This window comes from Kitasatospora sp. NPDC004289 (genome assembly GCF_053602875.1).
Map to the genome: position 1 here is coordinate 171,728 of NZ_JBSGEL010000002.1, position 56,160 is coordinate 227,887.

The following is a 56,160-nucleotide window of genomic DNA, read 5'->3' on the forward strand; positions in this document are numbered from 1 at the left end:
CCTCGGCGTGCCCAAGGACGCCACCACCGCGGAGATCAAGAAGACGTACCGCAAGCTCGCCCGCGAGTTCCACCCGGACGCCAACAAGGGTGACGCCAAGGCCGAGGAGAAGTTCAAGGACATCTCCGAGGCGTACGACGTCCTCTCCGACGACAAGCGCCGCAAGGAGTACGACGAGGCGCGCAGCCTCTTCGGCAGCGGCGGCTTCCGGGCCGGCGGCCCGCAGGGCGGCGGCTTCGACTTCGGCGACCTGTTCGGCGGGGCGCAGGGCGGCGGCGGGGGCGGGGTCGGCGACCTCTTCGGCGGCCTGTTCAACCGCGGCCCCCGGCAGCCCCAGCCGCGCCGCGGCGCGGACGTCGAGACCGAGGTGACGCTGGCCTTCGAGGAGGCCGTGGACGGCGCCACCGTGCCGCTGCGGATGACCAGCCAGGCCGCCTGCCGGGCCTGCTCCGGCACCGGCGCCAAGGCCGGCACCACCCCCCGGGTCTGCCCGACCTGCGTCGGCGCGGGCACCGTCAGCCGCGGCCAGGGCGCCTTCGCGCTCTCCGAGCCCTGCCGGGACTGCAAGGGCCGCGGCATGCTGGTCGACGACCCCTGCACGGTCTGCCACGGCAGCGGGCGGGCCTCCTCGGCCCGCACCATGCAGGTGCGCATCCCGGCCGGGGTCCAGGACTCGCAGCGGATCAGGCTCAAGGGCAAGGGAGCCCAGGGCGAGCGGGGCGGCCAGCCCGGCGACCTCTACGTCACCGTGCACGTGGACGCCCACCCGGTGTTCGGCCGCAAGGCGGACAACCTGACCGTCACCGTGCCGGTCACCTTCCCCGAAGCCGCGCTGGGCGGCACCATCGAGGTGCCCACCCTGAACGGCCCCTCGGTGAAGCTCAAACTCCCGGCCGGGAGCGCCAACGGCCTCACCCTGCGGGCCCGCGGCAAGGGCGCCACCCGCAAGGACGGCACCCGCGGCGACCTGCTGGTCACCGTGGAGGTCGTGGTCCCCAAGCACCTGGACGACGAGGCCCTCGCCGCCCTGGAGCAGTACCGCGAGGCCACCGCCTCGGACGACCCGCGAGCCGCCCTGTTCAAGGCGGCAGAGGGAGCGTGATGACCAGATGAGCCCGACCCCTCCCATCGGCCCCGGCCTCGGCGAAGGCCTGCCCGGCGGCGCCCGCCCCCGGGCTCATTACGTCCTGACCGAGGAGACCCCGGTCTACGTGATCTCGGTCGCGGCCGAGCTCTCCGGTCTGCACCCGCAGACCCTGCGCCAGTACGACCGCCTCGGCCTGGTCTGCCCCGACCGCACCGCCGGCCGCGGCCGCCGCTACTCGGCGCGGGACATCCAGCAGCTGCGCGAGGTCCAGCGCCTCTCCCAGGACGAGGGCATCAACCTGGCCGGCATCAAGCGGATCATCGAGCTGGAGAACCAGGTCGCCGCCCTGCAGGCCAAGGTCGGCGAGATGGTCGACGCCCTGGAGGGCGCGGCCGCCGCGCTCCAGCAGCGGGAGGCCGCCGTGCACGCCTCCTACCGCCGCGACCTGGTCCCCTACCAGCAGGTCCAGCAGTCCAGCGCCCTGGTGGTGTGGCGCCCGAAGCGGTAGCCCCTGTTCCGTCGGAGCCGTTGGTACCCCTCCCTTCCGAGGGGTACCAACGGCTCGCCGGGTAGTGAGAGAGTGCTGATCGGCAAGTCGGCCCAAGGGACGGGACTATCGGCGATCGGCCTCGAAGGCGCTGGACTTGCCGCCTAAAATCCTGACCAGACGGAAGCTGGACACGATCGGGTCGATGGCGAGGAGTCACAGATGAGTGGTCGGGCGCAGCTCGGTGCCACTTCAGGTGGTGCAGCCACACTTTCCCAGGAGGCGCGCGCCCTCTATCTGAAGATCGTGGCGGAAAACGGCCAGCTGCCCGAGAGCTCGGGCGAATCGGATGCCGCACCGCTTCGCGAGCTGGTGGACATCGGCCTTCTGGTGGCGGATGTCGACGTGCCGGGCACCTTCATCGCGGTCGACCCGACCCAGCTTTCCCTGGGATTGAGCAGCACATGGCAACGCCAGGCACTCGATCTGCTCTCCCGCGCCGTTTCCCTGCCCAATGAGCTGCAGGAATTGGCCCAGGCCTTCCACTCCCCGACCCAGGCCGGGGGCTCGGTCGAATACGTCCGAGGGAAAGTGCTCATCAATCAGAAGCTGAATCAGTACAGCGCCGCCGGAATGGAGGAGGCCCTCGCGCTGCAGCCCGGCGGGCCCCGGCCCCCCGAGCTCCTGGACGCGATGATCAAGCGTGATCTGGAGAGCCTGGGCCGCGGCACGCAGATGCGCACGATCTACCACGCCAGCACCCGGTACCACCAACCGACCAGGGACTACGTGTCGGCGCTCGCCAAGGTGGGCGGCCAGTACCGGACGCTCGACGAGCCGTACACCCGGCTGATCGTGATAGACCGGCGGCTCGCCGTCATACCCGTGGCGGACGACATGAGCCTGGCCGCGTTCATCCACGAGCCGGCCATCGCCAACTACCTCGCCGAAGAGGTCTTCGAGCCGAGCTGGAGCCGCGCGCTCGATTTCGACGGGGACCGGGCCGTGCCGCAGCAGGTCGTGTCCAGGCTCCGCCAGACGATCATCGACCTGCTCCTCGCCGGCACCAACCACCGCGTCATCGCGAAGCGGTTGGGCATCAGCGAGCGCACCCTCGCCCGCCACATCGCCGAGATGCGGGAGGACTACAACGTCGACTCCCTGTTCCAGCTCGGGTACGTGCTCGCCCGAGCCTCCGAGCACTCGGAGGAGTAGCCCCACGGGGCCTCGTCCTCCGGCCATGGCGTCCCCGGCCGCTCCGGACGGCTACCGCTCGCCCGAAGACCGAGTCCCCCGCCCGGGCGCCACGTCCACCCACACCTGCCCGGAGGGCAGAGGGGTCAGGACCAACCGATGTCCTCCAGGGACGTCACGTTGGTGACACGCGCCGCAGAGTCGACCGGAGCTGCGGCCTGACCACTCGACACCGCGAGGTACGCGCCGACCAGTGCGGCCGTGCTCACGACCAGCGACAGGACGGCCTTACGGACGAACCGGTGCATGCGAGACATATGCCCACCCCTTCCTCAGCTTCTTCGAGCATTCACTATGGAATGACTAATCGGGCATATATTGCCGCACGGCGTACGTCTGTGCCAACCATCCAGCCGACGGGCGAGTGCGTCATCTCTCTGCCAGGCGTCCAGATGCCACCTGGCGACCCTAGACGCCACAGTCACGGCTGTTGGACGATCAGTTCGCTCTCGATGGTCCCGACAAGGTCACCACAACTTGCCGATGAACCTTCAATTGCACGTTTAACAACACCCAGAGCCTTCGGGCTCGCCGGCTGAGCAGCCACCGTCCGCAACCGCCTTCCGGCACCAGCCTCCCCGGTCGGCCATTCCCCCGGAGTCGACAGATGAGTGAGCCCTACCTGCGCAACCGCGCCACCCAGACCCCCGAGGGTCGGCGCGCCCGGGTGTTCCTCGCCGCGCCGCTCATGCGGCTGACCGGCCCGGCGGACAGCGTGGTGACGCTGGCCAGCCGCACCCGGCTGACCACCCTGCGCTCGACCCTGCTGAAGAGCGGCGCCGCCGTCTACAGCGCCCACCACAGCGACGCCTGGACGGTGAACGGCCGCGCCCCCGAGCCCCGCGTCCCGTCCGACTTCCGCGCGCTGCAGACCGCCGACCTGGTCTTCGCCTACGTCGGCGCCCCGCTCTCGGCCGGCGTCGCGCTGGAGCTGGGCTGGGCCTCCTCGCTGCGCAAGCCGATCGTGCTGCTGGTGGACGAGGCGATCACCCACAACCCGCTGATAGCCACCATCGAGCAGGTCGCCCCGGTGCTGCCGCTGGTCTTCGACGACACCTGGTCGCAGGAGGCCCTGCACCACACCGTGGAGACCGCCCTGGACTGGGCCGGCATGGCGCTCTCGCTCCGCGAGGGCTTCTGGACCGCCCCGACCGAGGCCTTCCCGACGCCCCGTCAGGAGACCTCCGGCTACGGCTACTGGAGCGACTGGGGCGGCGTCGCCACCGGCTGACCCCGTCCGCCCACGGACGCGCGGGGACGGTCACTCACCTGACATCCCCTCCGCCCCGCGCATCTGCCAGCCCAGTTGGAACAGCGTGTCCGCGTCGTACAGCTCGCGCAGCCTCGCGATGTGCCCGGCCACCGTCCGCTCGCTCAGGCCCAGCCGGGAGGCGACGGCCCGCTGACTGAGGCCCTGTGCGAGCAGTCGGCCGACCTGCTCGTGTACCGCCAACTTTCCTGCCGCACCCGCGAGTTCACTCCACCGAACGCGCTCGGCCCGCTCCCAGTCGCGCTCCCAGATCCCCAGCAGGACATTGATCACCGCCGGGTCCTCGACGAAGGCCGCCGAGGTGTTGTCCGCCCTGGCCGGGAGCACCGCGAGCTGACGGTCGAACACCAGCATCCGGGTGAACGGCTCGTCCAGGACGCGGATCTGTTCGCCCCACGCGCTGAGCCGCGCGGCGTACTCGACGGTGGGCGCGTCCGACCGGGCACCCGGCTGGTACAACGTCAACTTGCGCCCTCCGGCCTCCAGGTACTCACGGTCCCGCCCCAGGGACTGGGCCAGGAACTCGGCCGGGCGGGCACCGCCGGGCTGGGCCGCCAGGACCTCCTCCCGCCGCTCCGCCTCGATCTGCACGATGCGGGAGCGGATCTCCTCCATGTCGCTGACGATCCGCACCACTCCCGTGCGGCCCGAGCGCCGCGGCGCGGCGTCGTAGGCATGGGCCAGCTCCTCCAGCGGCGTCGGCACGTGCTCGGCCCGGCCCAGCAACTCCATCCCGGCCGCTCGCAGCTCGGCCGCCTTCCGGTCTCCTACCGAGCGCGGGTTGACCGCCGTCAGGGTGCCGTCCTCGGTGTGGTGGACCAGCAGGCCGTACTCCAGCAGGCGCAGCACCGCCGGGGCCTCCTCCGCGGTGACGTCCCGGAACCAGACGCGGCCACCCTCGGCCAGGACGGCCGTGTAGACGGCCCGTTCGGCCGGGCCGAGCGGGCGGCGCTCACTCATGGCCGCACCGGCGCCGCATCCGCCAGCCGAGCTGGAAGAGGGTGCGGGCCCCGTGCCGCTCGCGCAGCCGGGAGATGTGGCCGGCCACCGTGCGCTCGCTCAGGGCCAGCCGGGAGGCGACGGCCTTCTGGGTGAGGCCGTCCGCCAGCAGGCGGCTGATCCTGTCCCGGGTGAGGTCGGTGGCGGACTCGGCGGTCAGGCCGGCCCAGTCGACCGCGTCCGCCCGGGCCCAGTCGCGTTCGTGGACGGCGACCAGGAAGGAAACCGTCACCGGATCCGAGACGAAGACGGCCCGGGTGAGGTCGTCGGCGGCCGGGAGCACCGCGACCTTCCGGTCGATGATCATCATGCGGCGGAACGGCTCGTCCAGCAGCCGGAGTTCGGCCCCCTCGGCGGAGAGGGTGGTGGCGTACGCGACGGTGGCCGGCTCGCCGAGCACCAGGGGCTGGTAGAGGGCGCGCACCCGGACGCCCCGGCGCCGCAGCGCGGTGTCCTGGCGGACGGCCATCCGCAGGCCCTCGGGCGGGCGCGGGCCGGGCTGGGCGGTGAGCAGTTCGCCCTCGCACTCGGAGAGCAACTCGGCCAGCCGCTGCCGGATGCCCACCAGGCCGTCCACGTAGGCGGCCTGCTCACCGTCGCCGCCCTGCCGGGGCACCGAGTCGTAGGCCCGGGTCAGGCCGTCCAGCGCGAGCGGCAGCTCCTCGACCCGCTGCAGCAGCTGGGCGGCGGCGGCGCAGAGCTCGGCGCTGATCCGCTCGCCCACCGCGCGCGGGCTCTGCACCACGTACCGGGTGCCGGGCCCGTCCGTCCGCACCAGGCCGGTCTCCAGCAGCCGTGCCAGCGCCGGACCCTGGGGCACGGCGGCGACCGGCAGCCGGCCGCCCTCGGCGAGCACCGCCAGGTAGAGCTCCCGGGCCTGTTCGTCGAGCAGCCCGACGTCCCCGGTCGGCGTCACCGTGGCCATGACCGTGTACCTCCTCGCCCCGTTCCGTTCCGCTCCGGCCATGATCCCAGCGCGGTACGGCCCGACGCGCCTCCCGGGGGACCCAGCCCCCGGGAGACCCGCCGACATCGCACCAGGCCGGACGGCTTCCGGCGGGACGGAGCAGCAGCGTCCCGCAGCGCTTCTCGGGGGCCGTTCACCACAAGCGGCACCCCGGCCGCGGCCCGCCCGTTCGAGACCGGCGCGTGGGGCACCGGCTACACCCCCGGGGGCGGGCCAAGTCGTCCCCACCGGGCGTTGCGGGCCCGGTCGGCCTTGGCATGTACCACCCTCACAGGCACCCGTACACCGGGCAAGACCTGCGCGCATGCAGGTTCGCGCAAGTGCAGGAACCGGCAGCGGGGGCACCCGGTCAGCGCGGCCCGGAGCCTCCCCGCATCCGCCAGCCGAGCTGGAACAGGGTCTCGGCGCCGTGCAGTTCGCGCAGCCGGGCGAGGTGGCCGGCCACCGTCCGTTCGCTCAGGCCCAGCCGCAGCGCGATGGTGCGCTGGGTGAGCCCGGCCGCCAGCAGCCGGCCGACCTGCTCCTCCACCGGACGCTCCGGCTCGGCCGCCTGGTCACCCGCCCAGGTGACCTGCTCGGCTCGCTGCCAGTCCCGCTCGAAGCCGCCGACCAGGAAGGCCACCACCGCCGGGTCCTCGACGAAGGCCGCGCTGCTCTGGTCGGCGGCCGCCGGGACCACCGCCACGGCCCGGTCGAACACCGTGATCCGCTTGAACGGCTCACCCAACACCCGCACCGTGATGCCGAGTTCGGTGAGCGAGCGGGCGTACGCGACGGTGGCGGGATCGGCCCGCGCGGCCGGCTCGTAGAGCACCCGGGCGGTGCCGCCGCGGGCCACGAACGCCCGGGCCCTCGCGGTGGAGTCGGCCAGCTGCTGCGGCGCCAGCGGAGCGCCGGACTGGGCGCTCAGGATCTCCGTCGCGGTGGCCTCCAACTCCCGTGCCTGATCGAGCACCTGCCGGATGTCGTGGACGTGCCGCACCACCCCGGAGCGCACCGAGCGGCGCGGTGCCGAATCGAAGGCCGCGGTGAACTCCCGCAGCTCCTCGCCGAGTTGCTCGGCCTCCAGCAGCTTCCTGGTGCCCGCCGTCCGGAGCCCGGCGCTGATCCGGGCGCTCACCGTCCGCGGATCCACCGCCGTCCAGCCGAGGCCGTCGTCGCTCCCCACCAGCAGCCCGCCGGCCAGCAGCCGCCGCAGCGCCTCCTGGTCCCCCTGCCCGAAGGCCCCTCGCGGCACCTGCCCGCCCCGGGCCAGCACCTCCAGGTAGAGCTCGCGCTCCGCCTTGTCCGGCAGCTCCGGTCCGACCGGTGGTCCGGACTCCCCCGCCGACGCCGGGAGTTCAGGCATCACGGTCTCCTCGCATCCGCCAGCCGAGCTGGAACAGCGTCTGGGCCCCGTACTGCTCCCGCAGCCGGGCGATGTGGCCCGCCACCGTCCGCTCGCTCAGCCCGAGGCGGCTCGCCACCGCCTTCTGGGTCAGTCCCGTGGCCAGCAGCCGGCCGACCCTCCGAGCGGCCGGCCCGCTGCGCGGGGACTCGCCGAGTCCGCCCCAGTCGGGGGCGGAGGCCCGTTCCCAGTCCCGTTCGAAGACCGCCACCAGGAAGGCCACCGTCGCCTGCTCCGCGATGAACGCGGCCTGGCCCGGGCCCGTGCCGGTCGGCACCACGGCCACCTTGCGGTCGATGACCACCATCCGCTGGTACGGCTCGTCCAGCACCCTGGTCCGCGCCCCGGCCGCGGTCATCAGCGCGGCGTGCCCGACCGTTCCCGGCGAGTCGAGCACCACCGGCTGGTAGATGGTCCGCAGCCGGACGCCCCGCGCGAGCAGCGCCCCGTCCTGGTGGCGCGACACCGCCAGGGTCTCCGGGTTCCTGGGCCCCGGCTGGGCGGCCATCACCTCCTCGCGGCAGTCCCCGACCAGCTCGGAGATCCGCTGCTGGATGGCGACCTGACCGTCGAGGACGGTGCCCCGCTCCGGCGTCACCGCCACCCGCGGGACGGCGTCGTAGGCACCGGCCAACGCGCCGAACAGCTCCGGCAAGCGCTCCGCCCGCAGCAGCATCCCGATCGCGTCGGCCCGCAGCGCGGCGGCCGCGCGCTCCTGCCCTGCCTCCATCCCGGTCCCCTTCCCGTTACTCGGAGCGGTCCCGCATCCGCCAGCCGAGCTGGAAGAGGGTCTGTGCGCCGTACTGCTCGCGCAGGCGGGAGATGTGCCCGGCGACGGTGCGTTCGCTCAGGCCGAGGCGGGTGGCGACGGCCTTCTGGGTGAGGCCGGTGGCGAGCAGGCGGCCGACCCGGCGGGTGGCGGCCAGGGCGGGCGGGGCGGCGCCGAGGCCGCCCCAGTCGAAGCTCTCCGCGCGGGCCCAGTCGCGTTCGTAGACCGCGACCAGGAAGGCGACCGCCGCCGGCTCGGTGATGAAGACCGCCCGGCTGTAGTCGTCCTCGGCGGGGACCACGGCGACCTTGTGGTCGATGATCAGCATCCGCTGGTACGGCTCGTCGAGCAGCCGGACCTGGCCGCCCTCGGCGGCCACAGCGGTGGCGTACTCGACCGCGGCCGGCTCGTTGACCGTCATCGGCTGGTAGAGCGTGCGCAGCCGGGCGCCCCGGCGCAGCAGGGCGAGGTCCTGGACGCGGGCGACCGCGAGGCCCTCGGGGTTGCGCGGGCCGGGCTGCGCGGTGAGCACCTCCTGGCTGCTCTCGGAGACCAGCTCGGCGATCCGGTGGCGGATCCGGTCCTGGCCGACCACGACGGCCGGCTGGGCCGGTTCGGCGGCGTCCCGCGGGACGGCGTCGTAGGCGCGGGTGAGGCCGCCGAGGCTGTCGGGGAGCCGTTCGGCCTGGAGCAGCAGCCTGGTCGCGCTGGCCCGCAGTTCGCTGCTCATCCGTTCGCTCACCGAGCGGGGGCTGACCGCGACGTAGGCCTTGTCGATGATGTTGGGGATCACCAGTCCGGTGCGCAGCAGCTGGTCCAGCGCGGGCCGCTCGGCCTCGGGCACGTCGGTGAAGGGGACGCGGCCGCCGGCCGTCAGGATGGTCAGGTAGAGCCCTCGGGCCGCCTCGTCGGGGAACGGGGCCCCGGCCGTCTCCGCAGCCATCCCGGTACCTCCTCGCCGATCGCCGCAGGCCGTCATGGCCATGATCTCAGCGGCGTCGGCCGACGTGTCCCCCGGGATGCCACGTCCCGGGGAACCCGTCGATCTCGCGCCAGGATCCGGGGACCCCGGCGAGGCGGAGCAGCAACGCCTCGCCGGCACCGGATCCGGGGCCATCACCACACATGGCGTCCCGGCCGGGGCCCCACCTCGTCTCACCGGCGCGCGGACGCACCGGTGTCCCCCGTGGTGGGACAAGTCACCTGTCCCGGGCTGCGGTTGCCCGGACGACCTTGGCGTGTTCCCAACCTTCACAGCAGGGGGGGCTGCGAACAAGGGGCGCCCGGCTGCAGGTTCCCGCAAGTGCAGGAACCTGCAGCCGGGCGCGGGCCCGGGACCTCCCGACGGTCCGTCAGGTGGACTGGACCGGTCCCAGCAGGCGGCCGTCCCGCAGCCCCGCCAGGGTGCGCACCGAGGCCACCGCCCAGGCCGTGACGAGCAGCAGGTAGAGCGCCACCGCGAGGCCGGTGAAGCCGTCGAACCCGGTGTGCCGGGCCAGGCCAGCGGCTCCGGTGACCAGGGTGCCGACCGGGAAGGTGAAGGCCCACCAGGTCATCGCGAAGGGCATCTCGGCCCGCAGCGCCCGCAGGTTGGCGGCCAGCGCCACGGCCAGCCAGAGCATCGCGAAGCCGATCGTGGAGACCCCGTAGAGGACCGCGAAGCCCACCGCGAAGGAGGCCAGTTCGGGGGCCGTGCCCTTGGCCGCGTCGGCCAGCTGGTTCACCGCGGTGGTGGACTGGCCGAGCGGGCCGAGCACCAGGAAGAGCGAGGGGGTCAGCACCAGCGCGGGCAGCTTGCTGTGCACCAGCCCGGCGAAGACCACCGGCAGCAGCACCAGGGTGGCCAGCAGACTGGCCCCGAAGAGCGCGTAGCAGCCGTACAGCATGGCCGGCCGCAGCCCCTCGGGCAGGTGCGGCACCAGCACCGGGCCGAGCGCGGCGGAGACCATCGGCGCCACCACGGGCAGCAGCCAGGTGGGGTTGGCCTCCAGCGGGGACAGCCGGTGCCGGGTGATCATCAGGTACGGGATGCCGAAGGCCACCACCACCGCGTACAGGGTGCCCACGGTCCACAGCACCAGGTCGGCGGCGAGCGCGGCCTGACCGCCGATCAGCCGGGAGCCGAGCACCTCGGTGCCGTAGCCGACCGCCAGCAGGGCCATCGGCGGGCAGCCGTAGAAGACGGCGGTGGCCGGGTTGTCCAGCAGCTGCTCGCGGGCCGCCTCGCGGTGCTTGGTGAAGTGCACCAGCCGCCCGGCCACCAGCACCAGCAGGGCCACCGCAGAGAGCGCCCAGACCGCCTCGCCGAAGCCGATCAGGCCCGGCAGGGCGAGCGGCAGCGCGGCGGCCCCGTTGGCCACGATGGCCGTGCCCATCACGGCGGCGTACCAGTTGGGGCCGAGCCGGGAGAGGTCGAGGCCGTAGCCGGCGAGGGTGCGGGGTGCGGTGATCGTGGCCATGCCTCCACGGTGCGCCCCGCGCACCGCCGCCGGTAGCGCGGCCGGATGGATGGCGGCATAGCCTGGCCCTATGGCCCTCTCCCCGCACGTCCCCGAACTCGGCGCCCTGGAACTGCTGCTCGCGGTGGCGAGACTCGGCAGCGTCGGACGGGCCGCGGCCGAACTGGGGGTCAGTCAGCCCGCCGCCAGCGCCCGGATCAAGGGCATGGAGCAGCAGATCGGCGTCCCGCTGCTGGACCGCTCCCCGCGCGGCTCCCGGCCCACCGAGGCCGGCCGGCTGGTGGTCGAGTGGGCCCGCAACGTGGTCGAGGCCGCCGAGGCCCTGGACGCCGGGATCGACGCCCTGCGCGGCCGCCGCGACTCCCGGCTCACCGTGGTCGCCAGCCTCACCGTCGCCGAGTACCTGATGCCCGGCTGGCTGCTCGCCCTGCACCAGGTCAGCCCCGACACCGCCGTCACCCTGCGCACCGCCAACTCCGCCGACGTCGCCGCCCACGTCCTCGGCGGCGACGCCGACCTCGGCTTCGTCGAGGGCCCGACCACCCCGCCCGGCCTGCACGGCGCGGTGGTCGCCGCCGACCGGCTGGTGGTCGTGGTCGCCCCCGGCCACCCCTGGGCCCGCCGCCGCAGCCCGCTCACCGGCACCGAACTGGCCGCCACCCCGCTGGTCCTGCGCGAGCCCGGCTCGGGCACCCGGGAGGTCTTGGAGCAGGCGCTCGCCCCGTACGGCGGCACCGCCGCGCCGCGGCTGGAGCTGGCCTCCTCGACCGCGCTCAAGGCCGCCGCGATGACCGGCGCCGGGCCGGTCTGCCTGAGCGAACTCGCCGTCACCGAGGAGCTCGCCACCGGCCGCCTGGTCGCCGTCCCGGTCGAGGGCGTGGACCTCCACCGGCCCCTCCGCGCCGTCTGGCCCGCCGGCCACCGCCCCGCCGGGCCCGCCCGGGAGCTGCTGGGACTGACACGCAAACGCTGACGCCCGGAAGGCAGCGACCCGGGGGCGCGGGGAACTGCGCGCAGGGGAACGGCACCACGTGCAACTGGCTCGCATGCCCCGATCCAACGCCGGTCCGCCTTCCGAACTCGCGCCCGCGCGGCGGAGCCGCACATCAGCAGAGCCCCGCGCCCCGGGGTGACCACCTACCAAAGCAAGGTTGAGCGCGCTAGACTCAACTTGTCGTACACCACTCGAGTCAAAGAGGAGCACGCCAGTAGTGGACGCCAGCAAGTTCACCAGCAAGACCCAGGACGCCCTGTCCGCCGCGATCCGACAGGCCAGCGCCGCAGGTAACCCGGACGTCAAGCCGGTGCACATCCTGCTGGCGCTGCTGGAGCAGCCGGAGGGCGTCGCCCGCCCCCTGCTCGAAGCGGTCGGCGCGGACGTCACCGCCGTCACCGCCGCCGCCAAGCGGCAGGCCACAGCCCTCCCCAGCGCCCAGGGCTCCACCGTCTCCGCCCCGCAGCTGGCCCGCGACACCCTCGCGGTGCTGACCGAGGCCGGCAAGCGGGCCGAGGACCTGGACGACCAGTACCTCTCCACCGAGCACCTGTTGGTCGGCCTGGCCGCCGAGGGCGGCCAGGTGGCCGAGCTGCTCAAGGACCACGGCGCCACTCCGAAGGCGCTGCTGGCCGCGTTCAAGGACGTCCGCGGCTCGGCCCGCGTCACCTCCGCCGACCCGGAGGGCACGTACAAGGCGCTGGAGAAGTACGGCACCGACCTGACCCAGGCGGCCCGCGACGGCAAGCTGGACCCGGTGATCGGCCGGGACCAGGAGATCCGCCGGGTGATCCAGGTGCTCTCCCGCCGGACCAAGAACAACCCGGTGCTGATCGGCGACCCGGGCGTCGGCAAGACCGCCGTGGTCGAGGGCCTGGCCCAGCGGATCGTCGCGGGCGACGTGCCCGAGTCGCTGCGCGGCAAGCGGCTGGTCTCGCTCGACCTGGGCGCGATGGTGGCCGGGGCCAAGTACCGCGGCGAGTTCGAGGAGCGGCTGAAGGCCGTCCTGAACGACATCAAGGCCAGCGACGGACAGGTCGTCACCTTCATCGACGAGCTGCACACCATGGTCGGCGCGGGCGCCGGCGGCGACTCCGCGATGGACGCGGGGAACATGCTCAAGCCGATGCTGGCCCGCGGCGAGCTGCGGATGGTCGGCGCGACCACGCTGGACGAGTACCGCGAGCGGATCGAGAAGGACCCGGCGCTGGAGCGCCGCTTCCAGCAGGTGCTGGTCGGCGAGCCGGGCGTCGAGGACACCATCGCCATCCTGCGCGGCCTGAAGGGCCGTTACGAGGCGCACCACAAGGTGCAGATCGCGGACGCCGCCCTGGTGGCCGCGGCCACCCTCTCCAACCGGTACATCACCGCCCGCTTCCTGCCGGACAAGGCCATCGACCTGGTGGACGAGGCCGCCTCCCGGCTCCGGATGGAGATCGACTCCTCCCCGGTCGAGATCGACCAGCTCCAGCGCTCGGTCGACCGGCTGCGGATGGAGGAGCTGGCGCTGGAGAAGGAGTCCGACCCGGCCTCGGTGGACCGGCTGGAGCGGCTGCGCCGCGACCTGGCCGACAAGCAGGAGCAGTTGAGCGCGCTCAACGCCCGGTGGGAGCAGGAGAAGAAGTCCCTCAACCGGGTCGGCGAGCTCAAGGAGCGCCTGGACGACCTGCACGGAGCGCTCGAACGCGCCCAGCGGGACGGCGACTTCGAGCGCGCCTCCAAGCTGATGTACGCCGAGGTGCCGGCCGCCGAGCGCGAGCTGGCCGAGGCCCAGCAGCACGCCAAGGACGAGGACGCCTCCGACTCGATGGTCAAGGAGGAGGTCGGCCCGGACGACGTGGCCGACGTGGTGGCCTCCTGGACGGGTATCCCGGCCGGCCGGCTGCTGGAGGGCGAGAGCGCCAAACTCCTGCGCATGGAGGAGGAGTTGGGCCGCCGCCTGATCGGCCAGAGCGAGGCCGTGGGCGCCGTCGCGGACGCCGTGCGGCGCACCCGCTCCGGCATCGCCGACCCGGACCGGCCGACCGGCTCCTTCCTCTTTCTCGGCCCCACCGGCGTCGGCAAGACCGAACTCGCCAAGGCCCTGGCCGACTTCCTCTTCGACGACGAGCGGGCCATGGTCCGGATCGACATGAGCGAGTACGGCGAGAAGCACTCGGTCTCCCGGCTGGTCGGCGCCCCGCCCGGGTACGTCGGCTACGAGGAGGGCGGCCAGCTCACCGAGGCGGTCCGCCGCCGCCCGTACAGCGTGGTGCTGCTGGACGAGGTCGAGAAGGCCCACCCCGAGGTCTTCGACGTGCTGCTCCAGGTGCTCGACGACGGCCGGCTGACGGACGGTCAGGGCCGGACGGTGGACTTCCGCAACGCCATCCTGATCCTCACCTCCAACCTGGGCAGCCAGTACCTGGTCGACCCGGCCACCCCGGAGGACCGGAAGAAGCAGCTGGTGCTGGACACCGTCCGCTCCGCCTTCAAGCCCGAGTTCCTCAACCGGCTCGACGACATCGTGGTCTTCGACCCGCTGGGCACCGCGGAGCTCAGCCGGATCGTCGACCTCCAGGTCGCCGCGCTCGGCGCCCGGCTGCGCGACCGCCGGCTCACCCTGGAGGTCACCCCGGCCGCCCGCGACTGGCTGGCGCTCACCGGCTACGACCCGGCCTACGGGGCCCGGCCGCTGCGCCGCCTGGTGCAGTCCGCGATCGGCGACCAGCTGGCCCGCGCCATCCTCTCCGGCCAGGTGCACGACGGGGACACCGTGGTGGTCGAGCAGGACGAGGCCGGCGACCGCCTGACGGTCCGCGCGCAGGCCCCCGGCACGGGCCTGCGGAAGTGATCCGGGGCGCCGCCGGAGCACGTTCGCCCAGGGAGTAGTGGAGTTCGCGGCCCGGGCCCGGTAGGCCCTGTGTCCCGGGCCGCGAATGAGGCAGGATGGGTCCCGGAAGGGCGGCCCCTCACAGTTCGCCACCTCCTCGTGCACTGAGAAAAGGACCCCCGATGAGCATCGACCCGTCGTCCATTCCCTCCTTCGGCGCCCCGCAGGGCGGCGGCCAGCCGGCCCCCCAGGGCCCGCCGCCGGTCGTCGTGCCGGACCAGGCCCTGGTCGGCCAGCTGCTGGACCAGATGCAGCTCAAGCACGTGGTCGACGAGGAGGGTGACCTCACCGCTCCCTGGGAGGGCTTCCGGGTCTACTACATGTTCCGCGGCGAGCAGAAGGAGCTCTTCGCGGTCCGTGCCTTCTACGACCGCGCCTACCCGCTCGAGGACAAGGGCGAGATCCTCGACCTCATCGACGAGTGGAACCGCGAGACCCTCTGGCCCAAGGTCTACACCCACACCCACGAGGACGGCGTGGTCCGCCTGATCGGCGAGTCCCAGATGATCGTCGGCACCGGCGTCAACCTGGAGTACTTCGTCACCACCACCGCCAACTGGACCCAGGCCGCAGTCGGCTTCGAGCAGTGGATCGTCGAGCGCCTCGGCCTCCAGAAGGAGATCGAGGAGGGCGAGGGCGGCGACGCCGCCGCCCCCACCGACGAGAGCTGATCCAGCGCTCCGGAAGGCCCGTCTCCCCCGGGAGGCGGGCCTTTCCCGTACCCGCAGGGCGTCCCCTTGCCCCGCCCCTCCCCCGCCGCGAGGATGGCCCCGATTTCCACGAACCGTGAGGAGCACCTGATGGGTACGAGGCCGCTGCTGAACCGCAGTCTGGCGGGCATGGGGACGACGATCTTCGCGGAGATGTCCGCCCTCGCCGTCACCACCGGTTCGATCAACCTCGGGCAGGGCTTCCCGGACACCGACGGCCCGGCCGAGATCGCCCGGGCCGCGGCCGATGCCGTGCTGACCGGGAAGGGCAACCAGTACCCGCCCGGCCCCGGGATCCCCGAGCTCCGCCACGCGATCGCCGAGCACCAGCAGCGGCTCTACGGCCTGTCCTACGACCCCGACCGCGAGGTGCTGGTCACGGCCGGCGCGACCGAGGCGATCGCCGCCTCGCTGCTCGCCCTGCTGGAGCCGGGCGACGAGGTGATCGCGATGGAGCCGTTCTACGACTCCTACGCCGCCTGCATCGCGATGGCCGGCGCCACCCGGGTGCCGCTCACCCTCCGCGCCCCGGACTTCCGCCCCGACCTGGACGGGCTCCGCGCCAAGGTCACCCCGCGCACCCGGCTGCTGCTGATCAACACCCCGCACAACCCGACCGGCACCGTCCTGACCGCCGACGAGCTCCGCGCGATCGCCGAACTGGCCGTCGAGCACGACCTGTTGGTGGTCACCGACGAGGTCTACGAGCACCTGGTGTACGGCCCCGCCGCCCACCACCCGATCGCCGCCCTGCCCGGCATGCGCGAGCGCACCGTCTCGATCTCCTCGGCCGGCAAGACCTTCTCCTTCACCGGCTGGAAGGTCGGCTGGGTGACCGGCTCCCCCGAGCTGGTGGCCGCCGTCCGCACCGCCAAGCAGTACCTCACCTTCGTCAGCGCGGGCCCGTTCCAGTACGCCGTGGCCGACGCGCTCCGCCTGCCCGACGCCTACTTCGACGGCTTCCGGAGCGACCTGCTGCGCAAGCGCGACCTGCTCGCCGACGGCCTGGCGGCGGCCGGCTTCGAGGTCTACCGCCCGCAGGGCACCTACTTCATCACCACCGACATCACCCCGCTCGGCGAGACCGACGGCCTGGAGTTCTGCCGCAAGCTGCCCGAGCGCTGCGGCCTGGTGGCGATCCCGAACGCGGTGTTCTACGACGACCCCGAGGCCGGCCGCAGCCAGGTCCGCTGGGCCTTCTGCAAGAAGGACGAGGTCCTGGAGGAGGCCGTCACCCGTCTGCGCAGGCTCTGACGGCCCCTCACCGTGCGCCCCAGCGCACGAGGGTGGTGAACGGCGCACGCTCCGGTGAAGGGGGCGCGCGCCGTTCAGAGTCGTGCACCGGGTTGATCACACCAGGGTAGAGGGTGTAGCCAGAACGGTGAATGCCGGGCAAAGCTGGGTAAATCCCTGACGGACCCGGAGAATTCGTGCTTCTCTGCTGCTGAATCTCCAGCCGGAATCCTTCCTTCCACGGTCGGCCGCGCCACGGACCGCACAGCTTCGAACAGCCCCGACGCCAACGCCGGGCCGGAGGCTGACGGCGGGCGCGCACGGAGCTGAAACGCGGAGCCCAGCATGCTCACCACACTGCAGACCTCCTACACGGACACCCGAGCCGGTGACCTGGCCTGGTGCCTGGGCGGCAGTCCGCTGCCCGCGCTCGCCGTGCGGGACCTGAGACTCGACCGCATCGGCAGCACGCCGCCCGGTCGGCTCGCCGGCGGGACGCTGCAACTCAGGCTGCTCGGGGCCTCCCACCAGGTGATCCTGGCGGCCGGCCCCGGTGAGTGCCTGGAGACGGTGGCCTGCCTGCCGGGCCGTCAGACCCCGCTGCCCGCCCGGGTGGCCAAACAGGTCGGCGGCTGGGAGTACGAGTTCGCGGCCCGGATCGAGGAGCTCTCCCCGCACGTCTTCGCGGCCCGGGCGCAGGAGCTGCTCGCCCTGGTCGAGGGCCACCCGTACGCGCTGGCCGGGGTCTTCCCCGGGGACCCGAGCGCCTTCACCGCGCTGGTCGCGCACGGCGACGAGCAGCGGGTCCTCTGGCGGACCTGGCACGCCTACCCGCAGGAGGGCCGGCTGGTCTGCACCCGGTCCTCGTTGACGGTCTTCGCAAACGCGTCCGAGCCGGACCGTCCGACAGGTAGCCCATGGTGATGAAACGTCAATTCTCTGCACCGTCAAGTCCGTCGAATGGGTGCAGCGGTCGGCCGCTCGCCTCGCCTAGCGTTTGTTCGTGATCAACCATCCACCGGGCCCACCCCTCAGTCCGCTCCCCGCACCCGACGACCCGGCCGGTCTGGCCGTGATCGGGGCGAGCGCGGTCCGGGCCCGGGACGCCGCCCGCCCGGTGCCGCTGCGCGGCCGGGCCCGGGCGGCCCGGCTGCTGGTGCTGCTCGCGGCCTTCGTCTGCGCCGCCTGCGGCCTGGTGTACGAACTGGAGCTGGTCGCCCTCGGCGGCCAGCTCCTCGGCGACACCACCACCCAGACCTCGGTGGTGCTCTCCGTGATGGTCTTCGCGATGGGCGTCGGCTCGCTGCTCGCCAAACGGCTCACCCGCCGACCCGCCGCCTCCTTCGCCCTGGTCGAGTGCGCACTGGCCCTCACCGGCGGCACCTCCGTGCTCCTCCTCTACTGGGCCTGGGCCCGCCTGGACCACCACGGGGCGACGCTCGCCGGGGTGGTCGTCGCCACCTTCCTGATCGGTGTGCTGATCGGCGCCGAGATCCCGCTGCTGATGACCCTGATCCAGCGCATCCGCCGGGAGGACGCCGGCCGCGCCGCCGCCGACCTGTTCGCCGCCGACTACGTCGGCGCGCTGGTCGGCGGGCTGGCCTTCCCCTTCGTCCTGCTCCCCCAGCTCGGCCAGAGCACCGGCGCCCTGCTCACCGGTGCGGTCAACGCCGTCGCCGGGGCCGCCGTGGTGCTCCGGCTGTTCCGTGACGAGGTGTCACCCCGCACCCGGGTCCTGCTCTGGGCCGGCTGCGGCCTGGTGCTGCTCGCCCTCGCCGTCGCCGCCGCCTGCACCGACGCCATCGAACGCGCCGCCCGCCAGGCCATCTACGGCGCCCAGGTCCGCCTCGCCCTGCACGGCCGGCTCCAGGAGATCGTCCTCACCGGCGACGCCGACCCCACCGCCGTCTCCGCCGTCGGCTCCGCCACCCGGGTCCCGCCCCAGCGCGGGCCGTTGGAGCTCTACCTCGACGGACGGCTCGCCGTCTGCGGCCCCGACGAGTACCGGGAGCACGAGGCCCTCGCCCACCCCGCCCTCGGCGGCGGCCCCGCCGGGCGGGTCCTGCTGCTCGGCGGCGGCGACGGCCTCGCCCTGCGCGAGGTGCTGCGGCACCCGACGGTCCGCTCCGTGGTGCTGGTCGAACCCGACCCCGTCCTGGCCGACCTGGCCCGGCACGACCCGGCCCTCGCCGCCCTCGGCGAGCACTCGCTGGCCGACCCCCGGGTCCGGCTGGTGACGGGCGAGCCGCTGCGGTGGCTGCGCGGGGCCGACGGGTCGTACGACGTGGTGCTCAGCGAGCTGCGCGGGCGGCCGTACGACACCCAGGAGTTCTACGGGCTGGCCGCGCGGCTGCTGGCCCCCGGCGGGCGGATCGCCGTCCGGGCCGAGGAGCTCTGGCCGGCCGAGGCCACCCTCCGGGCGGCCGGGCTGCGGACCGCCCCCTACCCCGCGGCCGACGGCCCCCGCCACTGCCCGCGCGGCCCCGGCACCCCCGCCACCTTCGTCCTCGCCGCCCGCACCCCGCCCGCCCTCACCCTCACCGCCCCCACCCGCTCCCTCACCCCCGACCGCCTCCGCACCTCCGCCGCCGCCCTCGCCACCGCCCGCCCCGACCCCCTCCCCGCCCCGCGCACCCTCCTCGGCTGATCCGCGGAGCGGCCCGCAGGGGCGCGAGGAACTGCGCGAGTACGGAAGGCGGACCAGTGCTGGGTCGGGTCAGCCGAGCCAGTTGCACGTGCTGCCGTTCCCCCGCGCGCAGTTCCCCGCGCCCCCGGCATCACCACGTACATCCGCCGCGGCCCCCGATCGGACCTGGTGCGCGCAGCCTCTGCTCGACCGCCACCCCGGGTGGGTAGGCTCGACGGCATGGAGCATGAGGTTGTCGTCCAGCTGCCCGCCGCCACCGTCCAGGAGGCCCTGCGGGACCAGGAGCTGGTGTCCCGCTGCGTCCCCGGGCTGACCACCGACGAGGAGCCGGGCGGCGCCGCCCGGCTGCGTCTGCGGATCGGCGGCTCGACCATCACCTACCGCGGCGAGCTCTCGCTGATCGAGGGCCGCGAGGGCGTGCTGACCGTCCTGGCGGAGGGTCAGGAGGCGCGCGGCACCGGCGAGGTGACCGCCACCGTCCGCCTCTCGGTGCAGCCCACCGCCGAGGACGACGAGAAGTCCTGCACCCTCCGCTTCACCGGTGACCTGTCCGCCACCGGCCGCCTCACCGAGTTCGACGCCGCCACCCTGGGCACCACCGGCCGCCGTCTGCTGGACCGCTTCGCGGCCGAGCTCGCGGCCGAGCTGAGCGGGGCCGAGCCTCCGGAGGCCACCGTGGTCTACCTGGAGGACCACGCGGCCGGCTTCGGCGCCGACCTGGACGACGACCTCTCCGACCTGATCGCCTTCACCGAGGACGACCTCCCCGCGGACGCCGTCCTCCCCGAACCCACCGCCGCCGAGCCGGAGCGGCAGGCCGAGCCGGAGCCCGCGTTCGACTACCTGGCCGACCCGGCCGCCGCCTCCGGCCCGGTCCGCCGCAGCATCGTCGGCCGTTCGGCCGAGGAGGTGGACCACGCCCCGCCGCGCGGCCGCTACGCCCCGGCCCTGCCGGCCCGCAGCGCGCGGGCCCGGGCGGCCAGCCGCTGGGGCGGCCCGGAGGTGGTCGCCGCGAGCGACCGGAACCCGCTGCCCTGGGTGATCGGCGGCGGCGCGGTGCTGCTCGGCGGCGCGGTGGTCCTGGTCCGCGCCCTGCGCAGGCGCTGACCGGAGTCCGCGTACCGCGCCCGTAGACTGACTGTCCATGAGCAACGACCGCGACGCCCTGCTGGCGCAGATCAAGGACAAGGCCGTCGTGCACGGCAAGGTCACCCTCTCCTCCGGCAAGGAGGCCGACTACTACGTCGACCTCCGCCGGATCACCCTGGACGCCGAGGCCGCCCCGCTGGTCGGCTCGGTCATGCTGGACGCCTCCGCGCACCTGGAGTACGACGCGGTCGGCGGCCTGACCCTGGGCGCCGACCCGGTGGCCGCCGCGATGCTGCACGCCGCCGCCGCCCGCGGCCGGAAGCTGGACGCCTTCGTGGTCCGCAAGGCGGGCAAGGCGCACGGCCTGCAGCGCCGGATCGAGGGCCCGGACGTGAAGGGCCGCCGGGTGCTGGCGGTCGAGGACACCTCCACCACCGGCGGCTCGGTGCTGACCGCCGTCGAGGCGCTCCGCGAGGCGGGCGCCGAGGTGGTCGGCGTCGCGGTGATCGTCGAGCGCGGCGCGGCCCCGGCCATCGCCGAGGCGGGCCTGGAGTACGTCACCGCCTACGACCTGGACGACCTGGGTCTCTGACGGACGACCACATGACGGTGGCCCGCCGCTCCACGTGTTTCACGTGAAACGGCGGGCCACTCGCGCGTGACGGGGGATCAGCCCTTGCGGTGCCGGCCGTTGCCGGTCGCCTCGGCCGGGGCCTGCTCGGCGGTGGCAGCGCCCGCCTTCTTCTTCTTGCGCTCGCGCCAGACCTCGATGAAGACCGGGGAGAGCGAGACCAGGATGATCAGCAGCATCGCCGGGATCAGGTACTTGTCGATCACGGGCGCCAGCTGGTCACCGGTGAAGTAGCCGATCAGCAGCATGGACTCGGTCCACAGCAGGCCGCCGATCACGTTCCAGACGAAGAAGGTCTTGGCCGGCATCTCCAGCACGCCCGCGACCGGGTTCAGGAAGGTCCGCACGATCGGGATGAAGCGGGCCAGCACCACGGCCTTGGCCGGGCCGAACTTGTCGAAGTACTCCTCGGCCTTCACCACGAACTCGCGGCGGAAGATCTTCGAATCCGGCTTGTCGAACATCTTGGGCCCGACCTTGACCCCGAACAGGTGCCCCAGCTGGGCCCCGGCGATGGCGCAGAGCGGGGCACCGATCAGCAGGGCCGCGATCGACATCTGCGCCCCCTCCCCGAGCACCTTCTCGGCGGCGCTGGAGGCGGCCACGCCGGCCAGGATGAGCAGCGAGTCGCCCGGGAAGAAGAACCCGACCAGCAGGCCGGTCTCGGCGAAGATGATCGCCAGGATGCCGATCACACCGACCGATGCGACGAGCGATTTGGCGTCGAGCAGATTGACGGCGAGCTGGTTGTAGTCCACGGGCGCAGGATAGCGCCCCGCCCTTACGGGGGGCTGAAGGTCCCTCCCGCCCCGGGGACCTCCGACCCCTCTCCCGACACCGTCCGTCCCAACCAGCGGGCCCATGGGTGTCTCCGGGGGTCGAGTCTGGGAAGATGGCACAGGTGTCCGGCCCGCGGTCGCACCCACCCTCAGTGCACACCGCGACGGACTCCGTCGAACCGGGGTACCGGAGCCGCACCGCAGAGCCGCGACGGCAGCCGGCACCGCGCGTCGTACCGAAGGCGTACCGAGCGTCGGACAGGTCGTCCGTACGCCGAGCACCGACAGGAGCGAATTCGCATGCCCATCGCAACTCCCGAGGTCTACAACGAGATGCTCGACCGGGCCAAGGCGGGCAAGTTCGCCTACCCGGCCATCAACGTCACCTCGTCGCAGACGCTGCACGCCGCCCTGCGCGGCTTCGCCGAGGCCGAGAGCGACGGCATCATCCAGATCTCGACCGGTGGCGCGGAGTTCCTCGGCGGCCAGCACAGCAAGGACATGGTCACCGGCGCGGTCGCGCTGGCCGAGTTCGCCCACATCGTGGCGGCCAAGTACGACATCACCGTCGCGCTGCACACCGACCACTGCCCCAAGGACAAGCTGGACGCCTACGTCCGCCCGCTGATCGCGGTCTCCGCCGAGCGCGTGGCCCAGGGCCGCAACCCGCTCTTCCAGTCGCACATGTGGGACGGTTCGGCCGAGACCCTGGCCGACAACCTGGCCATCGGCCAGGAGCTGCTGGCCCAGGCCGCCGCCGCGAAGATCATCCTCGAGGTCGAGATCACCCCGACCGGCGGCGAGGAGGACGGCGTCACCCACGAGATCAACGACGAGCTCTACACCACGGTGAACGACGCCGTCCGCACCGCCGAGGCGCTCGGCCTGGGCGAGAAGGGCCGCTACCTGCTGGCCGCCTCGTTCGGCAACGTGCACGGCGTCTACAAGCCGGGCAACGTCGTGCTGAAGCCGGAGCTCCTGCGCGACCTGCAGGACGAGATCGGCAAGCAGTACGGCAAGCAGGACCCGTTCGACTTCGTCTTCCACGGCGGCTCCGGCTCCACCGCCGAGGAGATCGCCACCGCGCTGGAGAACGGCGTCGTGAAGATGAACCTCGACACCGACACCCAGTACGCCTTCACCCGCCCGGTGGTGGCGCACATGTTCAGCAACTACGACGGTGTGCTGAAGGTCGACGGCGAGGTCGGCAAGAAGAACACCTACGACCCGCGCACCTGGGGCAAGCTGGCCGAGGCCGGCATGGCCGCCCGCGTGCTCGAGGCCGCGCAGCAGCTGCGCTCGGCCGGCAAGCGCATCAAGTAAGGCGCACCGGAACGACGGAGCCCCGGCCCTCCAAGGGCCGGGGCTCCCGCGCGTCCGACGACCACCGCGTCGGCAGGACTACTGCTTCAGCTCGGCGTAGGCCTCGGCGCTGCTGTCCTTGAGGAACTGCCAGCAGCGCTCGGCCTCCTCGGTCTCCTTGATCGACTCGGCGGCCCGGGCCAGCGCGGCCAGGCAGCGCAGGAAGCCCCGGTTGCCCCGGTGCTCCCACGGCACCGGGCCGTGGCCCTTCCAGCCCGCCCGCCGCAGCGAGTCCAGCCCGCGGTGGTAGCCGGTGCGGGCGTAGGCGTAGGACTCGACCACGCGGCCGGCGTCGTAGGCGTCGTCGGCCAGCATCGCCCAGGCCAGCGAGAAGGTCGGGAACGCGGCCGCCACCTGGGTCGGCGAGGCCGACTCCTCGCCCAGCATCCGGTAGGGCTGCTCGTCCTCGGTCAGCCTGGTCGGTTCGGGGCCTCCGAGGAGGTTCTGGTGAATACTCATGCCTGCCAGTCTGCCCGTTCGGCGGTACGGCTGTCGCCTCCCTCCCGGCTTCCCCACGGGTTCTGCCCGGGGCACCGCCGCCCGGGCACCACCGCCCGCCCCCGGCGGCACTCCGGTCGCGGGGAACCGCACCCGCGACGGGTATCGTCCTGAACGACAGTGCGACGAGTCCTGCCAGGCGACCAGAGAGCATCCGCAGTGCGATCCAACCCCAGGAGCACCCCGGCCCCCCGCGCTCGGCGCGCGGGTGCCCCCGCGCCGAGCCGACGGCGGGCCGCCGCCGCGCGGCGCCGGCAGCAGGCGGCCCGGCGGCGGCTGGTGCTGCTGGTGGGGCTGACCGGGGCGCTGGCCGTGCTCGGGATCGCCGCGTTCGACCTCGTCGGCTCCGACGGCGGGCCCTCCGCGCCCGCCACCACCCAGGCCCGGGCCGTCCCGGCCGCCGAGGGCTCCCCGGCCGCCCAGCCGCCCGCCCCCGCGCCCTCGCCCTCACCCACTCCCAGCCCCACCCCGACCGCGGTGGTCGAGAAGGGCAAGGGCACCTTCAGCACGGTGCGCGCCAACGGCCCGGTGGTCGGCAAGGGCGCGACCCTGCGCAAGTACAAGGTGGAGGTGGAGGACGGCATCGGCATCGACGCCGCCACCGCCACCGACCAGGTGCAGAAGATCCTGGCCGACAAGCGCGGCTGGACCGCCGACGGCAAGCACTCCTTCCAGCTGGTCGCCTCCGGCGCGGCCGACTTCGCGGTGAAGATCGCCTCCCCCGGCACCGTGGACGCGGTCTGCGCCAAGGCCGGCCTCGACACCGGCGGCGAGGTGAACTGCAACGTCGGCGGCGCCGTCATGGTCAACACCAAGCGCTGGACGGCCGGCTCCCCGCAGTTCAGCGGCCCGATCGAGGAGTACCGGGCCCTGATCGTCAACCATGAGGTCGGCCACTTCATCGGCCACGGCCACGAGGGCTGTTCCGGCGCCGGGAAGCCGGCGCCGGCGATGATGCAGCAGATCTACGGCCTGGAGGGCTGCGTCTCCAACGCCTGGCCGTACGGGGCGGACGGCAAGTACATCTCGGGCCCGCCCCGCAAGTGAGCTGACGCCGCCTCAGGCCGAGGGCACCGCCTCAGGCCGGGGGCACCGGATCAGCCCAGCACCGGGAGGTACGCCGAGAGGTCGCTGCGCTCGCCGCTGGCGGTCAGCTCGGCGGCGCCCTCGGCCTCGGCCCAGGAGGTGCGGCCGGTGGCCAGCCGGATCCAGGTGAGCGGGTCGGTCTCGACCACGTTGGGCGGGGTGCCGCGGGTGTGGCGGGGGCCCTCGACGGCCTGGACGACGGCGAACGGCGGGATCCGCAGCTCGACCGCGCCGCCGGGCACCCGGTGGGCGAGGGCGTCGGCCAGCAGGCGGGTGACGGCGGCCAGTGCCTGCCGGTCGTGCGGGAAGGCGGGCAGCTCCAGCGCGGCCGCCAGGTCGTCCGCGTGCACCACGGTCTCGACCAGCCGGGTGACCAGGAAGTCGGTAACCAGGATCGGGCCGAAGCGGATCACGAAGCGGCGGGCCGGGTCGGCCGCCTCGGGCCGGTCCAGGGTGGCGAGCAGCAGGTCGCAGGCGGCGTCGAACTCCTTGGCCACCTCGGCCGGGGAGCCCGCGAAGGCGCCCTCGGCGTGCTCGATCACGGCGGCCGAGATGGCCTCCGCGGCGGTCCTGGTCAGGCCGGGCCACTCGACCAGCGGGATGGCGGCCCCGGCGGGCACCGGCTCGTCCAGGTGCCGGGGCAGCCAGTCCAGGCAGAAGCCCAGGTGGGCGACGAGCTGACGGACGTTCCACTCCCCCAGCCGGGTCGGCCGGGCCAGCAGCTCCTCGGCGTCCGGCCGGGCGCACAGCTCGCTGACGGCGGCGCGCAGCGCCTCGGTCTGCCCGGCCAGCGCGGCCCGCACCTTGGCGGGGTCGTAACTGCGGGCCTTCTTCGCGGAGTTCGCCATTGCGCGAGCGTACAGCGAAGGGGCGGCCCGACCGGGCCGCCCCTTCACCAGGTGAGACGCCGTCAGGCGAGCAGCGCCTCGATCACACCGGTGTGCGCGTCCTTCAGCTCGGCCAGCGAGACCTCGAACTGGCCCTGGACCTCCAGGACGTCACCGTCGACCACGCCGATCCGGGTGGCGGGCAGGCCACGGGCGCCGCACATGTCGTTGAACCGGAGCTCCTCGCTGCGCGGCACGGCGACCACGGCGCGGCCGGCCGACTCGGAGAACAGGAACACGAACGGGTCCATGCCCTCGGGGACCACGACGCGCGCGCCGTTGCCGCCCTTGAGGCAGCTCTCCACCAGGGCCTGGCCCAGGCCGCCGTCGGAGAGGTCGTGGGCCGCGTCGACCATGCCGTCCCGGGAGGCGGCGATCAGGATCTCGCCGAGCAGGCGCTCGCGCTCCAGGTCCAGCTTGGGCGGCAGGCCGCCGAGGTGGCCGTGCACGACCTCGGTCCAGGCCGAGCCGCCGAGCTCGTCCTCGGTGTCGCCGAGCAGGTAGAGCAGCTGCCCCTGCTCGCCGAAGCCGATGGGCGTGCGGCGGGTGACGTCGTCGATGACGCCGAGCACCGCGACCACGGGGGTCGGGTGGATGGCGACCTCGCCGGTCTGGTTGTACAGCGAGACGTTGCCGCCGGTGACCGGGGTGCCGAGCACCAGGCAGGCGTCGGCCAGGCCGCGGGTCGCCTCGGCGAACTGCCACATCACGTCCGGGTCCTCGGGGGAGCCGAAGTTGAGGCAGTCGGAGACGGCGAGCGGCTTGGCGCCGCCGGCCGCGACGTTGCGGTACGCCTCGGCCAGGGCCAGCTGGGCACCGGTGTACGGGTCCAGCTTGGCGAAGCGGCCGTTGCCGTCGGTGGCGACCGAGACGCCGAGGTTGGTCTCGTCGTCGATCCGGATCATGCCGGAGTCCTCGCCGTGCGAGAGCACGGTGTTGCCGAGCACGTAGCGGTCGTACTGGTCGGTGATCCAGGACTTGGAGGCCTGGTTCGGCGACGAGGCCACGGCCAGCAGGGCCGCCTTGAGCTCCTCGCCGTTGGCCGGGCGGGCCAGCCGCTCGGCGGTCGGCGCGTCGGCCTGCAGCGCGTCCTGCCAACTCGGCCGCGCGAACGGGCGGTTGTAGGTCGGGCCGTCGTGCGCGACGGAGCGCGGCGGCACGTCCACGACCTGCTCGCCGTGCCAGAAGATCTCCAGGCGCTCGCCCTCGGTCACCTCACCGATGACGGTGGCGATGACGTCCCACTTCTCGCAGATCTCCAGGAAGCGGGCGACCTTCTCGGGCTCGACGATGGCGCACATGCGCTCCTGCGACTCGCTCATGAGGATCTCCTCCGGCGAGAGCGTGTTGTCGCGCAGCGGCACGGTGTCCAGCTCGATCCGCATGCCGCCGGAGCCGGCCGAGGCCAACTCCGAGGTGGCGCAGGAGAGTCCGGCGCCGCCGAGGTCCTGGATGCCGAGCACCAGCTTCTCGGCGAAGATCTCCAGGGTGCACTCGATGAGGAGCTTCTCCTGGAACGGGTCGCCGACCTGGACGGCGGGCCGCTTGGTGGGCTTGGTGTCGTCGAAGGTCTCGGACGCGAGGACCGAGACGCCGCCGATGCCGTCACCGCCGGTGCGGGCTCCGTACAGGATGACCTTGTTGCCGGCGCCGCTGGCCTGCGCGAGGTGGATGTCCTCGTGCTTCATCACGCCCACGCAGAGCGCGTTGACCAGCGGGTTGCCCTGGTAGCAGGAGTCGAAGACGACCTCGCCGCCGATGTTCGGCAGGCCCAGGCAGTTGCCGTAGCCGCCGATGCCCGCGACGATCCCGGGCAGCACGCGCCGAGTGTCCGGGTGGTCGGCCGCACCGAAGCGCAGCGGGTCCATCACGGCGACCGGGCGGGCGCCCATCGCCAGGATGTCGCGGACGATGCCGCCGATGCCGGTGGCCGCGCCCTGGTAGGGCTCGATGTACGAGGGGTGGTTGTGCGACTCGACCTTGAAGGTCACCGCGTAGCCCTGGCCCACGTCGACCACGCCGGCGTTCTCGCCGATGCCGACCAGCATCGCGTCGCTGTCCGGCTTCTTCTCGCCGAACTGCTTGAGGTGCACCTTGGAGCTCTTGTAGGAGCAGTGCTCGGACCACATGACCGAGTACATCGCCAGCTCGGCGCCGGTGGGACGGCGGCCGAGGATCTCCCGGATCTTGGCGTACTCGTCTTCCTTGAGCCCGAGTTCGGCCCAGGGCTGCGCGGAGTCCGGGGTCTGCTCGGCGTTCTTGACGGTGTCGAGGGACATCAGGCGTTCACCAGCTGCTTCAGGACGGAGGTGAAGAAGCCCAGGCCCTCGATGGTCGGGCCCGTGAGCGGCTCCACGGCGTGCTCGGGGTGCGGCATCAGGCCGACGACATTGCCCGCCGCGTTGGTGATGCCGGCGATGTCGCGGTACGAACCGTTCGGGTTCAGGTCCAAGTACCGTGCCACGACGCGGCCTTCGGCCTCCAGCTGGTCCAGCACGCGCTCCTCGGCGACGAACCGGCCCTCGCCGTTCTTGAGCGGCACGACGATTTCCTGGCCCTCGGAGTAATCCTTGGTCCAGGCCGTCCCGGCGTTCTCGATCCGGAGCTTCTGGTCGCGGCAGATGAAGTGCAGCGAGTCGTTCCGGGTGAGCGCACCGGGCAGCAGGTGCGATTCGCAGAGCACCTGGAAGCCGTTGCAGATACCGAGGACCGGCATTCCCAGCTTGGCCTGCTCGATGATGCTGTCCATCACCGGGGAGAAGCGGGAGATGGCGCCGCAGCGCAGATAGTCACCGTAGGAGAATCCGCCCGGCAGGACGACGGCGTCGACCTGGTGGAGATCCTTGTCACGGTGCCAGAGGGCGACCGGCTCGGCGCCGGCCAGGCGGACCGCGCGCTGCGCGTCGCGGTCGTCGAGCGAGCCCGGGAAAGTGACGACGCCAACGCGGGTGGTCACTTGCCCTCCTCCTCGATCCGGACGGTGAAGTCCTCGATCACGGTGTTCGCGAGGAAGGTCTCGGCGGCTTCGCGGATCTTGGCGAGCGCGGCCTCGTCGACCGGACCCTCCAGCTCCAGTTCGAAACGCTTGCCCTGACGGACATCGGCGATCCCGGCGAATCCGAGCCGGGGCAGTGCACGCTGCACCGCCTGGCCCTGGGGGTCGAGGATCTCGGGCTTGAGCATGACGTCGACTACGACGCGAGCCACTGGCACTCCCGTTGGTGTGGTGCGTGAGGCGGGGGACCTCCAGACTACCGGGGCATTCGGGCGTGTTTGCGGGCCGGTCGGAGCGACGCGCGTAGACATACGCCCCTTACGCCACAAGGGTTCCAGGGCTCTCCACCGTCCCCGCCCTGTCCCTTTTCGGCCGTTATCGCGGCCCCTTGCGGACCGTCCGAATACCGGCACTACGGGACAGAACGACCAGCGCGATCCTCCGCTATCCCCGGTCCGACGAAGTCTCGTGAATATCCGGAAAAAGAAAGCGCAGCCCTTCGATTTCCCTCGCCTTTGGGTGCAGAATAGGGCCCACCGGTGACGGCGGGCGCTGCACATCAGCGCGGGTTCCTGCCTGCCCGGACGCGCTCGCGAATTGCCCGAGAGGATTGACACCCATGGCTCAGCGTGTAGTCGTCACGCTCTCCGACGACCTGGACGGCGGCGCCGCCGCGGAGACCGTCCACTTCGGTGTCGACGGGAAGTCGTACGAGATCGACCTGTCGCAGGACAACGCGGAGAAGCTCCGTGAGGCGCTCGCCCCGTTCGTCGCGGCGGGCCGTCGCCAGAGCCGCGCCGGAAAGTCCTTCCGCCGCACCGCTCTCACCCCGGACCCGGCCGCCGTGCGCGCCTGGGCGCAGTCCCGCGGCATGGACCTGCCCGCCCGCGGACGCATCCCCAAGAACGTCTACGAGCAGTTCGCCGAGAACAACTGACCTGCGGCGAAGGCCCCGTCGCCCCACTCCGACCGCCCCGGCGGAAAGGGTGGGGCGACCACTCCTTCCGATGGGGTAGAGTTCTTCCTGTCGCCGCAACCGGAGGGATCCGGAGAGGCGGCTGGTGGCCTGACGGACACCATGCGGACGTGGCTCAGTTGGTAGAGCATCACCTTGCCAAGGTGAGGGTCGCGAGTTCGAATCTCGTCGTCCGCTCGCAGTAAGCAGTACCGCAGTACGGCAGTACAACCGAAGATCGTGCGGACGTGGCTCAGTTGGTAGAGCATCACCTTGCCAAGGTGAGGGTCGCGAGTTCGAATCTCGTCGTCCGCTCAGTGTGAAGGGCCCCTCGGAAGAGGGGCCCTTCGTCGTTCCCGTACCTCTTCCTCCCGCTCGCCGATGACATTTGTCATCGGCGACCCATGCGGACGCGGCACCGACCGGTGACGCCGCGCACTGCCCGCGGGCCCCGGCCGCCGGGAGGCTTGAGGGCATGGACACCAGCCACCGCGAGCCGCCCGCCATCGAGGCCACCGGCCTGCACCGCCACTACGGACCCGCCGGGGACGCCGGCTTCGACGCCGTCCGGGGCCTGGACCTCACGGTCCGCCGGGGCGAGGTCTTCGCCCTGCTCGGCACCAACGGGGCGGGCAAGACCTCCACCATGGAGCTGCTCGAAGGCCTGGCCGCCCCGACGGGGGGTCAGGTCCGGGTGCTGGGCCACGACCCGTACCGGGAGCGGGCCCTGGTGCGGCCGAGGATCGGCATCATGCTCCAGGAGGGCGGCTTCCCCGCCGAGCTCACAGTGGCCGAGACCGGCCGGGCCTGGGCCGGGATGACCAGCGGGGCCCGGCCGGTGGACGAGGTGCTGGAGCTGGTCGGGCTGGTCCACCGGCGCACCGTGCGGGTCAAGCAGCTCTCCGGCGGCGAGCGCCGCCGGCTCGACCTGGCGCTGGCCCTGCTCGGCAGCCCCGAGGTGCTGTTCCTGGACGAGCCCAGCACCGGGCTGGACCCGGAGGCCCGGGCCGGGGTCTGGCGGCTGGTCCGCGAGCTGCGGGCGCAGGGCACCACGGTGCTGCTCACCACGCACTACCTGGAGGAGGCCGAGGAGCTGGCCGACCGGCTGGCCATCATGCACACCGGACGGATCGTCACCCGGGGCACCGTGGCCGAGGTGATCGCCGGGCGGCCGTCCCGGATCACCTTCGAACTCCCCGGGCGGGAAGGCCGGTTCGAGGGCCTGACGCTGCCCCAGCTGGCCGGGGCCGAACTGCTGACCGAGGGCCGCCGGATCACCGTGCAGACCCCGCACCTCCAGGCCACCCTGACCGAACTGCTCGGCTGGGCCGCCCGGCACGAGGTGCCGCTGGCCGGGCTGGACGCCCGCAGCGCCTCGCTGGAGGAGGCCTTCCTGGCCATCGCCTCCGGCGCCGCCACCACCGACTCCCCCGCCGAGACCGTCCTGACCGGAGCCGACCGATGACCGCCGCCACCGCTTCCACCGCCGCCTCCACCACCACCGCGACCAGGCTGCTGGCCCTGGGCCGGGCCGAGACCACCCTGCTGCTGCGCAACCGCACCGCGCTGTTCACCGCGCTGGCCCTGCCGCCGCTGATGGCCGTCGCGCTGAGCGAGCCGATCCGGCAGCAGGGCGCGGACACCCCCGGCCTGTCCGCCTCCGCCCTGGTGGTCACCGCACTGCTCGGGATGCTCCCGCTGTTCGTCGTCTACTACAACCTGACCTCGGCCTACGTGGCCCGGCGCGGCGAGCTGGTGCTCAAGCGGATGCGCACCGGCGAGGCCCGGGACGCCGAACTGCTCGGCGGCATGGCGCTGCCGTCCGTGCTGCTCTCGCTGACCCTCGGCGTGGTGCTCTGCGTGGCCGCGGCCTTCCTGATGGACCTGCCCGCCCCCTCCGACCCGGCCCGGGTGGTGCTCGGGATGCTGCTCGGCCTGGCCGTGCTGGTGCCGCTGGCCGCGCTGTCCAGCGTCATCACCAAGACCGTGGAGAGCGCCGGGCTGACCACCCTCCCCCTGCTGCTGATCAGTCAGTTCGGCTCCGGGATGATCTTCCCGTTGGACGCGATGCCGGACCAGCTGGCCGCGGTCTGCCGCCTGCTGCCGACCACGCCGGCCGTCCAGCTGCTGCGCGACGGCTGGACCGGTGCGACCGGCTGGGGCGAGGCCCTGCCGCAGCTCGGGCTGGCCGCGGCCTGGACCGTGCTGGCCGGCTGGGCCGCGCTGCGCTGGTTCCGCTGGGAGCCCCGGCGCTGAGGCCGGGGAGGCCTGATAGGAATTCGGTACCGAACGCACCGGAGGAGGGACCGTGGAACTGCGCCGACCGCTGCGCCGCTGGCGCGCGCTGGGCAAGCCGCAGCGCACCGAGCTGTACGTCCGCTGGTCCTGCTACTTCGCGCTGTCGGCCCAGCCGTTCGCGGTGCTGGGCGCGGTGGGCGGCGGGGCGACGGGCATGCCGGTGCTGACGCTCCGTCTGCTGCTGCTGGCGATGCTGGCCGGCACGGTGCTCTCGGTCCTGCTGTTCCGCACCGGACTGGCCCACTACCTGGGCCGCCGGAGCCTGCCGACCGGCCTGCTGACCGCCGCCACCGTGCTCACCCTGGCCATGGTCTGGCTGCTCGCCCTGACCGCCGGCCCCGACCCGGACCGGGCGGCCGGGCTCGGCCCGGTGCTGGTGATGTTCTGGTACGCCCCGGTCGCGGTGGCCCTGCCGGTCCGCCGCGGCGCCGCGCTCTGCGCGGGGATGCTGCTCGGGGTGCTGGCCGCGCTGCTCGCCTCCGGCGCGCCGCTCGCCACCGGCCTCGGGGTCTGCACGGTGGTGCTGCTCGGCTGCGTCTTCTTCGGTGCCACCTGCCGCTCCTCGGCCTGGCTGGCCGGGGTGGTCTGGGAGTTGGACGGCGCCCGGGAGACCCAGGCCCGGCTGGCGGTGGCCGAGGAGCGGCTGCGGTTCTCCCGGGACCTGCACGACGTGCTGGGCCGCAACCTCACCACCATCGCGCTCAAGAGCGAGCTGGCCGCCCAACTCGCCCGCCGGGGGCGCCCGGAGGCGGCCGACCAGATGACCGAGGTGCAGCGGATCGCCCAGGAGTCCCAGCGCGAGGTGCGGGAGGTGGTCCGGGCCTACCGGAGCGCCGACCTGCACGCCGAGCTGACCGGGGCCCGCTCGGTGCTCCGGGCCGCCGACGTGGACTGCGCGGTCGACCTGGCCGGGGCCGAGCAACTCCCGGTCACCGCCCAGTCGGTGCTCGGCTGGGTGGTCCGCGAGGCCACCACCAACGTGCTCCGGCACAGCGAGGCCCGCCACTGCCGGATCCGGCTGCGGGTCGGCGGCGGCCAGGCACTGCTGGAGATGGCCAACGACGGGGTGCCCGAGCGGCCCGCCGCCGCCCCCGGCACCGGCCTCACCGGCCTGCGCGAGCGGCTCGCCGTGTACGGCGGGCAGCTGGCCACGCCCCCGGCCGACCCCGGCTGGTTCCGCCTCACCGTGGACCTGCCGCTGACCGCCCCCGCCCTCTCCCTGGAGACCACCGGATGACCGCGCCCGTACGACTCCTGCTCGCCGACGACGAGCACCTGATCCGGGGCGCGATGGCCGCCCTGCTGGCGCTGGAGGAGGACCTGACCGTGGTCGCCGAGGCCGCCTCGGGCCCGGAGGCGCTGGCGATGGCCAAGGCGCACCGCCCCGACGTCGCGGTGCTGGACCTGCAGATGCCCGGGATGGACGGGATCGAGGTGGCCACCGAGCTGCGCCGGGTGCTGCCGGAGTGCCGGACGATGATCGTCACCGGCCACGGCCGGCCCGGCTACCTGAAGCGGGCGCTGGAGGTCGGGGTGCGGGGCTTCCTGCCGAAGACCGTCTCGGCGGCCGACCTGGCCGGGATCATCCGCACCGTGGTGGCGGGCGGCCGGTACGTGGACCCGGAGCTGGCGGCCGACGCCATCGCGGCCGGGGAGAGCCCGCTCACCCCGCGCGAGACGGACGTGCTGGAGCTGGCCGCGCACGGCACCTCGGTCGCCGAGATCGCCGAGCGGGCCTCGCTCTCGGCCGGCACGGTGCGCAACTACCTCTCCTCGGCGGCCGGGAAGCTGGGCGCCGAGAACCGGCACGCGGCGGTCCGGATCGCCCGCGAGCACGGCTGGATCTGAGGGACCGTCACGGGTCGGCGACACGCGGACGGCCGGGGCCCCTCGGTGGGGCCCCGGCCGTCTCCGCGTCACTGCCAGGTGTTGCCGGTCAGGCGCTCGTACGCCTCGACGTACTTGGCCCGGGTGGTGGCCACGATCTCGGCGGGCAGCTCCGGCGGCGGCTGCTCGCTGCGGCGGTCCCAGCCGGAGGCCGGGGAGTCCAGCCAGTCCCGGATGAACTGCTTGTCGAAGGAGGGCTGGGCCCGGCCCGGCTGCCAGAGGTCGGCCGGCCAGTAGCGGGAGGAGTCCGGGGTGAGCACCTCGTCGCCGATCACCAGCTCGCCGTCGGCCAGGCCGAACTCGAACTTGGTGTCGGCCAGGATCAGGCCGCGCTCGCGGGCGATGTCCCGGGCCCGGGAGTAGACGGCCAGGGTGGTCTGACGGAGCGTCGCCGCCAGGTCCGCGCCGATCCGGCGGGCGGTCTCCTCGTAGGAGACGTTCTCGTCGTGCTCGCCGACCTCGGCCTTGAGGGCCGGGGTGTAGATCGGGGCGGGCAGCTCGGAGCCGTCCTCCAGGCCCTCCGGCAGGGCGATGCCGCAGACCGTGCGGTCCTCGCGGTACTCGACCAGGCCGGAGCCGGTCAGGTAGCCGCGGGCCACGCACTCCACCGGGGCCATCTCCAGCGCCCGGCAGATCAGGGTGCGGCCCTTCCAGTCGGCGGGGGCGCCGTCCGGGAGCTCGGTGGAGATGACGTGGTTGGGCACGATGTCGGCGATCCGCTCGAACCACCAGAGCGAGAGCTGGGTGAGGATCCGGCCCTTGTCCGGGATCTCGTTGGGCAGCACCCAGTCGAAGGCGGAGGTCCGGTCGCTGGCCACCATCACCAGGTCGCCGTTGGCGGCCCGGTAGAGGTCGCGCACCTTGCCGGTGTGCAGGTGTTCCAGACCAGGTACCTGGACCGGCTCGGGCTTGGTGACAAATCCGCTCAAGGTCGTCTCAGTCCTCGGGGGAAGGGGGTACTGGGCCTCGAGTCTTTCACGTGGGCGGCCGCGCTCAGTCGCGCGGGCCGCTCTGCTTGCAGAGGTGGTCCAGCAGGTTCGCGGTGGCCCGCTGGATCCGCTCGTCGGTGTGACCGGGGCGGTCGAGGGCCGGTGACCAGGCGAAGGTGCCGGAGGCGAAGACGTACGCGCCGCTGGGCGCGCGGTAGAGCGAGCTCTCCTGGTACCGCACCCGGCCCTCGGCGTCCCGGTACGGCGAGTGCGCCAGCAGCACCCGCTCGGTGTGCTCGGGCAGCGCGACCCTCGGGAAGTAACGGTCCGCCTCGCCGGCCACCAGGCCGGGCAGCTCCTCGCCCTCGCGCAGGCCGGTGCCCTCCCAGAGCCAGTGGCCGGTGTGCCGGGCCACCAGCGGCACCGGCGTCGGCACCCGGCCCGCGTACTGCACGCCGAGCAGCCGCTGCTCGGGCTCGCCCGCGTCCCGCCAGAGGGCGCTGCGGGCCCCCGGCACCCCGGCGGCCGGGTGGTCGGCCGGGACGCGCTGGCGCTTGCGGCAGTTCAGCAGCCGGTGCGGCTCGCCGGACGGGCCGGGCGTCAGCTCGACCCGCCAGTAGACCGAGTTGGCGGAGAGGAAGACCAGCGAGGTGCCGCCGTCCCTGGCCTGCTCGACGGCGCGGCGCATCGGCTCGGACCAGTACTCGTCGTGCCCGGGGAAGACCATCGCCCGGTACCGGGCCGGGTCGACGTGCCCGGCGTGCAGGTCGGTGGCGGTGGCGTAGGCCAGGTCGTAGCCGTAGCGCTCGGCCCAGCGGATGAAGTCGTAGGCGTGGCCGACGTGCAGCGGCAGCCCGGCGCCGGCGTGCGGGCGGTCGAAGGAGACCGTGACGGCGGCCTCCTCCTCGCCGAGCAGGCCGCCCGCCTCGTCCCAGGCGTGGTAGAGGCTGGCCCCGTGCAGGCCGTCCTCGGGGAAGAGGTTGTAGGCCTGCCAGGTGACGTCCGGGAGCACCAGCAGCAGGTCGGCGGTCTGCTCGAAGTCCCGTACGGTGAACGGGATGTGACTGCGGTGCAGGTTGTCGGCGGTGGTCAGCACCGCGACGTAGGCGCCCGGTCTCCAGTGCAGCGGGACCTGCAGCCGCCAGGACTGCCACCAGTGGTGGCAGGAGACGGTGCGGCCGACCACCAGCGGGGCCGGCTGGGCCAGGCCGGAGATCAGCGGACTGGCCGTCATGTGGTGGGCGCCGTCACCGCCGTAGTGGCCGATCCGGTAGACGTCCACCGTGAAGCCGCGGGGCGGGTTCACCGTGACCCGCAGGTCCACCGAGCCGCCGGGGCGGACCACCCCGGCGGAGGCGAAGCCCTTGATCTGCTGCACCACGTCGTCGGAGTTGGCCGGGGTGCCGACCGGTGGCCTGGGGCGCGGGGCGGCCTGCGGGCGCTGGCCCGGGGCGTCCAGGCTGACGTACCAGGGCACCGCGCCCTCGATGCCGGCCACGTAGTGGTCCGGACTGCGCAGCCAGGGCAGCGGGCCCTGGCCGAACGGGTCCGAGACCCCGTGCTTGAGCGTCCCCGACTCCCAGCGGCGGTTGAGTTCCGTCCCCACGCGCGCCCCTTCCCCCTCGCACCGGCCCGGCTCGGCCCCCGGTGGCATGTGCCACGCGGATGTGCGTGCGGACCAGCACACCACAGTGCTGGCGCTGCGTCACCCCACCGTAGCAACAAGTGTCGTTGAAAATTGATTCGTACCGGATCCGCCGTCTGACCGGGGCATGACGGCTCGTCAGAGGCGTACGGAGCCCGTCGTCCGGAGCCCCGTCGACTCCAGCCAGGCCCGCAGCGGGGCGTCCTCGCCCTGCTCCACCGCCTCCGCCACCAGGGCCGCCAACTCGGGCCTGCGGGCGCCCGCCAGCAGCAGCACCGGGCCGTCCAGCCAGTCCAGCCCGGGGCGGCCGGCGCCCGCCTCCACCGCGGTCAGGCAGACCAGCGCGGTGACGTGGTCGGCCAGCAGGTCCCGGCCGGTGCGCACGACCTGCAGCGGGGGCGCGACCTGTCCGGTGCGCGCCACGTGTGCGGCGAGTGCTGCCGCGAGGGGCTCGCCGCCGCCCTCCGCGAGCCGGGTCAGCACCAGGTGCAGCGCCGGGCCGGGCTCCTCGGGCGCCCGCTCGCCGAGCACCTCGCGCAGCGCACCGGCCTGGCCGCGCCAGCCCGCCTCGACCACCTCGGCCGGGTAGTCGGCCCAGGCCAGCTCGCGCCAGCCCGTCCCGACCGTGCCCACCGGCTCGCCGAACAGCACCTCGGCGGCCAGCAGCGAGACCGCCGCGTCCACCTCGCCCGGCTCCTCCAGCAGGTCGCAGGCGGGCCGGTCGCCCAGCCGGCTGCCGTAGCCGTCGGCCAGCCGGTCCCGGCGGGACAGCTCGGTGAGCGCGGAGACCACGCCCGCGTTCAGGTGGGCCGGGTGGCGGCCGAGCCGCCAGGCCGGGAGGGCGACCCGGGTAAGCAGCCTGTCCCAGCCCGCGTAGGCCAGGCCCACCTGCTCCTGGGCGGCGATCCGCTGCCCGTAGTCCACCGACTTGGCCTGCTCGGAGGCGGCGGCCGCGACCGCCCGCTCCAGCTCGGCCGCGTGGTCCCGGCAGGCCGCCAGCAGCAGCCGGGTGAGCCGGTCCAGCAGCGCGCCCGGCAGCGCCCCGGGGCCGCGCCGGTCGCCGAGCGAGGCGTCCAGGGCGCGCAGGAAGCGACGGGCGGCGGCGATCTCGGGATCGGCGGAGGCCGCCGTCCCGGCCACCACCGGGGCCAGCAGCGCGCGCAGCTCCCCGGCCCGCATCCACCAGAGGAAGGGGGAGCCGATCACCAGCACCGGGGCGGCCGCCCGCCCGTCCCGCCCCGCGCCCAGCTCGTCGCCCGCGGGGGCCGACGCGCCGTCAGGCGCCTTGCGGCGGCGGCCGCTCGGCTCCTCCAGCCAGCTGTCGCAGTCCGGGGTGAGGGCGATGGCGGAGGGCGCCGGGACGCCGAGGCGCTCGGCCAGGTCGCGGATCTGGCGGTACAGCTCCGGCGCGGCCTCCTCGGCCAGCGGCACCGCGGGGGTGCGCGGGGGCACCGCCCTCGCGTAGGCCCCGGCCGCCAGGCCGGCGGCCAGCAGCACCAGCGCGGCGACCGCGCAGACCACCCAGCGGACGGCGTCCCAGACCCCCGCGTCGGCCGAGCCGGGTGCGCCGATCCGGCCGGTGAACCGGCCGGCCAGCAGCACCACGGCGACGGCGACGGGCAGCGCGGCGGCGCCCAGCGCCAACCCGCGGACCCTCAGCACGGCCTGGGCACGTGCGCGGGCTGCGTCGACAGCGGCCATGTGGCGCGGCACCCCCTTCGGGGCCCGGGGGACGGGCGGACCGCACCGCCCTCCGGAAGGAGGCGGCGATCCGGTCACCCGGGCCGACTCGAAATGATCAGTATCCGACCGGGAGGCGACGGAGGCCGCTCCCGGTTGTGCATCGTGCTTGGCACTTCTGACAGTTTTGACGCCCGTCCACGGGTGGGTGTTCCGGATCGCTACCGTTTCCACCCGTCCTGGTGACAACCACCACCCGGGACGCCACCGCCAGCTTCCCCCCGGCCGGGCCCGGACACCCGACGGAGACCGCGGCGGCCGACGGCCGCCCCTGCGATCCAGCGCACCCTACGACCCGGGACACGGCCACGTCAGCCGGATGGTCATCGGATCACCCGAAGGACTGGAATCCTGCCGCCGAGCGGGGCGGCGGCCCGCCCCTGAGTCGAACGGGAGAGCGATCCGCTGAACGACGGAGGGCGCTGCGTCCGGCGGGTGATCCCGCGGACGCAGCGCCCTCCCGGCGGCCGTCCCCCTACTGCTGGGCGGCCTTCAGCGCGATGTCGGTGCGGTGCTGGCCGCCCTTGAGCGCGATCTTCGCGACGCCCCGGTAGGCCAGCTCGCGGGCCGCGGCCAGGTCGGCCCCGGTCGCGGTGACCGAGAGCACCCGGCCCCCGGCGCTCAGCACGGAGCCGTCCGGGCCCTCCTTGGTACCGGCGTGCAGCACGAACGCGCCCTCGGCCTCGGCCTCGGCCAGCCCCTCGATCGGGTCACCGGTGCGCGGCGCCGCCGGGTAGCCCTCGGAGGCCACCACCACGGTGACCGCGGCGCCCTCGTCCCAGCGCAGCGGCTCCAGCTCGCCCAGCGTGCCGTTGGCCGAGGCCAGCAGCACGCCCGCCAGCGGGGTGCGCAGCCGGGCCAGCACGACCTGGGTCTCCGGGTCGCCGAAGCGGGCGTTGAACTCGATCACCCGGGTGCCGCGCGAGGTCAGCGCCAGACCCGCGTAGAGCAGGCCGGAGAACGGGGTGCCCCGCCGGCGCAGCTCGTCCACGGTCGGCTGCAGCACCGTCTCCAGCACCTCGTCGACCAGGCCCTCCGGGGCCCAGGGCAGCGGGGAGTAGGCGCCCATGCCACCGGTGTTCGGGCCCTCGTCGCCGTCCAGCGCGCGCTTGAAGTCCTGGGCCGGGACCAGCGGCAGCACGGTGGTGCCGTCGGTGACGGCGAACAGCGAGACCTCGGGACCGTCCAGGTACTCCTCGATCACCACCTGCTCGCAGGAGGCCGCGTGGGCCAGCGCCTCGGCCAGGTCGGAGGTGACCACCACGCCCTTGCCGGCCGCCAGGCCGTCGTCCTTCACCACGTACGGGGCACCGAAGGCGTCCAGCGCCTCGGCGGCCTCCTCCGGGGTGCGGCAGACGTAGGAGCGCGCGGTGGGGACGTTGGCCCCGGCCATCACGTCCTTGGCGAAGGCCTTGGAGCCCTCCAGCTGGGCGGCCTCCCCGGACGGGCCGAAGACCGGGATGCCGGCCGCCCGGACGGCGTCCGAGACGCCGGCCACCAGCGGGGCCTCCGGGCCGACCACGACCAGTTCGGCGCCGAGCCCGCGGGCCAGCGCGGCCACGGCCGCACCGTCCAGCTGGTCGACGGGGTGGACCACCGCCACCTGCGCGATCCCGGCGTTGCCCGGGGCGCAGTGCAGCTCGGTCACGGCAGGATCTTGGGACAGTGAGCGGCACAGGGCGTGTTCGCGGGCGCCGCCGCCGATGACGAGGACCTTCACGCTGGGCAAGCGTAGTCGGTGGCCGTTCCGGCCCTGGTCGCGGGCCCCGTGTCAAGCTCCGAACGATCACCCGATCCCGGGCCCGGAGACTGGAGGAAGCTCCAGCGGGTACCCGGTGCGGGAGGCGGCAGGGTGGCCGGAGTCAGGGCCGCAGGACCGGACGGGCTCGCTCGGACGGGTGAAATCCGATCGGCCGCCGCAACTCTCCCACCTCGGGTCGATGGGGTGAATTCCGATAACGATCGCGGCCGAAGCGGCCACACGGTCAGCCATTCGGCGGTAAGAAGGTCTGTCGTACGGCCCCCGGCCCCGGCCGGGGCACGGCACCATGGGGCGACCCGCACCCGCTCCTGGCGCCGCCGTCCGACACGGTGTCAGATCCGGCCGGTGTCCCCCGACACCGACCGACCGACGCACCGTCAGGCCCGGCACCCCGCCAGGGCCTCAGCAGTCCGCCCGCCACAGGGAGCCCCACAGGTGAGCCAGCCGGAAATGCAGCCCGAGGAGAGCCCCTGGGGCAAGGACCTCGGTGAGGAGGACCAGCCCGTGGCCACCTCCAGCCCGACCCCGACCCGCCGCCGCACCGACCTGAGCGCCCGCCAGTTCCCGCTCGGGGACTGGGGCGAGCCCGCCGAGCGGCTGGAGGAGCTCTACCGCTGGTCCGAGGAGCGCGCGGTCGAGGCCATCGACTGGTACCGCCGGGACCGGGTGTGGAAGCGGCGTTGGGCCCGCCTGCTCCGCTTCGGCTCCGCCTCGTTCGCGGTGGCCGGGGTGACGGCGCCGCTGGTCTCGATGACCGGCGCCTTCTCCTTCCACGCCTCCTGGGGCTACGTCGGGCTGGCGCTCTCCGCCGCCTGCTACGGCCTGGACCGCGCCTTCGGGCTCACCTCCGGCTGGATGCGGGACGTCTCCACCGCGCAGGCCCTGCAACGGCGGCTGGAGACCTTCCAGTTCGACTGGGCCTCGGAGTGCGTGCGGGAGGTGCTCGGGCCGACCGAGGGCACGGCGGGCGAGGCGGCGGAGCGGTGCCTCGGGGTGCTGCGGCGCTTCTGCGAGGACGTCTCCGACGTGGTCCGCAGCGAGACCTCGGAGTGGATGCTCGAGTTCCGGGCCGGCATGACGCAGCTGCCCACCCAGTCGCCCGGCCCCTGGGGCGGCCGCACCGAACCGGGCGCCGGGGCCCAGGTCCGCGTCCTGCCCCCGCCGGGCACCCGGCCCACCATGCCGCGCCAACGCCCCCCGGAGGGGCCGCTGCGGTGACCCCGCGGGGCGCGCGGCAGGTGGTCACCCCGGGGGCGCGGGGAACTGCGCGAAGCGGAAGGAAGTGACCCGTCTGCCGGGTACGGGGATTCACTTGCAGGTGAGTGTCCGTACCCGGCAGACGGGCTTCGTTCTTCCGACTCGCGCAGTTCCTCGCGCCCCTGGGGTGGCCGCTTCCGCCTACGCGAAGACGATCATGGAGCCCTGGGTGACGCTGCGGGTGGCGGCGGCGTAGAGGCCGGCCCAGGCGTGGCGTTCGCGGGCGTAGGGGTGGAGGTCGTCGATCGGGGGCTCGAAGGGCTGCTCCAGCTCGGTGGGGGCGAGCGGGCGGGTGGGGGCCGGCGGGTCGAGCGGGTCGATGCCCAACACCGGCGCCACCGCCTGGAGTTCGCGCAGCAGCCCGTAGGAGGACCCGAGCGGCCCGCCCTCGGCGAGCAACTCGTCCGCGACCAGCGGCAGTTGGAAGTCGATCGGAACGTACGCCCCGGCGTGGTCGAAGTGCCAGACCAGGTGCGACTGTTCGGCGGTGGACTCGAACATCTCCAGCAGCTGCTCGTAGTCGCTGCCGAGCGCGTCCACCGGGGTGATCTGGAACCCGGTCAGCCCCAACAGGTAGGCGCGGCGCAGGAAGTGGAGCGAGTCGTAGTCGAAGGCGGCTATCGGCTCCACCGAGCCGCTCAGCTCCGCCGAGTACTGGTACACCGGTACCGGCGGCAGCCCGTGCGCGGTGAGCGCGGCGTCGTAGCGGGCGAGGTCGTCCCGGAACGGGTTGTCGGAGCTGTACGTCAGGACGTCCACCAGCGGGACGAGCCAGAGGTCGCAGGCCATGGGCCGGCTCTTCCTCTCAGGGGGCGTGGGCAACGGAGAGCCCACCCTACTGCCCGGGCAGGGCCTCCCGGCGCGCGGCGGGCTCCTCGGACGGCTTCCCGCCGCGGGGAGCGGACGGGCGGCCGAAGCGGCCGGGCGGGACGGCCCTGGGGAGGGGCACCAGGCCGTGGCCGACCTCCGGTTCCGCGGCCGGACCGGCCGCGGGCTCCACGGCCCCGGGCGGCCCGGGGTGGCCGCCGCCGGGGACCGGCGCGCGCAGCAGGGAGAGCACGGCCACCGACTCCAGCGAGTGGCCGCCGAGCCTGGCCAGCAGCTCGACGGTGAACAGGTTGTACTGGTTCACGATCCGGTGCGCACCGGAGATGTCGCGGGCCTCGATCCGGTCCACCAGTTCGGGGTGGCGGTCCCAGCAGACGCCCTCCATGGAGTCGGCGGCCCGCAGGTGGGGGGCGGCGTACATCCAGGACTGCACCCGCAGCCAGCCGAGGTAGCCGGCGATCCGGGTGTTGTCGAGCAGGACGGCGGCCTCGTGCCAGAACCGCAGGTCGCAGCCGACCAGGACGTCCAACTGCCCGGCACGGGAGGCCCGTTGGGCAGCCTCCGCGCGGCGTCGCAGGGACGGGAGACGGTGCCAGTCGTAGCGGCTGACCCGGCCGTGGAGCTGGCGCAGGGCGGAGTCGGTGAGCAGGGCGCGGGCCTCGAAGATCTCCAGGAAGTCCGTCCAGGAGAACTCCGGGACGGTGAAGCCCCGGTGGTGCTCGGCCCGGAGCAGGCCCTGCGCGGCCAGGTCGACCAGCGCCTCGCGGGCCGGGGTGGCGGAGACCCCGTAGAGCTCGGCGATCTCCTTGACCGTGAAGTTGCGGCCCGCCTCCAGCCGGCCGGCCATCATCTCCTCGCGGAGCGCGGCGGCGATCTGCTCGCGCAGGCTGTTGCGCTGGATCGCCGGACGGCCGTCGCCGGGGAGCCCCAGGGTGCTGGACATGCGGTCGTCGGGCTCCTCTCCGGCTCCGTGCTGGCCCTCGGCCGGCCCGGGCGGGAACACGACCGAGGCTCATCTTCTCAAATGCGCCCAGCTGGTGCGCAAGAGCCTCACGGCCTCCATATCCGGACATTCGACCGTGTCCGCAGGTCAGCACGGTTCCTGCGGGGGGGCTCCGGCGCCGGTGGCCGGCGCCGGAGCGCGGTCAGCGCTGGACCGGGGCCGGGATTCCGAGCAGGCGGTCCCGGAGCACCGGGAACTCGGCCCGGGCCTTGGCCGCCCCGGCGCCGTCGAACTCCACCGTGAGCACCTCCTCGCCCGCACCGGCCTCGGCCAGCACCTTGCCCCACGGGTCCACCACGATCGAGTGGCCGCCCTGCTCCACCCCGGCGTGCGTCCCGGCGGTGTTGCAGGCCAGCACGTACGCCTGCTCCTCCACCGCCCGGGCCCGGGCCAGCAGCGTCCAGTGCTCGCGGCGGCGCTCCGGCCACGCCGCCGGCACCACCAGCAGCTCCGCCCCCGCGTCCAGCAGCGCCCGGAACAGCTCCGGGAAGCGCAGGTCGTAACAGGTCGCCAGACCGAGGGTGCCCAGCTCGGTGGTGGCCGTGACGATCTCCTGCCCCGCGCCCATCGCCACCGCCTCGCCGCTGTCGAAGCCGAAGCGGTGGATCTTGCGGTACGTCGCGGCCAGCTCGCCGTCCGGGGCGAACAGCAGCGAGGTGTTGTAGATCGGGCCGTCCGGATCGCGCTCCACGATCGAACCGGCGTGCAGCCACACCCCGGTCGCCCGGGCGGCCGCCGACATCGCCTCGGCGGTCGGGCCGTCCAGCGGCTCCGCCCCGTCCGACCAGGCGTCGTACGCGAACCCGCCGAGCGGCCACAGCTCGGGCAGCACCACCAGGTCGGCGCCCTCCTGGGCGCGGACCAACGCGGCCGCCCTGGCCCGGCGTTCGGCCACCGGCTCGGCGTCGGACACGGCGAGTTGGATCAATGAGGCGCGCACACTACCACCGTCCATGGGACCAGTCCTACGATCGTCACCCGAAAGCGCTGCCCTGCTGTCACCCGGCAGCGTAACGTGCGGGTAGCGCCCGCGCGGGGAAGCCCCGACCTTGGCGCCGAGGTAGGGAACTGACGGAGGGCCGGATAACCCGTGACCGACAACGAGACGACCGTGCAGACCTGCGTCGACGCCTGGACGCAGTCGATCGAGGCGATATCCGAACTCGTCGCCGCCCTCCCGGGCGACGCCTGGAACCGCGCCACGGAGTGCCCCGGCTGGTCCGTCCGCGACGTCGTCTCGCACATCATCGCCCTGGAGTCCGAACTCCTCGGCGACCCGCGCCCGATCCACTCCCTCCCCTCCGACCTCCGGCACGTCAGCGGCGACTTCGCCCGCTACATGGAGCTCCCGGTCGACAAGCGGCGCTGCCACACCCCGCCCGAGCTCACCAGCGAGCTCGAGTACACGATCATCCGGCGCTCGCGCGCCCTGCGGGACTCCCGCCACCAGGCCGAGGACCTCGTCCGCTGGCCGGCCGGCCCGCTCTCCCGGGACGTCCCCTACCTGACCCTGCTGCAGCTGCGGGTCTTCGACGTCTGGGTCCACGAGCAGGACCTGCGCCGCGCCCTCGGCGTCCCCGGCAACCTCGACACCGCCGCCGCCCGGATCGCCCGCGACCAGCTCCTGGCCGGCCTCCCCCGCACCGTCGCCAAATCGGCCGGCGCACCCCTCGGCACCACCGTCGCCCTGGACGTCACCGGCCCGCTGGAGTTCTTCCGCACCGTCCGGGTCGGAGCGGACGGCCGCGGCACCGTCGACGAGTCGGTGACCCTCGCCCCGACGGTCTCGCTCGGCATGGACTGGGAGACCTTCCTCCGCCTCTCCTGCGGCCGCGGCAAGCGCGGCCCCGTCACCGTCGACGGCGACCACGAACTCGCCGACCGCATCCTCGACCACTTCGCCGTCACCCCCTGAGGCGCGCTCCCGCCGCGCACGCGGGGTGGCGCACCTCGCGCTTCCGTGCGGCCGGGGCGGGCCAGTACGTCACCCGTTCGGCCTCGTTGTGCCAGACAGCCCATACCTCCGAACAGAATTGAGGGGCTGTCATGAACGACGAGTCGATGGAACTGGTCCGCACCAGCTTCCCGGTCACCGGCCAGCCGATCCGGGTGGTGATGATCGACGGCGAGCCCTGGTTCGTCACGGCCGACGTGTGCGCGGTGCTCCACCGGGGCAGCCCGAGCTGGGCCAGCCGCCTGGTCGGACCGGAGAACACCCGGACCGTCGACATGCGCTCGGTATGCCTGAGTTCAACTCAGGCACACGACGTTTCCGCAGGTGGGAATGCCCCCGTCCGCGGGAACCCGTTCCTCAACCTGATCAACGAGGCGGGTCTCTACCTCGTGATCATGAGGTCGCGTAAGCCCTCGGCCCGCCCCTTCCAGGAGTGGGTCACCGCCGACCTGCTGCCGTCGATCCGGCGAGGTGACACCGACGTGCCGCGGCAGCAGCAGCGGATGGCGGAGACCCTCGCGGACGCGATCGGGCAGCAGGTGCACATCGTCGCGGAGGTCCAGCAGGACCTCGGGCCAGACTTCCACGTCCGCTCCGACGGGACGGTGCACTGCCGGCACGGCGAGATGGAGTTCCGGGTGCCGAGCCGTCAGGACGACAGCGGGCCGCCCTTCGGCGGGTACTTCCAGTGCCTGAGCTTCGAGCACGTGGGCATCCGCGGCGGCAAGGCGATCCCGCGCTGCGAGAAGCTCAAGCTGGTCGACCTGGTCCGCCGCCTCAACGCCCGGCCTCCCGCGCCCGAGCCCTCGCTCGGCGGAACGGTGCACGGCGAGGTCGGTCCGTTCCGGTTCAGCACCGGGCCGGACGAGTTCGTGGACCTGATGCGGCGCAGCGGTCTGCTGTAGCGGGAACAGGACGCCTTCACCCTCAGAAGTCCGAGGGTGAAGGCGTTCTCCATACCCTCGGACGGTCCTACGGTTTCGTCGTTCTCGCAGGTCGGAAACCCTACGCGACCTTCCGCCGCAGGTGCAGGATCATGCCCGTGCCGAAGGCGAGCGGCACGTACAGCCAGCACAGCGCCCACCGGTACCCGTCCGCCGTGTGTGCCGCGCCCGCCGGGGTGAGGGCGTCGAGGAGGAGGCCGACGCCCAGCAGGGTGGTGACGATGCCGAGGAAGCCGCCCATGTTGGCGATGCCGGTGGCGGTGCCGAGGCGGGTCGGGGGATTGCTCGCGCGGGCGTAGTCGAGGCCGACGAGGGAGGCGGGGCCGTTGCTGCCCATCACCACGAGGAGGGTGACGAGGAGCCAGGTGGGCGGGGTGGCGCCGGGCCAGGCGAGGACGGCGGCCCAGGTGAGGGCGGTGGTGGCGATCACGGTGAGGGTGACGGGCATCCGGGCCCGGACGGTGCGGAGCAGGAGCCGGCCGAGCAGCAGGGCGAAGAGCATGTTGGAGAAGACCAACAGGGTGAGCAGGCCGCCGGCCTCGCCGCGCGAGAGGCCCTGACCCTCCACCAGGTAGGGCATCCCCCAGAGGAGTCCGAAGGCTCCGGCGGGGAAGGCGGTGGTGAAGTGCACCCACAGCCCCAGCCGGGTGCCGGGTTCGCGCCAGGAGTCGCGGACCTGGGAGCGGAGCGAGGGCCGTCCGTCGGCGGTGGAGGGCAGCGGGGCGGCGCCGGGGGGTGCCTCCCGGAGCAGCAGGGCGACGGCCGCGAAGACCGCGACGCCGAGCAGGGCGACGGTGGCGAAGGAGGCGGTCCAGCCCTCGCTGTGCAGGGTCTGGGCGAGGACGGCGGTGGTGAGCAGGTTGCCGCCCATGCCGGCCAGGCCGGTGAGTTGGGCGACCATCGGGTTCTTGGCGGCGGGGAACCACCGGGCCGCGATCCGGAGCACGCTGATGAAGGTCATGGCGTCGCCGCAGCCGAGCACGGCCCGGGAGGCCAGGGCGGGGCCGAAGGCGGTGGAGAAGGCGAAGGCGAGCTGACCGAGGCTCAGCAGCAGGATGCCGCCGAGCAGGACGCGCTTGGGCCCGTACCGGTCGACCAGCAGGCCGACGGGGATCTGCATGGCCGCGTAGACCAGGACCTGGAGGACGGCGAAGGTGGAGAGCGCGGAGGCGCCGATGCCGAAGCGGTCGGCGGCGTCGATGCCGGCCACGCCGAGGCTGGTCCGGTGGATCACCGCGAGCACGTAGACGGTGGCGGCCACCGCCCAGGCGAACCAGGCGGCCCGCCCGCCCGGCGCTGCGGAGGGCGCGGGTACCGGCACCGGCGCCCGCTGACCGGGGACGGCGGCGACGGTGGGGGCTGGGACGGTCTCCGGGTCGGTGCTCACCCGAACAGGTTAAGCAGCCCGTCAACAGCCGGGATCCGGCCGTCGTGCACGAAGCACCGTCTCACCCCTTGAGCGTCCAGCTCACCGTCCGGGTCATCCGCTGCTCCCGGAACGCCTCGTCCCGGACCCAGTCGGTGTCGTCCCGCACGGTGGCCGAGACGGTGACGGTCCGTCCGGCGGGGACCGCGAGCGCGGTGGTCTCCAGCCAGCTGCCGTCGGGGGCGGGGCTGGTCACCGGGAGGCCGTCGACCCGCCACTCGACCACCAGCTGCCGGTCCCCGGTGAGGGGGACGGGCCGGACCAGCAGCCGGGGGCGGCCGGTGATCGCGCCCGGGGTCGGTTCGGGGCGGTCGGCGGGGCTGATCCGCTGGTAGAGCTGCTTGACGATGGCCTCCCGGGAGGGCGGGTTGTAGCTGCCGCCGAGGGTGCGCATCACCGAGTCGACGGTGGGGCGGAAGGTGCCGTTGGCGCTCCGGTAGGTGCCGACCGTGCCGCCGCCGTCGGAGGTCTCGGCGCCCAGCCAGCGCCACCACTTCAGCTGACGGCGCCTCATCTCCTCGGCGTCCACGGTGGAGAGGTTGGGGTAGTCGGCGTCGCCCGGCGCGCTGTCGTACTCGTCGCCGAGGTCGCCGACGGTGTGGCCCATCTCGTGCTGGATGATCCGTCCGGCGTCGGGGCTGCCGCCCGCCAGGGTGGTCACCCCGGTGCCGCCGGCACCGCCGTACTCCCTGGAGTTGGCGAGGGCGATCAGGTACTGCGGGCCCTCGCCCTCCCCCGCCAGGCGGGCGGTGGCGGCCTCGTCGGCGCAGAGCAGCCGGGCGGTGCCCTCGCACCAGAAGTGCATGCCGAGCGGGGTGCCGGGGTGGCGGACGGCCGGCTCGCCCTCGGCGATGCCGGGGGTCGGGGAGACCACCTCGACCCGCCTTATGTTGAAGAAGCCCTGGTAGCTGCGGAAGGGCTCGATCTCCATCAGCGCGTGCCAGGCCTGGTCGGCCTGACGGCGGAACAGCTCCTGCTGGTCGGCGGTGTAGCCGTCGCCGAGCAGGACCAGGGTGATCCGGTTGGCCGGGTCACCGGTGCGCCGTATGTCCACGGTCGGGGCGGTGCCCGGCGTGGTGGCGGGTGGCCCGGGGGGCCGTTCGACGCCGTTCGGCGGGGCGGCCCGGTCGGGGGCGGGCGACGGGACGCCGATGACCTCGTAGGGCGACCGGGCGGTGAGTTCCAGGGCGGCGGGCAGCCCGGCCACCGGGAGCAGCAGGAGCACGGCCAGGCCGCGTCCCGCTCCTCGGCGGACGCGGTGTCCGGTATCGCCAGGCGCCATACGGGTACGTCCTCGGTGCTCCGGTCACCCGGCGGGGGCCAGGGTGGGGGTCGCGGAGAGGTACCCGCACCCCGCGCCCCCGCAGCACTCCCGCGCCGCAGGTTCCCCGGGCCGGACCAACCGGTTCCGCCGCGCGGCCCACCCGGCTTGCGGCGGCCCCGCGCCGAGCGCCGCGCGCCCCGCGGCGGCGGCCTCAGCCGCGCAGGGCCGCGACCGGGTCGGTGCGGGCCGCCCGGAGCGCCGGGTGGGCGCCGGCCAGCAGGCCGAGGACGGTGCCGAGCAGCGGCGCGGGGAGCACGGCCCAGGCCGGCAGCACGGCGGTCCAGTCCCGGACGAGCGCCACGGCGAGGACGGCGAGCACGCCGAGGCCGGTGCCGGCCAGGCCGCCCAGGGTGCCGACGGTGGCGGCCTCGGCGAGGAACTGGGCCCCGACCTGTCGGGCCCCGGCGCCGAACGAGCGCCGCAGCCCGGTCTCGGCCGCGCGCTCCCCCACCGCGAGCAGGCCGGCCGAGGCGATGACCACCGCGCCGACGGCCAGGCAGGCGCCGGCCAGGGCCAGCGCCACCAGGAGTCCGGTGCGCCGGGGAGCGGCGCCCCGGTGCTCGTACGGGTCGGGCGGGGCGTCCACGGCCAGCCGGTCCGGGGCCTCGGGGCGCAGCGCCGCCGGGAGCTGACGGGCCACCACCCCGGCCGCCCCGGGGCGGGTGGCGACCAGCACCTTGGCGGACTCCCGCCCGGCCGGTCCCGGATTGCCGAAGCGCTCCAGCGCCGTCGCGGCCGGGACGATCAGGCCGTGCAGCGTCTCGGGGGCCCGGGCGACCTGCCGGTAGAGACCGATCACGGTGAACGGGAGGCCGTCCAGGAAGACGGCGGGCTGCGCCGCGACCAGGCCGGGGCCGATGCCGAGGCGGGCGGCGGTCTCCTCGCTGAGCAGCGCCACGGGGAGCCGCCGCCGTTCCGGGAACTGGTCGAGCGTCACTCCGGCGGTCAGCTCCGGAGCCATCGCGGCGACCGCTCCGGGGCTGGCGGCGAAGACCGTCGGGCCGGGGCCGGGCAGGCCCTCGGCGGCCGGGCCGGTGCCGATCCGGATGCCGTCGCCGACCCGCCACCAGACCCCGGCCGCCGTCACCCCGGAGATCCGGGCCGCCCGGGTCTCGGTGTCGGGCGGCAGGCCGGTGGGCGGGGCGGCCCCGGGGGGCAGTCCGGTGGCGTCGGGCTGGTCCACCGCGGTGACGGTGGTGGCCCTGGTGAGGTCGTAGCCGGGGCGGACCTGGCCGTCGGCGGTGGCGGTCAGGCCGAGCGCGGCGACCAGGGTGGCGGTCCCGAGCGCCGGGGCGAGCAGGGTGAGCAGGGTGCGCCGGGGCCGCTCCAGCAGTCCGGCCAGCGTCTCGGCTCCCAGGTCCCGCAGGGCGGACCACGTCCCCGGCCGCGGCTTGCGGAGCACCTCAGACCACCGCCGCTTCGGCCGTCGCCCCGTCGGGGATCCGCACCGTCCGCCCGGCCCGGTCGGCCACCGCCGGGTCCCGGGTGAGCACCAGGACGGTCTGCCCCTCGCCGTGCAGCCGGTCGAGCAGGGCGAGCACCGCCTCGGCCCCGGCCGGGTCCAGGCCTTCGACCGGCTCCTCGCAGAGCAGCAGCGCCGGCCGGTTGACCAGGGCCCGGGCCAGCGCGAGGCGGCACCGCTCGGCGGCGGTGAGGGCACCGGGCAGCGCGCCGGGGCGGTCGCCGAGGCCGGCCCGCTCCAGGGCGGCCCGGGCCGCCGGGCGCCGCTCGGCGCGCGGGGTGCGGACGTAGACCTGGGCGAGCAGCAGGTTCTCCTCGGCGGTGCGGAGCCGGAGCAGGGCGGGACGGCGGAGCAGCAGGCCGATCCGGCGGCCGCGCAGCACCGCGCGCTCCCGCTCGGTGAGCCGCCCGGTGTCGGTGCCCTCCAGCAGGAGGCCACCGGGGGCGGAGGCCTCGAACAGGCCGAGCAGCGGCAGCAGACCGGGCGGCCCGGCGACCGCCACCCACTCCCCCGCCTCGACGGTCAACCCGCCCGGCTCCGCCCGGAGTTCGAGGACCGTCACGAGCCGACCGCCACCTGGTCACCGGCCGCCAGGCCGCCGCCGGTCAGCGCGACCCAGCCGCCGACCGTGGCACCGGTGGTGACCGCGACCACCTCGCGGCGGCCGTCCTCGGTGACCCGGGTGACCACGGTGCGCCCGGCCGAGTCGGTGAAGACCGCCGCCACCGGCACGCTCGGCACCGGCTCGGCGGCCGGGCCCTGCAGCACGGTGAGCCGGACGTCCTGGCCGTTCAGGGCCGCGGGCAGGCCCTGCTCGGTGGTGATCTGCAGCGGGACGTAGAGCGGGCCCGGCCGGGCCGGGTCGGCCGGGGCGGGGGCCGGGCCGCCGATCGGGACCACCTGCCCGGCGGGCGGCAGGCCGGTCGGGGCGCCGAGCCCGGTGACGGTGCCCCGGGCGGTGGCGCCGCTGACCTCGGCGAGCAGTTCCACCGTCATCCCGGGCTGCACCGAGGTGGCCTGAGCGGGCGTCAGCCGACCGGTGACGGCCAGCCCGCCGCCGACCAGCGAGAGCAGCGGGCCCGAGACCGGGGCCCCGACGGGCGCGTTGACGGCCGTCACGGTGGCCGGGAGGGAGGGCAGCAGCACCACCTCGCCGGCCGGGACCATCGGGCCGTTGGCCGCCTCGGCCTTCGCCAGCTCCTCCCGGCTGACCGTCAGCCTCCGCCGGGCCTCCGGCAGTTGGGCCGACCGCTCCGGGTCGGCGGCGGTCTCGGCCAGCTGCCGCTGGTCCGCCTCGACGGCCCGGCGGGCCGCGTCCACCGCCTGCCGGGCCTCCGGCCCCGGGGTCGGCGCCGTCTGCCCGATGCTGCGGTAGTAGTCGCCCACCGCCTTCGCGGTGCCCCGGCCGTAGCTGCCCTCCGGATCGCCGCCCGGACCGAAGCCCAGCTCCTCCAGGGCCTTCTGGAGCTGGGCGACGTCCGGGCCGGTGGAGCCGGGCTTGAGGTCCCGGTACGCGGGGACGGCGCCGTGCAGCACGAAGAGCGGCCGGCCGGAGACCACGGCGAGCAGACGGCCGTTCTCCACCTGCTCGCCCGGCCGGACGGCCAGCGCGGAGACGAACAGCTGGGTGATCTCGGGCGAGGAGGCCCTCGGCGTCACCTCGTACCGGGTCGGCGGGTAGACCTGGCCCCGGGCCACCACCGAGGGGGTGAGCGCCCGCAGCGTCACCGGGGCGGTGAGCAGGCTGCGCGGCGGCGGTGCGGCCCCGACGGTCCGCTCGGCCGGGGACTCCACCAGGGAGGAGGCGGCCCAGCCGCCGGTGGAGACCAGGGCGGCCCCGACCGCCACCACCAGTGCCGCGCGCTGGCGCCGGGCCAGCCGTGACGTCCCGCCCTCGTCCACTCCGGCCCCCTCCCGCGCGGCGGTCCGAACCCTGGCGGCACGCCGGAGCTCCGGTGCGCGGGTCGCGCCACCGCGCAGGTCACGCCCAGCATGCGCGGGCACCGGGCCCGGTCCGGTCAGCTGCCGCGCGCCGCGCGGGAACGGGCACCGGGGAGGGGGACGGCGGCAGCCATTCGGCCCAGCCCGCGGACCTGCTGACCTCCCGTCAGGCCTTCTCGCGCCGCCCCGCCTCCAGCACCAGGTGCGTCCCGACGCCGAACAGCAGCCCCCAGAACGCCGAGCCGATCCCGTACAGGGTCATCCCCGAGGCGGTCACCAGGAAGGTCACCACCGCCCCGTCCCGCCCGATCGGCTCGGTCACCGCGCCGATCAGGCTGCCCTGGAACGACGCCAGCAGCGCGACCCCGGCGATCACCGCGATCAACGCGGGCGGCAGACCGGTGAAGAGGCTGACCAGCACCCCGGCGAAGCTGCCGATCAGGATGTAGAGCACGCCGGTGGACATCCCGGCCACGTACCGGCGGCGCGGGTCGGGGTGGCTCTCCGGGCTGGTGCAGATGGCGGCGGTGATGGCGGCCAGGTTGACCCCGGGCGAGCCGAACGGGGCCAGCAGCACCGAGAGGCCGCCGGTCGCACCGATCAGCAGCCGGTCGTCCGGGTCGTAGCCGGAGGCCCGCATCACCCCGAGGCCGGGCGCGTTCTGCGAGGCCAGCGCGACGATGGTGAGCGGCAGCGCCAGACCGACGGTGGCCGCCCAGCTGAACTGCGGCACCGTCAGTTCCGGCCGCACCGGCCCGCCCTGGCCGAGGTGGAGCGGCAGCCCGACGGTGACGGCGGCCAGCACCCCGCCGGCCAGCAGCGCCACCGGCACCGCGTACGGGGGCACGAAACGGCGGGCCAGCAGGAAGGCGGTGAAGCTGCCGAGCACCAGCACCGGGGCGCTCTTCACCGAGGTGAAGATGCCCGCGCCGAAGGAGAACAGGATGCCGGCCAGCATCGCGTTCACGATCCCGGTGGGGATCGCCCGCATCAGCCGCCCGAACAGGCCGGTCACGCCGAACAGCGTCACCGCCACGCTGCTCACCAGGAACGCCCCGACCGCCTCCCGGTACGGGTAGTCGCCCAGGCTGGTCACCAGCAGCGCCGCACCGGGCGTGGACCAGGCCGCGATCACCGGGGTCCGGGTCCACCAGGAGAGCAGCAGACAGCTCAGCCCACTGCCGATCGAGACCGCCCAGATCCAGGAGGCGGTCTGCCCCTGGTCCAGCCGCCCGGCCTGCGCCGCCGCCAGCACCACCACCAGCGGGCCGGAGAACGACACCGCCACGCACACCAGCCCGGCCAGCAGCGCGGGCCCCGACACGTCCCGCCGCAGCGACGGGCGCCCGTCCTGAGCAGCCGTCGGATCCTCGGTCTTCCCCCGCAGTTTCGTCACCCGGGCAGTATCCCGGAGGCCCGCCGGAGCCCTCCGAAAAAACTTTTGAACTCACCTGCAACCCCCCGGGGGGATGGACGTCTTAACGGTTGAAGGCACGGAGAGCGGCCCCGGCGAGGGGACCGGCGCCGCAGGGTCCTTCACCTCACACACCGTCAGACCGGACTCCCTGGGGGGACACGTCATGCGCACGTCCGTTATCAACCGTTTTGCGAAGCTTGCCCCGCTCTCCGTCGCCACCCTCCTGCTCACCAGCGGCATCACCCTGATCACCGCCGACACCGCCTGGGCCTGCGGCGACCAGCCCTCCTCGGCCGCCGCCGAGCAGCCCCGCGAGCAGCACGCCGGCGAGCCGTCGGTCCTGTTCGTCGGGAACACCCCCAAGAAGATCACCGCCGGCGGCGCCAAGGTCGAGTTCACCCTCTCCCTGCACAACGGGACCGGTTCGGCGTACAAGCGCATCGCACCGCACCTCGCCCTCTGGAACCCGCAGTCCGGTTTCGGCGACGACGTCGCGGGGCTCAGCAAGGCCGAGCTCCGGCAGGTCCACCTCCGCCCGCAGGACATCACGGTCGAGGCCAAGGTGAACGGCCAGTGGAAGAACCTCCCGCTGCGGCGCGGCTGTGACCCGCTGCTGAACGCCGACACCTCGGCGCTGAACGGCCCGCTCGCGGACGGCCAGTCCAAGCAGTTCACGTTCCGGATCGGACTCAAGAGCAGCGCCCCGGCCGTCCAGAAGTCGTTCCACCTCTACGCCGCCGACCTCCCGACCACGGTGACCGTCGTCCGGCCCACCACGCCCCCGAAGCCGGCCACCCCGAAGCCGACCCCCTCCGCCACCAAGGCCGCCGCCCCCGCCGCAGCCGTCGCCGAGGCCCCGAAGCCCACCCCCAGCGCCTCGGTCACGGCCACCCCGGCCGCCGAGCCCGCCGCCACCCCCGCCGAGCTGGCCTCCACCGGCCCGAAGGCCCCGACCGCCGCCCTGGTCGGCTCGGCCGCCGCCCTGCTCGCCGTCGGCACCGCCGCCCTGCTCTTCGCCCGCCGCCGCACCGCCCGCTGACCACCACTCACTTCTCGACCTCACGGGGACCACCACCATGCGCATCGCCCGCCCGCTCGCCGTCACCGCCGCCGCCCTCACCCTCGCCGTCGGCCTCCCGATCGCCACCGGCTCGACCTCCGCCTGGGCGGTCTGCGGCGCCACGCCCACCCCGCACTCCGCCCCGGCCGCGAAGCACCGGGGCACCCTGGAGGTCAAGGCGCTCAAGACCCTGCCGACCACGATCACGGCGGGCGGTGCCCAGGTGGAGGTGCCGGTCCGGATCACCAACCGGACGGACGCCCCGTACCAGCAGGTCGAGCCGCAGTTCTCGGTCGGGCACTACTACGACATGAAGGCCGACGTGGCGGTCAAGCAGGTCGCCGTGGAGTGGCGCCAGGGCAAGGGCCCGTGGAAGAAGCTCGGGCTCCAGCTGGGCTGCACCCGTGGCCTGGTCAACCAGGACGTGCTGCCCCGGCTGGCGCTGAAGCAGGGCGAGTCGGCCGAACTCTCGTTCCGCTTCTCGCTGGTGGCCGCCGTGCCGAAGGCCCTGGACACCGTCTCGTACACGGTGTTCGCCCAGGGCGAGGACCTCAACGGCGGCAGCGTGGGCGCGACCCTGCGGGTGACCCCGGCCTCCGCCCCGAAGTCCACCCCCACCGCGAAGCCCTCCGCGGCCGCCCCCGTCGTCAAGGCCGCCGCCGAGGCACCGAAGACCGCGCCGTCCGCCTCTCCCAGCGCCTCCGCGACCGCCGTCCAGCAGGACGCCGCCGCACCGGAGTTGGCCAGCACCGGCCCCCGCACGCCGAACACCTTCCTCGTCCTCTCCGCCCTGGGCGCCATCGCCCTCGGCGCGGGGGTCCTCGCGGCCGTCCGGTGGAGCCGCTCCCACTGAGAACGGCCGAACGGGCCCTACCCACCAGGTGGGTAGGGCCCGTTCGGGTTCGTCCGACGGAGCGTCAGCTCCAGGTGATCAGGCGCTTCGGGCGCTCCAGGATGGCCGCGGTGTCCGCGAGCACCTTGGAGCCCAGCTCCCCGTCCACCAGGCGGTGGTCGAAGGACAGCGCCAGGGTGGTGACCAGGCGCGGGACGACCTTGCCCTTGTGCACCCACGGCAGTTCGCGGACGGCGCCGAAGGCGAGGATGGCGGCCTCGCCCGGGTTGAGGATCGGCGTGCCGGTGTCGACGCCGAAGACGCCGACGTTGGTGATGGTGATGGTGCCGCCGGAGAGGTCGGCCGGCGAGGTCTTGCCCTGCCGGGCGACGTCCGTCAACTCGCCGAGGGAGACCGCCAGTTGCGGCAGCGTCTTGGACCCGGCGTCCTTGATGTTGGGCACCAGCAGACCGCGCGGGGTGGCCGCGGCGATGCCGAGGTTGACCTGCCCCTTGAGCACGATCTCCTGGTTGGCCTCGTCCCAGGCCGCGTTGATCTCCGGGTGGCGACGGACGGCGGTGAGCAGCGCCCGGGCCACCAGCAGCAGCGGGCTGACCCGCACGCCGGCGCCCAGCTCGCCGCTCTCCTTGAGCTCGCGCACCAGCTTCATCGTCCGGGTCACGTCGACCTGGACGAACTCGGTGACGTGCGGGGCGGTGAACGCCGAGGCCACCATCGCCTGCGCGGTGGCCTTCCGGACGCCCTTGACCGGCACCCGGACGTCCGTGCCGTACGCGACCGCGGCGGCGACGGTCTCGACCACCTCGGTCTCCACCACGGCCGGAGCCGGAGCGGCGGCAACCGGAGCCGGAGCCGGAGCGGCGGCGGCGTGCACGTCCTCGCGGGTGATCACGCCGTCCTTGCCGGTCGGGGTGACGGTCCGCAGGTCGATGCCCAGGTCCTTGGCCAGCTTGCGGACCGGCGGCTTCGCCAACGGCCGCTCGCCACCGGCCGGTTCGGCCTGCGCGGGCACC

Annotated in this window: 50 protein-coding genes and 2 tRNA genes (2 of these 52 only partly in view); 26 read left to right on the forward strand and 26 right to left on the reverse strand. The window is 74.0% G+C overall.

Annotated features, from left to right (window positions below):
- The 4 genes from dnaJ to ACWEPF_RS02270 all read left to right on the forward strand — a co-directional run.
- A protein-coding gene (gene dnaJ / locus ACWEPF_RS02255) for a molecular chaperone DnaJ (protein ID WP_345289949.1) crosses the window boundary here: on the forward strand, positions 1–1,102 show its 3' portion. Its footprint begins 41 nt before the window's first position; the window shows 1,102 of its 1,143 coding nt (coding positions 42–1,143); the start codon falls outside the window, past its left edge; its stop codon occupies positions 1,100–1,102.
- Between the two features lie 7 nt (positions 1,103–1,109).
- Positions 1,110–1,595, forward strand: coding sequence for a heat shock protein transcriptional repressor HspR (locus ACWEPF_RS02260; RefSeq protein ID WP_345289951.1), 486 nt, complete (start codon positions 1,110–1,112; stop codon positions 1,593–1,595).
- Positions 1,596–1,796: 201 nt separating this feature from the next.
- Complete coding sequence (locus ACWEPF_RS02265; protein ID WP_452171034.1) at positions 1,797–2,789, forward strand: helix-turn-helix domain-containing protein; 993 nt, start codon at positions 1,797–1,799, stop codon at positions 2,787–2,789.
- A 646-nt stretch (positions 2,790–3,435) separates the two neighbouring features.
- Positions 3,436–4,059 carry a hypothetical protein gene (locus tag ACWEPF_RS02270; RefSeq protein ID WP_452171035.1) on the forward strand — a complete coding sequence of 208 codons (624 nt, stop codon included), beginning with the start codon at positions 3,436–3,438 and terminating at the stop codon, positions 4,057–4,059.
- A gap of 30 nt (positions 4,060–4,089) precedes the next feature.
- Here the strand turns inward: ACWEPF_RS02270 and ACWEPF_RS02275 are convergent, their stop codons facing one another.
- From ACWEPF_RS02275 to ACWEPF_RS02300, 6 genes are all read right to left on the reverse strand, one after another.
- Positions 4,090–5,058: a LuxR C-terminal-related transcriptional regulator gene (locus ACWEPF_RS02275; protein ID WP_452171036.1), complete on the reverse strand. Its 969-nt coding sequence runs from the start codon at positions 5,056–5,058 to the stop codon at positions 4,090–4,092.
- Positions 5,051–6,022 carry a LuxR C-terminal-related transcriptional regulator gene (locus ACWEPF_RS02280; RefSeq protein WP_345289956.1) on the reverse strand — a complete coding sequence of 324 codons (972 nt, stop codon included), beginning with the start codon at positions 6,020–6,022 and terminating at the stop codon, positions 5,051–5,053. The genes ACWEPF_RS02275 and ACWEPF_RS02280 overlap by 8 nt, the downstream gene beginning before the upstream one ends.
- A 391-nt stretch (positions 6,023–6,413) precedes the next feature.
- Complete coding sequence (locus ACWEPF_RS02285; RefSeq protein WP_452171037.1) at positions 6,414–7,412, reverse strand: LuxR C-terminal-related transcriptional regulator; 999 nt, start codon at positions 7,410–7,412, stop codon at positions 6,414–6,416.
- Complete coding sequence (locus tag ACWEPF_RS02290; RefSeq protein WP_452171038.1) at positions 7,405–8,181, reverse strand: LuxR C-terminal-related transcriptional regulator; 777 nt, start codon at positions 8,179–8,181, stop codon at positions 7,405–7,407. The genes ACWEPF_RS02285 and ACWEPF_RS02290 overlap by 8 nt, the downstream gene beginning before the upstream one ends.
- A 16-nt stretch (positions 8,182–8,197) precedes the next feature.
- Positions 8,198–9,163 (reverse strand): LuxR C-terminal-related transcriptional regulator, encoded by a 966-nt coding sequence (locus ACWEPF_RS02295; protein ID WP_452171039.1) that lies wholly within the window; start codon positions 9,161–9,163, stop codon positions 8,198–8,200.
- A gap of 409 nt (positions 9,164–9,572) precedes the next feature.
- A complete protein-coding gene (locus ACWEPF_RS02300; RefSeq protein ID WP_452171040.1) occupies positions 9,573–10,679 on the reverse strand; it encodes a TDT family transporter in 1,107 nt (368 codons plus the stop codon).
- Positions 10,680–10,749: 70 nt separating this feature from the next.
- Here ACWEPF_RS02300 and ACWEPF_RS02305 point away from each other — a divergent pair, with 70 nt between their 5' ends.
- The 8 genes from ACWEPF_RS02305 (at position 10,750) to pyrE (ending at position 20,816) form a co-directional block, all read left to right on the forward strand.
- Positions 10,750–11,652 carry a LysR family transcriptional regulator gene (locus ACWEPF_RS02305; RefSeq protein WP_345289961.1) on the forward strand — a complete coding sequence of 301 codons (903 nt, stop codon included), beginning with the start codon at positions 10,750–10,752 and terminating at the stop codon, positions 11,650–11,652.
- A 238-nt stretch (positions 11,653–11,890) separates the two neighbouring features.
- Positions 11,891–14,506, forward strand: coding sequence for an ATP-dependent chaperone ClpB (clpB, locus tag ACWEPF_RS02310; RefSeq protein WP_452171041.1), 2,616 nt, complete (start codon positions 11,891–11,893; stop codon positions 14,504–14,506).
- 161 nt (positions 14,507–14,667) lie between these two features.
- Positions 14,668–15,216 carry a type III secretion system chaperone family protein gene (locus tag ACWEPF_RS02315; RefSeq protein WP_345289963.1) on the forward strand — a complete coding sequence of 183 codons (549 nt, stop codon included), beginning with the start codon at positions 14,668–14,670 and terminating at the stop codon, positions 15,214–15,216.
- Between the two features lie 129 nt (positions 15,217–15,345).
- On the forward strand, positions 15,346–16,509 hold the full coding sequence (locus ACWEPF_RS02320; RefSeq protein ID WP_452171042.1) for a pyridoxal phosphate-dependent aminotransferase: 1,164 nt from the start codon (positions 15,346–15,348) through the stop codon (positions 16,507–16,509).
- A gap of 324 nt (positions 16,510–16,833) precedes the next feature.
- Complete coding sequence (locus ACWEPF_RS02325) at positions 16,834–17,412, forward strand: DUF2617 family protein (RefSeq protein ID WP_345289965.1); 579 nt, start codon at positions 16,834–16,836, stop codon at positions 17,410–17,412.
- A gap of 79 nt (positions 17,413–17,491) precedes the next feature.
- The gene (locus tag ACWEPF_RS02330; RefSeq protein WP_452171043.1) at positions 17,492–19,135 is read left to right on the forward strand and encodes a spermine/spermidine synthase domain-containing protein; all 1,644 of its coding nucleotides are present in this window, start codon (positions 17,492–17,494) and stop codon (positions 19,133–19,135) included.
- 219 nt (positions 19,136–19,354) lie between these two features.
- Entirely contained in the window at positions 19,355–20,242 is an 888-nt protein-coding gene (locus ACWEPF_RS02335; RefSeq protein WP_452171044.1) for an SRPBCC domain-containing protein, read from the forward strand.
- 37 nt (positions 20,243–20,279) lie between these two features.
- The gene (gene pyrE, locus ACWEPF_RS02340; protein ID WP_345289968.1) at positions 20,280–20,816 is read left to right on the forward strand and encodes an orotate phosphoribosyltransferase; all 537 of its coding nucleotides are present in this window, start codon (positions 20,280–20,282) and stop codon (positions 20,814–20,816) included.
- Between the two features lie 77 nt (positions 20,817–20,893).
- On the opposite strand, the gene ACWEPF_RS02345 is transcribed toward pyrE, so the two are convergent.
- Complete coding sequence (locus tag ACWEPF_RS02345; protein WP_452171045.1) at positions 20,894–21,613, reverse strand: DedA family protein; 720 nt, start codon at positions 21,611–21,613, stop codon at positions 20,894–20,896.
- 321 nt (positions 21,614–21,934) lie between these two features.
- On the opposite strand from ACWEPF_RS02345, the gene fbaA reads away from it, so the two are divergent.
- Entirely contained in the window at positions 21,935–22,957 is a 1,023-nt protein-coding gene (gene fbaA, locus ACWEPF_RS02350; RefSeq protein WP_452171046.1) for a class II fructose-bisphosphate aldolase, read from the forward strand.
- Between the two features lie 78 nt (positions 22,958–23,035).
- On the opposite strand, the gene ACWEPF_RS02355 is transcribed toward fbaA, so the two are convergent.
- The gene (locus ACWEPF_RS02355; protein ID WP_345289971.1) at positions 23,036–23,455 is read right to left on the reverse strand and encodes a DUF3151 domain-containing protein; all 420 of its coding nucleotides are present in this window, start codon (positions 23,453–23,455) and stop codon (positions 23,036–23,038) included.
- 198 nt (positions 23,456–23,653) lie between these two features.
- On the opposite strand from ACWEPF_RS02355, the gene ACWEPF_RS02360 reads away from it, so the two are divergent.
- Positions 23,654–24,541, forward strand: a complete 888-nt coding sequence (locus tag ACWEPF_RS02360) for a DUF3152 domain-containing protein (protein WP_345289972.1) — start codon at positions 23,654–23,656, stop codon at positions 24,539–24,541.
- Positions 24,542–24,591: 50 nt separating this feature from the next.
- On the opposite strand, the gene ACWEPF_RS02365 is transcribed toward ACWEPF_RS02360, so the two are convergent.
- From ACWEPF_RS02365 to purS, 4 genes are all read right to left on the reverse strand, one after another.
- Positions 24,592–25,428 carry a sterol carrier family protein gene (locus ACWEPF_RS02365; protein ID WP_452171047.1) on the reverse strand — a complete coding sequence of 279 codons (837 nt, stop codon included), beginning with the start codon at positions 25,426–25,428 and terminating at the stop codon, positions 24,592–24,594.
- A 62-nt stretch (positions 25,429–25,490) separates the two neighbouring features.
- Positions 25,491–27,746: a phosphoribosylformylglycinamidine synthase subunit PurL gene (gene purL, locus ACWEPF_RS02370; protein ID WP_452171048.1), complete on the reverse strand. Its 2,256-nt coding sequence runs from the start codon at positions 27,744–27,746 to the stop codon at positions 25,491–25,493.
- The gene (purQ, locus tag ACWEPF_RS02375; RefSeq protein WP_452171049.1) at positions 27,746–28,423 is read right to left on the reverse strand and encodes a phosphoribosylformylglycinamidine synthase subunit PurQ; all 678 of its coding nucleotides are present in this window, start codon (positions 28,421–28,423) and stop codon (positions 27,746–27,748) included. The genes purL and purQ overlap by 1 nt, the downstream gene beginning before the upstream one ends.
- Positions 28,420–28,674, reverse strand: coding sequence for a phosphoribosylformylglycinamidine synthase subunit PurS (gene purS / locus ACWEPF_RS02380; protein ID WP_345289976.1), 255 nt, complete (start codon positions 28,672–28,674; stop codon positions 28,420–28,422). The genes purQ and purS overlap by 4 nt, the downstream gene beginning before the upstream one ends.
- A 407-nt stretch (positions 28,675–29,081) precedes the next feature.
- Between purS and ACWEPF_RS02385 the strand changes: the two genes are divergently transcribed.
- The 7 genes from ACWEPF_RS02385 to ACWEPF_RS02415 all read left to right on the forward strand — a co-directional run bounded on the left by ACWEPF_RS02385 (position 29,082) and on the right by ACWEPF_RS02415 (position 33,563).
- Positions 29,082–29,399: a histone-like nucleoid-structuring protein Lsr2 gene (locus ACWEPF_RS02385; protein WP_345289977.1), complete on the forward strand. Its 318-nt coding sequence runs from the start codon at positions 29,082–29,084 to the stop codon at positions 29,397–29,399.
- A gap of 143 nt (positions 29,400–29,542) precedes the next feature.
- Positions 29,543–29,615, forward strand: a tRNA-Gly gene (locus ACWEPF_RS02390).
- A gap of 44 nt (positions 29,616–29,659) precedes the next feature.
- Positions 29,660–29,732 (forward strand) — tRNA-Gly (locus tag ACWEPF_RS02395).
- Positions 29,733–29,892: 160 nt separating this feature from the next.
- A complete protein-coding gene (locus tag ACWEPF_RS02400; protein WP_452171050.1) occupies positions 29,893–30,882 on the forward strand; it encodes an ABC transporter ATP-binding protein in 990 nt (329 codons plus the stop codon).
- Entirely contained in the window at positions 30,879–31,673 is a 795-nt protein-coding gene (locus ACWEPF_RS02405) for an ABC transporter permease (RefSeq protein ID WP_452171051.1), read from the forward strand. The genes ACWEPF_RS02400 and ACWEPF_RS02405 overlap by 4 nt, the downstream gene beginning before the upstream one ends.
- 52 nt (positions 31,674–31,725) lie before the next feature.
- Positions 31,726–32,952, forward strand: coding sequence for a sensor histidine kinase (locus tag ACWEPF_RS02410; RefSeq protein WP_452171052.1), 1,227 nt, complete (start codon positions 31,726–31,728; stop codon positions 32,950–32,952).
- Positions 32,949–33,563 carry a response regulator transcription factor gene (locus tag ACWEPF_RS02415; RefSeq protein ID WP_345289982.1) on the forward strand — a complete coding sequence of 205 codons (615 nt, stop codon included), beginning with the start codon at positions 32,949–32,951 and terminating at the stop codon, positions 33,561–33,563. Before ACWEPF_RS02410 ends, ACWEPF_RS02415 begins: the two co-directional genes overlap by 4 nt.
- Before the next feature lie 68 nt (positions 33,564–33,631).
- On the opposite strand, the gene ACWEPF_RS02420 is transcribed toward ACWEPF_RS02415, so the two are convergent.
- The 4 genes from ACWEPF_RS02420 to purD form a co-directional block, all read right to left on the reverse strand.
- Positions 33,632–34,531, reverse strand: a complete 900-nt coding sequence (locus tag ACWEPF_RS02420) for a phosphoribosylaminoimidazolesuccinocarboxamide synthase (protein WP_345289983.1) — start codon at positions 34,529–34,531, stop codon at positions 33,632–33,634.
- 64 nt (positions 34,532–34,595) lie between these two features.
- A complete protein-coding gene (locus tag ACWEPF_RS02425) occupies positions 34,596–36,137 on the reverse strand; it encodes a N,N-dimethylformamidase beta subunit family domain-containing protein (RefSeq protein ID WP_452171053.1) in 1,542 nt (513 codons plus the stop codon).
- 177 nt (positions 36,138–36,314) lie between these two features.
- Complete coding sequence (locus ACWEPF_RS02430) at positions 36,315–37,877, reverse strand: hypothetical protein (protein WP_452171054.1); 1,563 nt, start codon at positions 37,875–37,877, stop codon at positions 36,315–36,317.
- Positions 37,878–38,391: 514 nt separating this feature from the next.
- Positions 38,392–39,636: a phosphoribosylamine--glycine ligase gene (gene purD / locus ACWEPF_RS02435; RefSeq protein WP_452171055.1), complete on the reverse strand. Its 1,245-nt coding sequence runs from the start codon at positions 39,634–39,636 to the stop codon at positions 38,392–38,394.
- Positions 39,637–40,113: 477 nt separating this feature from the next.
- On the opposite strand from purD, the gene ACWEPF_RS02440 reads away from it, so the two are divergent.
- Entirely contained in the window at positions 40,114–40,896 is a 783-nt protein-coding gene (locus ACWEPF_RS02440) for an SLATT domain-containing protein (RefSeq protein ID WP_452171056.1), read from the forward strand.
- Between the two features lie 180 nt (positions 40,897–41,076).
- Here ACWEPF_RS02440 and ACWEPF_RS02445 read toward each other — a convergent pair whose 3' ends face one another.
- The 3 genes from ACWEPF_RS02445 to ACWEPF_RS02455 all read right to left on the reverse strand — a co-directional run bounded on the left by ACWEPF_RS02445 (position 41,077) and on the right by ACWEPF_RS02455 (position 43,706).
- Positions 41,077–41,724 (reverse strand): hypothetical protein, encoded by a 648-nt coding sequence (locus tag ACWEPF_RS02445; RefSeq protein WP_345290468.1) that lies wholly within the window; start codon positions 41,722–41,724, stop codon positions 41,077–41,079.
- Positions 41,725–41,770: 46 nt separating this feature from the next.
- On the reverse strand, positions 41,771–42,706 hold the full coding sequence (locus ACWEPF_RS02450; protein WP_452171057.1) for a GntR family transcriptional regulator: 936 nt from the start codon (positions 42,704–42,706) through the stop codon (positions 41,771–41,773).
- 202 nt (positions 42,707–42,908) lie between these two features.
- Positions 42,909–43,706: a carbon-nitrogen family hydrolase gene (locus tag ACWEPF_RS02455; RefSeq protein ID WP_345290470.1), complete on the reverse strand. Its 798-nt coding sequence runs from the start codon at positions 43,704–43,706 to the stop codon at positions 42,909–42,911.
- A gap of 150 nt (positions 43,707–43,856) precedes the next feature.
- Between ACWEPF_RS02455 and ACWEPF_RS02460 the strand changes: the two genes are divergently transcribed.
- Entirely contained in the window at positions 43,857–44,681 is an 825-nt protein-coding gene (locus ACWEPF_RS02460; protein ID WP_345290471.1) for a maleylpyruvate isomerase family mycothiol-dependent enzyme, read from the forward strand.
- A gap of 131 nt (positions 44,682–44,812) precedes the next feature.
- Entirely contained in the window at positions 44,813–45,625 is an 813-nt protein-coding gene (locus ACWEPF_RS02465) for a BRO-N domain-containing protein (RefSeq protein ID WP_452171058.1), read from the forward strand.
- A gap of 100 nt (positions 45,626–45,725) precedes the next feature.
- Here ACWEPF_RS02465 and ACWEPF_RS02470 read toward each other — a convergent pair whose 3' ends face one another.
- The 6 genes from ACWEPF_RS02470 to ACWEPF_RS02495 form a co-directional block, all read right to left on the reverse strand.
- On the reverse strand, positions 45,726–47,051 hold the full coding sequence (locus tag ACWEPF_RS02470; RefSeq protein WP_452171059.1) for an MFS transporter: 1,326 nt from the start codon (positions 47,049–47,051) through the stop codon (positions 45,726–45,728).
- 61 nt (positions 47,052–47,112) lie between these two features.
- A complete protein-coding gene (locus tag ACWEPF_RS02475) occupies positions 47,113–48,372 on the reverse strand; it encodes a M64 family metallopeptidase (protein WP_345290474.1) in 1,260 nt (419 codons plus the stop codon).
- Between the two features lie 193 nt (positions 48,373–48,565).
- Positions 48,566–49,816 (reverse strand): ABC transporter permease, encoded by a 1,251-nt coding sequence (locus ACWEPF_RS02480; protein ID WP_452171060.1) that lies wholly within the window; start codon positions 49,814–49,816, stop codon positions 48,566–48,568.
- A gap of 1 nt (position 49,817) precedes the next feature.
- A complete protein-coding gene (locus ACWEPF_RS02485) occupies positions 49,818–50,438 on the reverse strand; it encodes an ATP-binding cassette domain-containing protein (RefSeq protein WP_452171061.1) in 621 nt (206 codons plus the stop codon).
- Positions 50,435–51,778 (reverse strand): peptidoglycan-binding protein, encoded by a 1,344-nt coding sequence (locus tag ACWEPF_RS02490; protein WP_452171062.1) that lies wholly within the window; start codon positions 51,776–51,778, stop codon positions 50,435–50,437. The genes ACWEPF_RS02485 and ACWEPF_RS02490 overlap by 4 nt, the downstream gene beginning before the upstream one ends.
- Before the next feature lie 205 nt (positions 51,779–51,983).
- The gene (locus tag ACWEPF_RS02495) at positions 51,984–53,213 is read right to left on the reverse strand and encodes a benzoate/H(+) symporter BenE family transporter (protein WP_452171063.1); all 1,230 of its coding nucleotides are present in this window, start codon (positions 53,211–53,213) and stop codon (positions 51,984–51,986) included.
- A gap of 184 nt (positions 53,214–53,397) precedes the next feature.
- Here ACWEPF_RS02495 and ACWEPF_RS02500 point away from each other — a divergent pair, with 184 nt between their 5' ends.
- Positions 53,398–54,273, forward strand: coding sequence for a hypothetical protein (locus ACWEPF_RS02500; RefSeq protein ID WP_452171064.1), 876 nt, complete (start codon positions 53,398–53,400; stop codon positions 54,271–54,273).
- Positions 54,274–54,310: 37 nt separating this feature from the next.
- Positions 54,311–55,147 (forward strand): hypothetical protein, encoded by an 837-nt coding sequence (locus ACWEPF_RS02505; protein WP_452171065.1) that lies wholly within the window; start codon positions 54,311–54,313, stop codon positions 55,145–55,147.
- A gap of 64 nt (positions 55,148–55,211) precedes the next feature.
- On the opposite strand, the gene ACWEPF_RS02510 is transcribed toward ACWEPF_RS02505, so the two are convergent.
- Positions 55,212–56,160: the 3' portion of a dihydrolipoamide acetyltransferase family protein gene (locus ACWEPF_RS02510; RefSeq protein WP_452171066.1), read on the reverse strand. Its footprint extends 470 nt past the window's final position; 949 of the gene's 1,419 nt are visible here — the last part of the coding sequence; the start codon falls outside the window, past its right edge — the gene reads right to left on this strand; its stop codon occupies positions 55,212–55,214.

Coding starts and splice junctions, on each gene's coding strand:
- ACWEPF_RS02260 (WP_345289951.1), top strand. CDS start 1,110: ATGAGCCCGACCCCTCCCATCGGCCCCGGCCTCGGCGAAGGCCTGCCC.
- ACWEPF_RS02265 (WP_452171034.1), top strand. CDS start 1,797: ATGAGTGGTCGGGCGCAGCTCGGTGCCACTTCAGGTGGTGCAGCCACA.
- ACWEPF_RS02270 (WP_452171035.1), top strand. CDS start 3,436: ATGAGTGAGCCCTACCTGCGCAACCGCGCCACCCAGACCCCCGAGGGT.
- ACWEPF_RS02275 (WP_452171036.1), bottom strand. CDS start 5,058: ATGAGTGAGCGCCGCCCGCTCGGCCCGGCCGAACGGGCCGTCTACACG.
- ACWEPF_RS02280 (WP_345289956.1), bottom strand. CDS start 6,022: ATGGCCACGGTGACGCCGACCGGGGACGTCGGGCTGCTCGACGAACAG.
- ACWEPF_RS02285 (WP_452171037.1), bottom strand. CDS start 7,412: ATGCCTGAACTCCCGGCGTCGGCGGGGGAGTCCGGACCACCGGTCGGA.
- ACWEPF_RS02290 (WP_452171038.1), bottom strand. CDS start 8,181: ATGGAGGCAGGGCAGGAGCGCGCGGCCGCCGCGCTGCGGGCCGACGCG.
- ACWEPF_RS02295 (WP_452171039.1), bottom strand. CDS start 9,163: ATGGCTGCGGAGACGGCCGGGGCCCCGTTCCCCGACGAGGCGGCCCGA.
- ACWEPF_RS02300 (WP_452171040.1), bottom strand. CDS start 10,679: ATGGCCACGATCACCGCACCCCGCACCCTCGCCGGCTACGGCCTCGAC.
- ACWEPF_RS02305 (WP_345289961.1), top strand. CDS start 10,750: ATGGCCCTCTCCCCGCACGTCCCCGAACTCGGCGCCCTGGAACTGCTG.
- ACWEPF_RS02315 (WP_345289963.1), top strand. CDS start 14,668: ATGAGCATCGACCCGTCGTCCATTCCCTCCTTCGGCGCCCCGCAGGGC.
- ACWEPF_RS02320 (WP_452171042.1), top strand. CDS start 15,346: ATGGGTACGAGGCCGCTGCTGAACCGCAGTCTGGCGGGCATGGGGACG.
- ACWEPF_RS02325 (WP_345289965.1), top strand. CDS start 16,834: ATGCTCACCACACTGCAGACCTCCTACACGGACACCCGAGCCGGTGAC.
- ACWEPF_RS02335 (WP_452171044.1), top strand. CDS start 19,355: ATGGAGCATGAGGTTGTCGTCCAGCTGCCCGCCGCCACCGTCCAGGAG.
- pyrE (WP_345289968.1), top strand. CDS start 20,280: ATGAGCAACGACCGCGACGCCCTGCTGGCGCAGATCAAGGACAAGGCC.
- fbaA (WP_452171046.1), top strand. CDS start 21,935: ATGCCCATCGCAACTCCCGAGGTCTACAACGAGATGCTCGACCGGGCC.
- ACWEPF_RS02355 (WP_345289971.1), bottom strand. CDS start 23,455: ATGAGTATTCACCAGAACCTCCTCGGAGGCCCCGAACCGACCAGGCTG.
- ACWEPF_RS02365 (WP_452171047.1), bottom strand. CDS start 25,428: ATGGCGAACTCCGCGAAGAAGGCCCGCAGTTACGACCCCGCCAAGGTG.
- purL (WP_452171048.1), bottom strand. CDS start 27,746: ATGTCCCTCGACACCGTCAAGAACGCCGAGCAGACCCCGGACTCCGCG.
- ACWEPF_RS02385 (WP_345289977.1), top strand. CDS start 29,082: ATGGCTCAGCGTGTAGTCGTCACGCTCTCCGACGACCTGGACGGCGGC.
- ACWEPF_RS02400 (WP_452171050.1), top strand. CDS start 29,893: ATGGACACCAGCCACCGCGAGCCGCCCGCCATCGAGGCCACCGGCCTG.
- ACWEPF_RS02405 (WP_452171051.1), top strand. CDS start 30,879: ATGACCGCCGCCACCGCTTCCACCGCCGCCTCCACCACCACCGCGACC.
- ACWEPF_RS02415 (WP_345289982.1), top strand. CDS start 32,949: ATGACCGCGCCCGTACGACTCCTGCTCGCCGACGACGAGCACCTGATC.
- ACWEPF_RS02430 (WP_452171054.1), bottom strand. CDS start 37,877: ATGGCCGCTGTCGACGCAGCCCGCGCACGTGCCCAGGCCGTGCTGAGG.
- ACWEPF_RS02445 (WP_345290468.1), bottom strand. CDS start 41,724: ATGGCCTGCGACCTCTGGCTCGTCCCGCTGGTGGACGTCCTGACGTAC.
- ACWEPF_RS02450 (WP_452171057.1), bottom strand. CDS start 42,706: ATGTCCAGCACCCTGGGGCTCCCCGGCGACGGCCGTCCGGCGATCCAG.
- ACWEPF_RS02465 (WP_452171058.1), top strand. CDS start 44,813: ATGAACGACGAGTCGATGGAACTGGTCCGCACCAGCTTCCCGGTCACC.
- ACWEPF_RS02475 (WP_345290474.1), bottom strand. CDS start 48,372: ATGGCGCCTGGCGATACCGGACACCGCGTCCGCCGAGGAGCGGGACGC.
- ACWEPF_RS02500 (WP_452171064.1), top strand. CDS start 53,398: ATGCGCACGTCCGTTATCAACCGTTTTGCGAAGCTTGCCCCGCTCTCC.
- ACWEPF_RS02505 (WP_452171065.1), top strand. CDS start 54,311: ATGCGCATCGCCCGCCCGCTCGCCGTCACCGCCGCCGCCCTCACCCTC.